The 57,092-nt window shown below is 70.9% G+C and carries 49 protein-coding genes (2 of these 49 cut by a window edge); 22 read left to right on the forward strand and 27 right to left on the reverse strand.

Annotation, left to right across the window (positions count from 1 at the left end):
• The 8 genes from rhaI to DSC45_RS06130 form a co-directional block, all read left to right on the forward strand.
• On the forward strand, nt 1-1,004 hold the 3' portion of the coding sequence (gene rhaI, locus DSC45_RS06095) for an L-rhamnose isomerase (RefSeq protein WP_119287882.1). It extends 157 nt beyond the left edge of the window; 1,004 of the gene's 1,161 nt are visible here — the last part of the coding sequence; the start codon falls outside the window, past its left edge; it ends in the stop codon at nt 1,002-1,004.
• Between the two features lie 146 nt (nt 1,005-1,150).
• Complete coding sequence (locus DSC45_RS06100; protein ID WP_119287884.1) at nt 1,151-3,205, forward strand: bifunctional aldolase/short-chain dehydrogenase; 2,055 nt, start codon at nt 1,151-1,153, stop codon at nt 3,203-3,205.
• A gap of 145 nt (nt 3,206-3,350) precedes the next feature.
• Nucleotides 3,351-4,790, forward strand: a complete 1,440-nt coding sequence (locus DSC45_RS06105; RefSeq protein WP_119288396.1) for a rhamnulokinase — start codon at nt 3,351-3,353, stop codon at nt 4,788-4,790.
• A 151-nt stretch (nt 4,791-4,941) separates the two neighbouring features.
• Nucleotides 4,942-5,970 (forward strand): LacI family DNA-binding transcriptional regulator, encoded by a 1,029-nt coding sequence (locus tag DSC45_RS06110; RefSeq protein ID WP_119287886.1) that lies wholly within the window; start codon nt 4,942-4,944, stop codon nt 5,968-5,970.
• Nucleotides 5,971-6,272: 302 nt separating this feature from the next.
• Nucleotides 6,273-7,046 (forward strand): glycosyltransferase family 2 protein, encoded by a 774-nt coding sequence (locus DSC45_RS06115; RefSeq protein ID WP_119287887.1) that lies wholly within the window; start codon nt 6,273-6,275, stop codon nt 7,044-7,046.
• 280 nt (nt 7,047-7,326) lie between these two features.
• Nucleotides 7,327-9,246, forward strand: a complete 1,920-nt coding sequence (locus DSC45_RS06120) for a serine/threonine-protein kinase (protein ID WP_119287889.1) — start codon at nt 7,327-7,329, stop codon at nt 9,244-9,246.
• Between the two features lie 189 nt (nt 9,247-9,435).
• Nucleotides 9,436-10,044 (forward strand): hypothetical protein, encoded by a 609-nt coding sequence (locus DSC45_RS35655; protein WP_162929149.1) that lies wholly within the window; start codon nt 9,436-9,438, stop codon nt 10,042-10,044.
• Between the two features lie 201 nt (nt 10,045-10,245).
• Nucleotides 10,246-10,794, forward strand: a complete 549-nt coding sequence (locus tag DSC45_RS06130; protein ID WP_119288398.1) for a class F sortase — start codon at nt 10,246-10,248, stop codon at nt 10,792-10,794.
• Nucleotides 10,795-10,797: 3 nt separating this feature from the next.
• Here DSC45_RS06130 and DSC45_RS06135 read toward each other — a convergent pair whose 3' ends face one another.
• Nucleotides 10,798-12,561 (reverse strand): FAD-dependent oxidoreductase, encoded by a 1,764-nt coding sequence (locus DSC45_RS06135; protein WP_119287891.1) that lies wholly within the window; start codon nt 12,559-12,561, stop codon nt 10,798-10,800.
• A complete protein-coding gene (locus DSC45_RS06140) occupies nt 12,554-14,494 on the reverse strand; it encodes an AMP-dependent synthetase/ligase (RefSeq protein WP_119287893.1) in 1,941 nt (646 codons plus the stop codon). The genes DSC45_RS06135 and DSC45_RS06140 overlap by 8 nt, the downstream gene beginning before the upstream one ends.
• Nucleotides 14,495-14,707: 213 nt before the next feature.
• Between DSC45_RS06140 and DSC45_RS06145 the strand changes: the two genes are divergently transcribed.
• Both DSC45_RS06145 and DSC45_RS06150 read left to right on the forward strand, forming a co-directional pair.
• Complete coding sequence (locus DSC45_RS06145) at nt 14,708-15,127, forward strand: helix-turn-helix transcriptional regulator (RefSeq protein ID WP_119288399.1); 420 nt, start codon at nt 14,708-14,710, stop codon at nt 15,125-15,127.
• A gap of 10 nt (nt 15,128-15,137) precedes the next feature.
• The gene (locus tag DSC45_RS06150) at nt 15,138-15,554 is read left to right on the forward strand and encodes a VOC family protein (RefSeq protein WP_119288401.1); all 417 of its coding nucleotides are present in this window, start codon (nt 15,138-15,140) and stop codon (nt 15,552-15,554) included.
• A 39-nt stretch (nt 15,555-15,593) separates the two neighbouring features.
• Here DSC45_RS06150 and DSC45_RS06155 read toward each other — a convergent pair whose 3' ends face one another.
• Nucleotides 15,594-16,064 (reverse strand): MarR family winged helix-turn-helix transcriptional regulator, encoded by a 471-nt coding sequence (locus DSC45_RS06155; protein WP_119287894.1) that lies wholly within the window; start codon nt 16,062-16,064, stop codon nt 15,594-15,596.
• Between the two features lie 110 nt (nt 16,065-16,174).
• Here DSC45_RS06155 and DSC45_RS06160 point away from each other — a divergent pair, with 110 nt between their 5' ends.
• Complete coding sequence (locus DSC45_RS06160) at nt 16,175-16,594, forward strand: hypothetical protein (RefSeq protein WP_205571257.1); 420 nt, start codon at nt 16,175-16,177, stop codon at nt 16,592-16,594.
• A gap of 30 nt (nt 16,595-16,624) precedes the next feature.
• Here DSC45_RS06160 and DSC45_RS06165 read toward each other — a convergent pair whose 3' ends face one another.
• The gene (locus DSC45_RS06165) at nt 16,625-18,283 is read right to left on the reverse strand and encodes a vWA domain-containing protein (RefSeq protein ID WP_119288403.1); all 1,659 of its coding nucleotides are present in this window, start codon (nt 18,281-18,283) and stop codon (nt 16,625-16,627) included.
• 355 nt (nt 18,284-18,638) lie between these two features.
• On the opposite strand from DSC45_RS06165, the gene DSC45_RS06170 reads away from it, so the two are divergent.
• Nucleotides 18,639-20,474, forward strand: coding sequence for a serine/threonine-protein kinase (locus DSC45_RS06170; RefSeq protein ID WP_119288405.1), 1,836 nt, complete (start codon nt 18,639-18,641; stop codon nt 20,472-20,474).
• A 122-nt stretch (nt 20,475-20,596) separates the two neighbouring features.
• On the opposite strand, the gene DSC45_RS06175 is transcribed toward DSC45_RS06170, so the two are convergent.
• Nucleotides 20,597-21,454: an ABC transporter permease gene (locus DSC45_RS06175; RefSeq protein WP_119287896.1), complete on the reverse strand. Its 858-nt coding sequence runs from the start codon at nt 21,452-21,454 to the stop codon at nt 20,597-20,599.
• Entirely contained in the window at nt 21,451-24,093 is a 2,643-nt protein-coding gene (locus tag DSC45_RS06180; RefSeq protein WP_119287897.1) for an alpha/beta fold hydrolase, read from the reverse strand. The genes DSC45_RS06175 and DSC45_RS06180 overlap by 4 nt, the downstream gene beginning before the upstream one ends.
• A gap of 117 nt (nt 24,094-24,210) precedes the next feature.
• On the opposite strand from DSC45_RS06180, the gene DSC45_RS06185 reads away from it, so the two are divergent.
• Nucleotides 24,211-24,669, forward strand: coding sequence for a GNAT family N-acetyltransferase (locus DSC45_RS06185; RefSeq protein ID WP_119287898.1), 459 nt, complete (start codon nt 24,211-24,213; stop codon nt 24,667-24,669).
• A gap of 199 nt (nt 24,670-24,868) precedes the next feature.
• Here DSC45_RS06185 and DSC45_RS06190 read toward each other — a convergent pair whose 3' ends face one another.
• From DSC45_RS06190 to DSC45_RS06215, 7 genes are all read right to left on the reverse strand, one after another.
• The gene (locus DSC45_RS06190) at nt 24,869-25,342 is read right to left on the reverse strand and encodes a hypothetical protein (protein ID WP_119287899.1); all 474 of its coding nucleotides are present in this window, start codon (nt 25,340-25,342) and stop codon (nt 24,869-24,871) included.
• A 185-nt stretch (nt 25,343-25,527) separates the two neighbouring features.
• The gene (locus DSC45_RS35660) at nt 25,528-25,968 is read right to left on the reverse strand and encodes a hypothetical protein (protein ID WP_162929151.1); all 441 of its coding nucleotides are present in this window, start codon (nt 25,966-25,968) and stop codon (nt 25,528-25,530) included.
• 368 nt (nt 25,969-26,336) lie between these two features.
• Complete coding sequence (locus DSC45_RS06195; protein WP_162929152.1) at nt 26,337-26,735, reverse strand: hypothetical protein; 399 nt, start codon at nt 26,733-26,735, stop codon at nt 26,337-26,339.
• A 29-nt stretch (nt 26,736-26,764) separates the two neighbouring features.
• On the reverse strand, nt 26,765-28,246 hold the full coding sequence (locus DSC45_RS06200) for a polymorphic toxin-type HINT domain-containing protein (RefSeq protein WP_162929153.1): 1,482 nt from the start codon (nt 28,244-28,246) through the stop codon (nt 26,765-26,767).
• Nucleotides 28,247-28,327: 81 nt separating this feature from the next.
• Nucleotides 28,328-29,167, reverse strand: coding sequence for a hypothetical protein (locus DSC45_RS06205; RefSeq protein WP_162929154.1), 840 nt, complete (start codon nt 29,165-29,167; stop codon nt 28,328-28,330).
• Nucleotides 29,168-29,568: 401 nt separating this feature from the next.
• Entirely contained in the window at nt 29,569-29,829 is a 261-nt protein-coding gene (locus DSC45_RS06210; protein WP_119287903.1) for a DUF397 domain-containing protein, read from the reverse strand.
• On the reverse strand, nt 29,810-30,652 hold the full coding sequence (locus DSC45_RS06215; protein WP_119287904.1) for a helix-turn-helix domain-containing protein: 843 nt from the start codon (nt 30,650-30,652) through the stop codon (nt 29,810-29,812). Before DSC45_RS06215 ends, DSC45_RS06210 begins: the two co-directional genes overlap by 20 nt.
• A gap of 115 nt (nt 30,653-30,767) precedes the next feature.
• Here DSC45_RS06215 and DSC45_RS06220 point away from each other — a divergent pair, with 115 nt between their 5' ends.
• Nucleotides 30,768-31,235, forward strand: coding sequence for an ATP-binding protein (locus tag DSC45_RS06220; protein ID WP_119287905.1), 468 nt, complete (start codon nt 30,768-30,770; stop codon nt 31,233-31,235).
• 579 nt (nt 31,236-31,814) lie between these two features.
• Here the strand turns inward: DSC45_RS06220 and DSC45_RS06225 are convergent.
• Nucleotides 31,815-32,462 carry a TetR/AcrR family transcriptional regulator gene (locus DSC45_RS06225; protein ID WP_119287906.1) on the reverse strand — a complete coding sequence of 216 codons (648 nt, stop codon included), beginning with the start codon at nt 32,460-32,462 and terminating at the stop codon, nt 31,815-31,817.
• Between the two features lie 158 nt (nt 32,463-32,620).
• Here DSC45_RS06225 and DSC45_RS06230 point away from each other — a divergent pair, with 158 nt between their 5' ends.
• Nucleotides 32,621-33,379 carry an SDR family NAD(P)-dependent oxidoreductase gene (locus DSC45_RS06230; RefSeq protein ID WP_119287908.1) on the forward strand — a complete coding sequence of 253 codons (759 nt, stop codon included), beginning with the start codon at nt 32,621-32,623 and terminating at the stop codon, nt 33,377-33,379.
• Between the two features lie 53 nt (nt 33,380-33,432).
• Here DSC45_RS06230 and DSC45_RS06235 read toward each other — a convergent pair whose 3' ends face one another.
• A complete protein-coding gene (locus tag DSC45_RS06235) occupies nt 33,433-34,422 on the reverse strand; it encodes a hypothetical protein (protein WP_205571258.1) in 990 nt (329 codons plus the stop codon).
• Between the two features lie 347 nt (nt 34,423-34,769).
• On the opposite strand from DSC45_RS06235, the gene DSC45_RS06240 reads away from it, so the two are divergent.
• Nucleotides 34,770-35,180: an SRPBCC family protein gene (locus tag DSC45_RS06240; protein WP_119287914.1), complete on the forward strand. Its 411-nt coding sequence runs from the start codon at nt 34,770-34,772 to the stop codon at nt 35,178-35,180.
• 204 nt (nt 35,181-35,384) lie between these two features.
• Here DSC45_RS06240 and DSC45_RS06245 read toward each other — a convergent pair whose 3' ends face one another.
• The 6 genes from DSC45_RS06245 to iolC all read right to left on the reverse strand — a co-directional run bounded on the left by DSC45_RS06245 (nt 35,385) and on the right by iolC (nt 42,521).
• Nucleotides 35,385-36,248 carry a collagen-like protein gene (locus DSC45_RS06245; RefSeq protein WP_162929155.1) on the reverse strand — a complete coding sequence of 288 codons (864 nt, stop codon included), beginning with the start codon at nt 36,246-36,248 and terminating at the stop codon, nt 35,385-35,387.
• A gap of 185 nt (nt 36,249-36,433) precedes the next feature.
• Complete coding sequence (gene mmsA, locus DSC45_RS06250; protein WP_119288407.1) at nt 36,434-37,936, reverse strand: CoA-acylating methylmalonate-semialdehyde dehydrogenase; 1,503 nt, start codon at nt 37,934-37,936, stop codon at nt 36,434-36,436.
• Between the two features lie 43 nt (nt 37,937-37,979).
• Nucleotides 37,980-39,887, reverse strand: coding sequence for a 3D-(3,5/4)-trihydroxycyclohexane-1,2-dione acylhydrolase (decyclizing) (gene iolD / locus DSC45_RS06255; protein ID WP_119287917.1), 1,908 nt, complete (start codon nt 39,885-39,887; stop codon nt 37,980-37,982).
• Nucleotides 39,884-40,699: a 5-deoxy-glucuronate isomerase gene (gene iolB, locus DSC45_RS06260; RefSeq protein ID WP_119287918.1), complete on the reverse strand. Its 816-nt coding sequence runs from the start codon at nt 40,697-40,699 to the stop codon at nt 39,884-39,886. Before iolB ends, iolD begins: the two co-directional genes overlap by 4 nt.
• Entirely contained in the window at nt 40,699-41,589 is an 891-nt protein-coding gene (locus DSC45_RS06265) for a Cgl0159 family (beta/alpha)8-fold protein (RefSeq protein ID WP_119288409.1), read from the reverse strand. Before DSC45_RS06265 ends, iolB begins: the two co-directional genes overlap by 1 nt.
• Before the next feature lie 5 nt (nt 41,590-41,594).
• Complete coding sequence (gene iolC / locus DSC45_RS06270) at nt 41,595-42,521, reverse strand: 5-dehydro-2-deoxygluconokinase (RefSeq protein WP_240434520.1); 927 nt, start codon at nt 42,519-42,521, stop codon at nt 41,595-41,597.
• A gap of 276 nt (nt 42,522-42,797) precedes the next feature.
• Between iolC and DSC45_RS06275 the strand changes: the two genes are divergently transcribed.
• Both DSC45_RS06275 and DSC45_RS06280 read left to right on the forward strand, forming a co-directional pair.
• A complete protein-coding gene (locus tag DSC45_RS06275) occupies nt 42,798-43,694 on the forward strand; it encodes a sugar phosphate isomerase/epimerase family protein (RefSeq protein ID WP_119287921.1) in 897 nt (298 codons plus the stop codon).
• 281 nt (nt 43,695-43,975) lie between these two features.
• On the forward strand, nt 43,976-44,173 hold the full coding sequence (locus DSC45_RS06280) for a helix-turn-helix transcriptional regulator (RefSeq protein WP_119287923.1): 198 nt from the start codon (nt 43,976-43,978) through the stop codon (nt 44,171-44,173).
• A 74-nt stretch (nt 44,174-44,247) separates the two neighbouring features.
• Here the strand turns inward: DSC45_RS06280 and DSC45_RS06285 are convergent, their stop codons facing one another.
• The 3 genes from DSC45_RS06285 to DSC45_RS06290 all read right to left on the reverse strand — a co-directional run bounded on the left by DSC45_RS06285 (nt 44,248) and on the right by DSC45_RS06290 (nt 47,826).
• Nucleotides 44,248-45,306, reverse strand: a complete 1,059-nt coding sequence (locus DSC45_RS06285) for a zinc-dependent alcohol dehydrogenase family protein (RefSeq protein WP_119287925.1) — start codon at nt 45,304-45,306, stop codon at nt 44,248-44,250.
• A 130-nt stretch (nt 45,307-45,436) separates the two neighbouring features.
• The gene (locus tag DSC45_RS36065) at nt 45,437-46,060 is read right to left on the reverse strand and encodes a PEP-utilizing enzyme (RefSeq protein WP_205571259.1); all 624 of its coding nucleotides are present in this window, start codon (nt 46,058-46,060) and stop codon (nt 45,437-45,439) included.
• Nucleotides 45,985-47,826, reverse strand: coding sequence for a PEP/pyruvate-binding domain-containing protein (locus DSC45_RS06290; protein ID WP_205571260.1), 1,842 nt, complete (start codon nt 47,824-47,826; stop codon nt 45,985-45,987). Before DSC45_RS06290 ends, DSC45_RS36065 begins: the two co-directional genes overlap by 76 nt.
• 118 nt (nt 47,827-47,944) lie before the next feature.
• Here DSC45_RS06290 and DSC45_RS06295 point away from each other — a divergent pair, with 118 nt between their 5' ends.
• The 3 genes from DSC45_RS06295 to DSC45_RS06305 all read left to right on the forward strand — a co-directional run bounded on the left by DSC45_RS06295 (nt 47,945) and on the right by DSC45_RS06305 (nt 51,452).
• The gene (locus tag DSC45_RS06295; RefSeq protein ID WP_119287927.1) at nt 47,945-48,514 is read left to right on the forward strand and encodes a TetR/AcrR family transcriptional regulator; all 570 of its coding nucleotides are present in this window, start codon (nt 47,945-47,947) and stop codon (nt 48,512-48,514) included.
• Between the two features lie 205 nt (nt 48,515-48,719).
• Nucleotides 48,720-48,986, forward strand: coding sequence for a heavy-metal-associated domain-containing protein (locus tag DSC45_RS06300; protein ID WP_119287929.1), 267 nt, complete (start codon nt 48,720-48,722; stop codon nt 48,984-48,986).
• A 195-nt stretch (nt 48,987-49,181) separates the two neighbouring features.
• Complete coding sequence (locus DSC45_RS06305; protein WP_119287931.1) at nt 49,182-51,452, forward strand: heavy metal translocating P-type ATPase; 2,271 nt, start codon at nt 49,182-49,184, stop codon at nt 51,450-51,452.
• Nucleotides 51,453-51,922: 470 nt separating this feature from the next.
• On the opposite strand, the gene DSC45_RS06310 is transcribed toward DSC45_RS06305, so the two are convergent.
• Both DSC45_RS06310 and DSC45_RS06315 read right to left on the reverse strand, forming a co-directional pair.
• A complete protein-coding gene (locus DSC45_RS06310) occupies nt 51,923-53,221 on the reverse strand; it encodes a citrate synthase (RefSeq protein ID WP_119287932.1) in 1,299 nt (432 codons plus the stop codon).
• Nucleotides 53,222-53,417: 196 nt separating this feature from the next.
• Entirely contained in the window at nt 53,418-55,640 is a 2,223-nt protein-coding gene (locus DSC45_RS06315; protein ID WP_119287935.1) for an SF1B family DNA helicase RecD2, read from the reverse strand.
• 313 nt (nt 55,641-55,953) lie between these two features.
• Here DSC45_RS06315 and DSC45_RS06320 point away from each other — a divergent pair, with 313 nt between their 5' ends.
• Complete coding sequence (locus DSC45_RS06320; RefSeq protein WP_119287937.1) at nt 55,954-56,511, forward strand: DUF937 domain-containing protein; 558 nt, start codon at nt 55,954-55,956, stop codon at nt 56,509-56,511.
• Between the two features lie 134 nt (nt 56,512-56,645).
• On the opposite strand, the gene DSC45_RS06325 is transcribed toward DSC45_RS06320, so the two are convergent.
• Nucleotides 56,646-57,092, reverse strand: the 3' portion of a protein-coding gene (locus tag DSC45_RS06325; RefSeq protein WP_119287939.1) for a sugar phosphate isomerase/epimerase family protein. It continues 387 nt past the right edge of the window; 447 of the gene's 834 nt are visible here — the last part of the coding sequence; its start codon lies beyond the right edge, outside the window — the gene reads right to left on this strand; it ends in the stop codon at nt 56,646-56,648.

Below are 57,092 nucleotides of genomic sequence, written 5' to 3' on the forward strand. Positions count from 1 at the left end.
ACCTGCACACCGGTGTCGCCCCGACCGTCGCCCTGCACATCCCGTGGGACCGCGTCGACGACTACGCGGCGCTCGCCGACCACGCGCGCGGACTCGGCGTCGGTATCGGCACCATCAACTCGAACGTGTTCCAGGACGACGACTACAAGCTCGGCTCGGTGACCAACCCGGACCCGGCCGTGCGCCGCAAGGCCGTGCGCCACCTCCTGGACTGCGTCGACGTCATGGACGCCACCGGTTCGCGCGACCTCAAACTGTGGTTCTCGGACGGCACCAACTACCCGGGCCAGGACGACCTCTCCGCCCGCCAGGGCCGCCTCGGCGAGGCGCTCGCGGAGGTCTACGAACGGCTCGGCGACGACCAGCGCATCCTGCTCGAGTACAAGCTCTTCGAGCCCGCCTTCTACGCCACCGACGTCCCCGACTGGGGCACCGCCTACGCGCACTGCCTCAAGCTCGGCCCGAAGGCGCAGGTCGTGGTGGACACCGGACACCACGCGCCGGGCACCAACATCGAGTTCATCGTGGCGCTGCTGCTGCGCGAGGGCAAGCTCGGCGGATTCGACTTCAACTCCCGCTTCTACGCCGACGACGACCTGATGGCGGGCGCCGCCGACCCGTTCCAGCTGTTCCGGATCATGTACGAGGTGATCCGCGGCGGCGGGCTCACCGCGGACACGGCGTTCATGCTCGACCAGTGCCACAACATCGAGCCCAAGATCCCGGCGATCATCCGCTCGGTGATGAATGTCCAGGAGGCCACGGCCAAGGCACTCCTCGTCGACGCGGACGCGCTCGACTCGGCGCAGCGCGAGGGCGATGTGCTCGGCGCCAACGCCGCCCTGATGGACGCCTTCAACACCGACGTACGCCCGCTGCTCGCCGAGGTGCGTACCTCGCTCGGCATCGACCCCGACCCGATGGCCGCGTACCGGGCGTCCGGCTGGGCGGACCGCATCGTCAAGGAACGCACGGGCGGTCAGCAGGCAGGCTGGGGCGCCTGAGCCTCCGGGCTCGGCACGTCATCCGCGTACGCCACCAGCGCACCTCACCCGCCGCGCCCCGGGCGTCCCGCACCGGGCAGGGCGGCGCCTCCGTCACGGACTCCGTCCGTCACCGACTCGATCCGTCACCGATCCCGAGGGACACCATGACCGACTCGCCGGGCGGCCTCCACCCCGAGGCCGCACAGCTCCTGGACCGTTCGCACCGGCTCGGATCCGATCCGCGCAACACCAACTACGCGGGCGGCAACACCTCCGCGAAGGGCACCGCCGACGACCCGGTCACCGGCGACCCGGTGGACCTGATGTGGGTCAAGGGGTCCGGCGGCGACCTCGGCACTCTGACGGCGGGCGGCCTCGCCGCGCTGCGGCTCGACCGGCTGCGCGCCCTGACCGGTGTCTATCCGGGCGAGGAGCGCGAGGACGAGATGGTCGCCGCGTTCGACTTCTGTCTGCACGGCAAGGGCGGTGCGGCGCCGTCCATCGACACCGCGATGCACGGACTGGTCGACGCACCCCATGTCGACCATCTGCACCCCGACTCCGGCATCGCCCTCGCCTGCGCCGCCGACGGCGAGAAGCTCACCGCCGAGTGCTTCGGCGAGCAGGTGGTGTGGGTGCCGTGGCGCCGGCCCGGATTCCAGCTCGGCCTCGACATCGCGGCCGTCAAGGAAGCACACCCGGAGGCGATCGGGTGTGTGCTCGGCGGCCACGGCATCACCGCCTGGGGCGACACGAGCGAGGCCTGCGAGCGCAATTCGCTGCACATCATCAGGACCGCGGAGGCGTTTCTCGCCGAGCGCGGTGCGGCCGAGCCCTTCGGTCCGGTCATCGAGGGGTACGAGCCGCTGCCGGCCTCCGAACGACGTTCCAGGGCAGCGGAGTTGGCGCCGCTGGTGCGCGGACTCGCCGCCACCGACCGGCCGCAGGTCGGGCACTTCACCGACTCCGACGCCGTACTCGACTTCGCCTCGCGCGCCGAGCACCCGCGGCTCGCCGCGCTCGGCACCTCCTGCCCCGACCACTTCCTGCGCACCAAGGTCCGCCCGCTGGTCCTCGACCTGCCGCCGACGGCCCCGCTCGAGGAGGTCACGGCCCGCCTCGAGGAGCTGCACGCGGCCTACCGCGAGGACTACCGGGCGTACTACGAGCGGCACGCGGGCCCCGACTCCCCCGCCATGCGCGGCGCGGACCCGGCGATCGTGCTCGTGCCCGGGGTCGGCATGTTCAGCTTCGGCAAGGACAAGCAGACGGCCCGCGTCGCCGGCGAGTTCTACGTCAACGCGATCAATGTGATGCGCGGAGCGGAGGCCGTGTCCTCGTACGCCCCGATCGAGGAGTCGGAGAAGTTCCGTATCGAGTACTGGGAGTTGGAGGAGGCCAAGCTGCGCCGGATGCCGGCGCCGAAGCCGCTGGCCGCGCGGGTGGCTCTGGTCACCGGTGCCGGGTCGGGCATCGGGCGGGCGATCGCGGGGCGGCTCGCGGCCGAGGGTGCCTGTGTGGTGGTGGCCGATCTCGACTCCGAGTCGGCGGGCGAGGTGGCCGAGCAACTGGGCGGCCCCGACCGGGCGTTGGCCGTCACCGTGGACGTCACCTCCGAGGAGCAGATCGCCGAGGCATTCCGCGCCGCGGCGCTGGCCTTCGGCGGTGTGGACCTGGTGGTGAACAACGCCGGCATCTCGGTGTCCAAACCGCTGCTGGAGACCACGGCCAGGGACTGGGACGTACAGCACGCCATCATGGCCCGCGGCTCCTTCCTGGTGTCACGAGAGGCCGCCCGGATCATGGGCGAGCAGGGACTCGGCGGCGACATCGTGTACATCGCCTCCAAGAACGCGGTGTTCGCCGGCCCCAACAACATCGCCTACTCCGCGACCAAGGCCGACCAGGCCCACCAAGTACGCCTGCTCGCAGCAGAGTTGGGTGATCAAGGTATCCGGGTGAACGGCGTCAATCCGGACGGCGTGGTGCGCGGTTCGGGCATCTTCGCCGGCGGTTGGGGCGCGCAGCGTGCCGCGGTGTACGGGGTGGAGGAGTCGAAGCTCGGCGAGTTCTACGCCCAGCGCACCCTGTTGAAGCGGGAGGTCCTGCCGGAGCATGTGGCGAACGCGGTCTTCGCGCTCACGGCGGGCGATCTCAGCCATACGACGGGACTGCTGATCCCGGTGGACGCCGGGGTGGCGGCGGCGTTCCTGCGGTGAGCCGCGTGGCGGCGAGCCCTGCTTGGCCGGTTGACCGACTCCCGTCCCCTGTACGCCTGTTCGCGAGGTTTCCGTGACTCTGCGCTCCTCCCCCGCTCCCCTCCCCTTCGCCGCCGTGGACCTCGGTGCGTCCAGTGGCCGGGTGATGGTCGGCCATGTACGGGGAGGGAGCGGCGGGGACGACGGAGTACTGCGGCTCGCCGAGGCGCACCGCTTCGCCAACCGTCCGGTGCGCACGGGCGGCACCCTGCACTGGGACGTACTCGCCCTGTACCGGGGAGTCCTGGACGGCCTGCGCCGGGCGGGCGAACTGGCCGGGCGCTCACCCCGCAGTGTCGGCATCGACGCATGGGCCGTCGACTACGGGCTGCTCGACGCCACCGGCTCCCTGATCGGCAACCCGGTGCACTACCGCGACGCCCGCACCGAGGGCGTCGCGGAGCAGGTCGCCGAAGTACTGCCCCGGACCGAGCTGTACGCGGCGACGGGCCTGCAGGAACTGCCGTTCAACACCGTGTACCAACTGACCGCCGCGCAGGGCACTCCCGCCCTGGCGGCGGCCAGGCAGCTGCTGCTCGTCCCCGATCTGATCGCGCTCTGGCTGACCGGCGAGGCCGGCACGGAGCTCACCAACGCCTCCACCACCCAGCTCATCGACCCGCGCACCCGCGACTGGTCGCGGCCGGTCGCCGAGCGGCTCGGCATCGACCTCGGCCTGTTCGCCCCTTTGCGCGGCCCCGGCGACCCGGCCGGACAGCTGCTCGCGGAGGCCCTTGCGGACACCGGACTCGAGGGCCCGGTGCCGGTCACCGCGGTGGGCTCGCACGACACCGCGTCGGCGGTGGTGGCGGTACCGGCCGAGGGCCCCCGTTTCGCGTACATCGCCACCGGCACCTGGTCCCTCGCCGGTATGGAGCTCGACGCGCCGGTGCTCACCGAGGACAGCCGGCGCGCCAACTTCACCAACGAACTCGGTGTCGACGGCACGGTCCGCTTCCTGCGCAACGTGATGGGCCTGTGGCTGCTGCAGGAGTGCCTGCGCGACTGGGAGGAAGCGGGACGGCCGCAGGATCTCGGTCAACTTCTCGACGAGGCCGCGAAGTTGCCGCAACTTCGGCACGTCGTGGACGCCGGCGACCCGGAGTTCCTCGCGCCGGGGCGGATGCCGCAGCGGATCGCGGAGGCCTGCCGTCGTACGGGACAGCCGGTACCGCACACCCCGGCCGAGTTCACCCGCTGTGTGGTCGACTCGCTCGCGCTCGCGCACCGGCGGGCCGTCGACGACGCACGGCGCCTGTCCGGGCGGGACGTGGACGCGGTGCACATCGTCGGCGGCGGGGCGCACAACACCCTGCTGTGCCGGATGACCGCCGACGCCTGCGGACTGCCGGTGGTGGCGGGCCCGGCGGAGGCCGCGGCGCTCGGCAACGTACTGGTCCAGGCCCGGGCCGCCGGCGCCGTGCACGGCGAACTCGCGCAGCTGCGCGCCCTGTTGCGCACCGCGCTGCCACCCGTACGCCACGACCCGTCCGGCGACCGGACACCGTGGGACCGGGCCGCGGCCCGGTTGCACTCCGCTGCCTGAACGCCGCCCCGATCACCGGCGCCGCTACGGCGGCCGGGCTCCGCTCCGTAAGATCCCCCGTGCCCGGCAGGGCCGGACGCGCGCCTTAGGATGGCCGGGCCCGGGCCCCCGACAGGCGCCGGGACCAGGGCAGGAAGGCGGGACGGGTCGCGTGGCGCAAGCGGTGAGCATCAAGGAAGTGGCGCGGCTCGCGGGGGTGTCGGTGGGCACCGTCTCCAACGTCCTGAACCGGCCGGACAAGGTCGCCGAGGAGACCCGGGACCGGGTCAGGGCGGTGATCGAGCGGATCGGCTTCGTCCGCAGCGAGTCCGCACGACAGTTGCGGGCCGGCAGCAGCCGGATGCTCGCCATGCTGGTGCTCGATATGGCCAACCCGTTCTTCGCCGCCGTCGCCAAGGGCGCGGAGGCCGCCGCCAGGGACGCCGGACTCGGGGTGATGCTCGGCAACAGCGCGGGCAGCGCCGCCGAGGAGGACTACTACCTGTCGCTCTTCGCCGAGCAGCGGGTCCGCGGCGTCCTGGTCACCCCGGCCGACACCACGGGCCGCGGCCTCGGCGACATCGAGCGGCGCAGCATCCCGTACGTGCACGTGGACCGCGAGGTGCCGGCGGACGAGGGCTGCTCGGTGTCGGTGGACGACGTGATGGGCGGCACGCTCGCGGTGCGGCACCTGCTCGACGCCGGGCACCGCCGGGTCACGTACATCAGCGGGCCGATGCGGCTGCCGCAGTGCCGCGACCGGCACCGCGGCGCACTCACCGCGCTGCGCGAGGCCGGGCTGCCCGATGACGCACTGAACCTGGTGGAGTCGGCCCGGCTCGACGTCGCTTCCGGCATCGACGCGGGCGCCCGCCTCCTCGGCCTGCCGGAACGCCCGACGGCCGTCTTCTGCGCCAACGACCTGCTCGCGCTCGGGGTGTTGCAGGCGATGTACGCGGCGGGCGTACGGGTGCCACGGGACCTGGCGATCGTCGGCTACGACGACATCGAGTTCGCGGCCGCCGCGGTCGTCCCCCTGACCTCGGTACGCCGCCCCGCACAGCGCATGGGCCGAGCGGCAGCCGAACTACTCATCGAGGAAACCGGCGAACACGCCACCACCCACGACCACCGCGCAGTGGTCCTCCAGCCCGAACTGGTCGTCCGCAACTCGACGCTCCGCAACGACGACACCGCGTAGGCCTCGAACGCGGGTGGGTGGGCTCGCGGGAGTCGGTCCCCCGAGCGGTGCGCGGCGCCGACGCTCACTGCACGTCGATGTTCGCGCCAGTCAGCCGATTTCGGCGGTCGGGGACGAAGGACGCGCGCTCCCATCAGGTAGTCGAACGCCGAATGGGCCACGTCGTGGCCGACGGCACGGTGCCCCACCTCGGCGGTACGCACCGCTGGCGGCAGCCCCGACGAAACCCCGGCCGACGACACCCCTAGCGGATCGGCAGTGCTTGAATGACGGTCGTGCCGGCCGAGCAAGGAGGAAGCGCTGTGCCCCTGGTGTCTGTCGTGATGCCCGTGTACAACTCGGCAGCCGCTCTCGGCGCAGCGGTCCGGTCGGTACTCACGCAGACCCACAGTGACCTGGAGCTGCTGATCACAGACGACCAGTCGTCCGACGGCTCCATGGACCTGCTGACGGAGTTCGCCCGACAGGACGAACGTGTCCTGCCGGAATCAGCACCCGAGCGAGGCGGCGCCGGCCGGGCACGCAACCTCGCCATCGAGCGGGCCCGCGGGGATTACGTGGCCTTCCTCGACAGCGACGACATGTGGCTGCCGGAGAAGGCCGAGCGGCAGATCGAATTCGCTGCGGCCGGTACTGCGCCCCTGACATTCACCTCGTACTTCAAGATGGACGCCGACTACGACGGGGAGAGCACCGACTTCGTCCCGAACGGGCGCGTAGTCCGCGCAACCAGCCACGTGGACTACCGCGCCATGCTGGCGAGGGACCACATCGGCGCTCTGACCGCCATGTACGACCGCAACATCCTCGGCACGAGACTGATGCCGGAGATGCGCAAACGGCAGGACTACGCCCTTTGGCTGTCGATCATGCGGGACGGTGCTGACGCCAGGGGCCTTTCCGAACCGCTGGCTGTGTACAGGGCCCACCAGGCCGGCTCATTGTCCTCCAACAAGATCTCGCTCCTGCCGTACAACTGGAAGCTGTACCGCGAACATGAGGGACTGTCGGTCCCTCGAGCGACGCGGGCGCTGGCCGGCGCCGTGTGGCAGTCGCTGCGCAATTCTCGGATCTGACACCCGCATTGGGGCTGCAAGCGCGCGTCGAGGCGGAGGGCCTGTGCCGCATGCGGTTGTCGTTGGCCGGCCACGAGGTGGCGACGGCGCGATCCTGAGTGCGGAGGCCATGGTCAGGTCGCGGCCCAACTCCCGTCCCAGGAAACCCGGTCTCCACCCCTCCACCACGTTTTCCGCATCAAACAGACGCCCGCCCTCGTCCGCCCCGTGACCTTCGTGACGGAGAGTGGGCCGGAGTGTGTGCACGAGGCGAGCTGCAGCAGAACCGAGGGGGAACGGGATGACCGGGGCGACTGAGGAAGGCGGGGGCGGCGCCGGATCGTCCGCGGGCAGCAGCATCGGCGGTTACCGGCTGATCCGCAAGCTCGGCTCCGGCGGTATGGGCGATGTCCATCTGGCGCGTTCGCCGGGTGGCCGCACCGTGGCGGTCAAGGTCATCAAGGCCGAACTGGCCGCCGAGCCCGAGTTCCGTGAGCGGTTCCGGCAGGAGGTCGCGGCGGCCCGCCGGGTCGGTGAGCGCTGGACGGCCCCCGTACTCGACGCGGACACCGAAGCCGATACGCCCTGGGTCGCCACGGGTTATGTGGCGGGTCCGTCGCTCGACCACGTGGTCTCGGCCTCCGGGCACGGGCCGTTGCCGGAGATATCGGTACGCACCCTCGCCTACGGTCTGGCCGGTGCGCTGCTCGACATCCACGGCGCCGGACTCGTGCACCGCGACCTCAAGCCGTCGAACGTGCTGGTCACCATCGACGGCCCCCGGGTGATCGACTTCGGCATCGCGCGAGCCCTTGACGCCGTACCGGAATCCACTCTGACCCGGACCGGGATGGTCGTCGGTTCGCCGAGTTTCATGTCGCCCGAGCAGGTCAAGGGGGATCAACTCGGCCCGGCCGGCGATGTGTTCTGCATGGGTGCGGTGCTGATGTTCGCCGCGACGGGGCGCACGCCGTTCGGCGGGGGCGGTTCCGGCGGTCTGCATGCCGTGATGTTCCGGATCGCCGAGGAGGAGCCGGACCTGGTCGGGATCGGGGAGCCGCTGCGGACGCTGATCGCCCGGTGTCTGTCCAAGGATCCGGCGGACCGGCCGACGCCCGAGGAGATCGTCCAGGAGGTGCAGCCGGTGGCCACCGCGACCTCGTCGCCGCCCTGGCTGCCGGCCCGCCTGATCGCCGAACTGGGGCGCAGCGCGGTCAAGTTGCTGGACACGGACACGCCGCCGCGCGCCACCCAGGCCACCACGGCCCAGTCCGGCCCGGTGCCGGCCGCGTACAGCCCCGAGGCCGGCACCGCCGTACTGCCGCAGACGGTGCTCCCGCACGGCGGTCCCTCAGGTACCACAGGCCCCTCAGGCACTGCGTACGGCGACGACGACTTCGGTCGTCCGGAGCCGCCGCGGCGCCGGGGCCGTCTGCTCAAGGTCACGGCGGGGACCGCCGCCGTGGTCGCGGCCGCGGTGCTCGGGACGGCCGCCGCGGGCCTCGGCCCGTTCGCCGACGACGCCGGCGGCGCGGGGACCGCCTCGGACGTACCGGCCGAACTGGTCGGCACCTGGGCGGGCGAGGTGGAACGCGACGGGCAGCCCACCGGCCAGTACCGGCGCTTCGTGATCTCCAAGGGGCAGCTGGGCGAGGTCGTCGCCACCAGCATCAGCCTGGGCCGGACGTACGCCTGCACCAGCGACGGCAAACTGGCCGGCAAGGGCGGCGAGGACGGCACCCGCTCGGTACGGCTCGACACCAAGGTCGTCCGCAGCATCCCGGACGACAAGTGCTCGGCACTCGGTGAGCACACGCTGTCGCCCGGCGACGGCGACGCGATCCGCTGGAGCGCGGCCGGGCGGACCGCGGAGCTGCGGCGGGTCGACAAGCCGGAGCGGCTCCCGGACGAGGTGATCGGCACGTGGGAGCGGCCGCTGCCCGGCGGCGGCACCCAGAGCATGACGGTGCGGCAGAAGGCGGTCGGCAGCGCGGCCGCCGAGCTGGTGTCGGACAGCGGGAGCCTGCACTGCGAGGCGGGCATGGTCCTGGTCTCGGCCGGCGGTGCGGCCGGTCCGATACGGGTCACGCCGCCGGACGTGGACAGTTCCGCGTCGTCGGGCGACTGCGCCACCGGCGACTCGTCGACGCTTCGGGCGGAGGGCGGCGAACTGGTACGGGAGTTCCCCGGCGGCGAGGTCCTGCGGTACACACCGGCCTGACGGGGCCGGTCCGGCAGGCGCCCCGACACCGCCATCCGGCGGATCGTGTCACCCGCCTGGACACCCCCGGCCCCCCACGGCGTGCACAGCGCGCGTGAAGCGCTTTGGCTCGACAGCACGGAGCGTGGGGCCTTCCCGTTCGGGCAGTGCCACAGCGGCGCCGCCACCCGGGCTCCGTGGAGGGTGTTCATGCGCACGATACGAATATCCGGGCGTCCCGCCCTGGTTCTGGCCGCAGTCCCCACCGTCGTGGCCGCCCCGCTCGCCCTGCTGCTCGCCGCGAGCCCCGCCCGGGCCGAACCCGGCATCGACGTCACGTCCGATGCGGGCACCGTCCGGGTCTCCACCACCGACTGCCCGACCGGTGGCACCGCGGCCCTGATGGGCGGCGGCAACGCCACGTTCGCGGGCGGTCAGCAGGAGGCACTCGACGACGGCTCCCCCAGGACCGCGACCTGGTCATCGGTCGGCTCCGGGACCTATACGGTCGCCGTGATCTGCTCCGACGGCGGCGCCGCAGGCTCCCAGCGGGTCACCGTCAGCGGCTCCTCCTCCACTTCGCCCTCCCCCACCTCTCCGTCCCCCACCCCCACGGCCACCTCGTCGCCGACCACCACCGCCACCCCGACCGCCAGCTCGTCGCCGACCGCGCCGACCGGCCAGGTCATGGGTGGTCTCGGCGGTTCGGACCGGGACGCCACGGCGCAGATCGCCGGAGGCGCCGCGCTCGCCCTGGCCACCGGGGCGGCCGGCACCTGGCTGATCCTCCGCCGGCGCCGCAGGGACTCCTCCTCCTGACCGTTCCGCGCGCCGCCCCCGGTCCGCACGCGGAGCAGGGGCGGCCGCGGGCCACGGCCCCCTGGGCCCCGCGTTCCGCCCTTTCTGTCCGACCGGTACACCAGCGGAGGTGAGCGCGTGCGCTCCTCGGATCAGGCTCCCCGCATCAAGGTCCCGTTGGCCGGGATCACGGCGCTCGGCATTCTCGTCGGTTCCTGGCTGATGACCGAAGGCGTACGGGCCGAGGACGGTCCGCCCCGGCCGGCCGCGGCACAGGCGGGCGAAGAGCGGGCCGGTACGGCGAAGCCGATGGCCCCGGCCCGGCCGCTGCGCATCCGGATCCCGAGCATCCAGGTGGACGCGCCCCTGGCCGGTCTCGGTCTGCAGCCGGACGGCCGGCTCGAGGTGCCGCCGCCGGACCGGCCGGAGTCCGCGGGCTGGTTCGCGGGCGGCACGACGCCCGGTGCGCGCGGCACCGCGGTGACCGTCGGGCATCTGGACTCGGCGACCGGTCCCGCGGTGTTCTTCCGGCTCGGCGCGCTGAAGCGGGGCGCCACCATCGAGGTGGACCGCGACGACGGCAGTACGGCGGTCTTCACCGTCGAGGGCGTCGAGCTGCTGGACGGCGACACGTTCCCCGACGAGAAGGTCTACGGCCAGGCGAAGCGGCCCGAGCTCCGCGTCATCACCTGCGGCGGCACGTACTCCCGCACCGAGGGCGCCTATTCGGGCAACACGGTGGTGTACGCGGGCCTCACCTCGAGCCGCTGACCGTCACCGCGCCGACCGGGGCCCGCGGCCGGCGCCCCGCAGCTCCCCGTACGCCCCCGTCGGCACCACGGGCGCGACAGGGGCCACCGCGGGCACGCGCGTGTACGGCGATCCCTGGTCGGGCCGGGTGTCGGTGTCGCCCTTGTTCGGCCACAGGGACATCGCGCGCTCGGCCTGTGCGGTGATCGTCAGGGACGGGTTGACCCCGAGGTTCGCGGACACCGCGGATCCGTCGACGACCGAGATCCCGGGGTGGCCCCAGAGCCGGTGGTACGGGTCGACCACACCGTCCTCGGGTCCGGCGCCGATCGGGCAGCCGCCGAGGAAGTGGGCGGTGAGCGGGCGGCCGAGCAGTTCGCCGAGATTGGTGCCGGCGAGACCGCCGATCCGGTCGGCGAGCAGTCCTGCCGCGCGCCAGCCCTCCGGTATGTGGACGGGGTTGGGGCTGCCGTGCCCCTGGTCGGCGGTGAGCCGGCCGCGTCTGCCGAGCCGGGTGGTCAGCGAGTTGTCGTGGGTCTGCATCACCAGGCCGATGATGGTCCGCTCGGACCAGCGGTAGGTGGTGACGGTACGGGCGACCACCACCGGGTGGCGGGCGAAGGCGAGCACCGCCGCTACCGGTTTCGGTATCCGCTGCGAGTACTGCGGCACGCAGATCAGGGCCATCAAGTTGGAGCCCTTGCCGTAGCGGACGTTCTCGATGTGGGTGGCGGGGTCGGGGTGGATGGACGAGGTGATGGCGACGCCCTGGGTGAAGTCGGGGTTTCCGCTGCCGCCGCTGCGGCGGTGGCCGCGCGGGGTGGTCAGGGCGCCCACCAGGGCCTCGGAGTTGGTTCGGGTCAACTCGCCCAGCCGGTCGGACAGTCGGGGCAGCGCGCCACGTCTGCGCAGGGTGTGCAGCAGGGTCTGGGTGCCGTACGTGCCGGCCGCGAGGACGACGTGCCGGGCGCGCAGCACGCGTCGGCCGCGGCGTCCGCGGCCGGTGCGGGTGACGGTGACCTGGTGCCCGCCGCCGGGGGCCTCGCGCACATCGGTGACCGTGGTGAGCGGGTGGACGACGGCGCCGGCCCGTTCGGCGAGGTACAGGTAGTTCTCGGTGAGGGTGTTCTTGGCGCCCACCCGGCAGCCGGTCATGCACGATCCGCACTGCGTGCAGGCGCGGCGGGGCGGTCCGGCGCCGCCGAAGTAGGGGTCGGGGGCCTCGGCGCCGGGTTCGGCCCGGGTTCCTCCGTCGGCGTCCTCGCCGTCCCCGAAGAAGACTCCGACGGGGGTGAGCCGGAAGGTGTCCGGGACGCCCATCTCCCGTGCGGTGTCCCGCAGATGCTCGTCGGCCTCGGTGACGGTGGGGTTCTGCCGTACGCCGAGCATGCGCTGGGCCTGGTCGTAGTGCGGGGCGAGTTCGTCCTGCCAGTCGGTGATGGACGCCCATTGGCGGTCCTGGAAGAAGGCGGGCGGCGGTACGTAGAGCGTGTTGGCGTAGTTGAGGGAGCCGCCGCCGACTCCGGCGCCGGCCAGGACCATGACGTTGCGCAGCAGGTGGATGCGCTGGATGCCGCGCAGGCCGAGCCGGGGTGCCCACAGGTAGTCGCGCAGGGACCAGGAGGTGCTCGGCAGGGTGTCGCGGGTGAAGCGGCGGCCGGCTTCCAGGACACCGACCCGGTAGCCCTTCTCGGTCAGTCTGAGGGCGGTGACCGAGCCGCCGAATCCGGAGCCGACGACGAGCACGTCGTAGTCGAAGCCGGTCGTGGTGGCGTGCGGGTCAGTCACGGTAGATGCCCTCGATCTCCTCGGCGTAGGCGTCGGCGACCGCACGGCGCTTGATCTTGAGGGACGGCGTGAGCAGCCCGTTGTCCTCGGTGAACTCGCCCTCGACGAGGGTGAAGGAGCGGATGGACTCGGCGCGCGAGACCGCCTGGTTCGCGTAGTCGACGGCCTTCTGTACGTCAGCGGCCATCTCCGGGTCCTTGATCACCTCGGACATCGGGGTGTCGGCGGGGCGTTTGCGTACGGCGAGCCAGTGGGCGACGGAGTCGGGTTCGAGGGTGATGACGGCCGCGATGTAGGCGCGGTTGTCGCCGACGACCATGCACTGGCCGATCGGCGGGCGGCTGCGCAGCCGGTCCTCGAGGACGGCGGGCGAGACGTTCTTGCCGCCGCTGGTCACCAGGATGTCCTTCTTGCGTCCGGTGATCGTGAGATAGCCCTCGTCGTCGAACGCTCCGAGGTCGCCGGTCGCGAACCAGCCGTCGTCCAGGGCCTGTCGGGTCGCCTCGGGGTCACCCCAGTAGGAGGTGAAGACGATGCCGCCCTTGATCAGCACCTCGCCGTCGTCGGCGATCCGGACGGCGGTGCCGGGCACCGGCAGGCCCACGGTGCCGGGGCGCGGCCTGAGCGGTGGGGTCACGGTGGCGGCGGCGGTGGTCTCGGTGAGGCCGTAGCCCTCGTAGACGACGATGCCGGCGGCGTAGAAGAAGAGGCTGAGGCGGGCGTCGAGCGGGGAGCCGCCGCTGATCGCGTATCTGAGGCGGCCGCCGAGTTCCTTGCGGACGCGGCGGTAGACCAGCAGGTCGTAGAGGCCCCAGGCGAGGGTGAGACCGACGGAGGGGCCGGGGGCGAGGCCGAGGAACTTGTCGAGGTGGGCGCCGCCGAAGCGCACCGCGATGCGGTCGGCGCGTTCGAAGGAGGCGCCGCGGCCCAGTTTCTCCGCGGTGGCGCGGCCGGTGTCGTGGATCCGCTCGAAGAGGTACGGCACTCCGACGATGAACGTCGGCCTGAACGAGCGGAGTTCCGGGCGCAGTTCGTCCGGCTTGATGCTCGGGCAGTGGCCGAGCTCGATGCGTGCCTGCAGGCAGGCGATCTGCAGGGTGCGGCCGAGGATGTGGGCGAGCGGCAGGAACAGCAGGGTGGCGGCGACCTGCTCGGTGACCTCCTTGAAGATGGGGTGCAGCAGCTCGACGGTGTTGGCGGCCTCGGCGTGCAGGTTGGCGTGGGTGAGGACGCACCCCTTGGGCCGGCCGGTGGTCCCCGAGGTGTAGCAGAGGGTCGCGACGGTGTCGGGGGTGAGCGCGGCGCGACGCTCGGCGACCTCCTTGTCATCCAACTCACGTCCGAGTGCGACGAGTTCGGGGACGGCGCCGGAGTCGAGTTCGTGGATGCGCGGGGGTGCGGCGAGGGCGGCCGTCGCGGCGGTGGCGGTCGCCGTGTTCTCCGCGGTCTCGGTGATCATCAGCTGCGCCCCGGAGTCCTCGACGATCCAGGCGATCTGGTCGGCCGACGAGGTGGCGTACACAGGGACGCTCTGGCCGCCGGCCGCCCAGACGGCGAAGTCGAGCACGGCCCATTCGTAGCGGGTGCGGGACATCAGGGCGACTCGGCCGCCCGGCTCGAGGCCCGCGGCGATCAGGCCTTTCGCGGTCGCGGTGACTTCGCGGGCGAAGGCCTCGGCGGTGACCGGCCGCCAGGCGTCGCCCTCCCCCGCGTGCGCCTCGGCCGGATCCTTGCGGTGCAGGACGACCGCGTCGGGGGCCTCGGCCGCGTTGGTGAACGGTATGTCCGCGACGGTGCCCGTCGTGGGCCGCTCCACCAGGCTCTCGGTGCGCACCTCGCGCACCCGGCCGCCCTCCCGGACGAGTTCGGTGCGCATCCGCGACGCCAGGTCGCCGCGCTGCTTCGCCCGTTTCAGATCCTTGCGTACACCCATGGTCGGCTCCGTTGTCGGCCCGTGTCCGTCGACCGTGAGGTCGGTGATTTCCGTACTGCGCGGTGTTCCCAAGTTCTTTACGCAGGAGTCAACTTACTCACGCGTAAGGAGAAATCAATGGGGCGGACGAGAGTTCGCGAAGATCCGCACCGCACGGTGCGCGACGATCCCGGGCAGGCCGCGCTCCGGGGCCCCCTGTGCGATCGTGAGCGGGTGAATCTCGAGGATCTGGTGCTGCTACGACGGGCCCGCGACCGGATGGACCGCGAGTACGCCGAGCCGCTCGACGTACCCGCCCTCGCCAAGGGCGCGCTCATGTCGCCCGGCCACTTCTCCCGCAGCTTCCGCGCGGCATACGGGGAGACGCCGTACAGCTACCTCATGACCCGCCGCATAGAGCGGGCCAAGGCGCTGCTGCGCAGGGGCGACCTGTCGGTGACGGAGGTCTGCTTCGAGGTGGGCTGTACGTCTCTGGGGTCCTTCAGCACGCGCTTCACCGAACTGGTCGGCGAGAGCCCGAGCGCCTACCGGGCCCGCGACCACGAGCACGGCGAGGCCGTCCCGCCGTGCGTCGCCAAATACGCCACGAGACCGGTCAGGAACGGAGAAGCGAAGCGGGACCGGCAGTCGTAGCGTGAGCCGCATGGACATCAAACTCTCCACTTGTTTCATCGCCGTCGACGACCACGACAAGGCGCTCGGCTTCTACCGGGACATCCTCGGACTCGAGGTCCGCGACGACGTGGGCTTCGAGGGCATGCGCTGGGTGACCGTCGGGTCCCCCGCGCAGCCGGACGTCAGCATCGTCCTGGAGCCGCCGCTCGCCGACCCGAACGCCTCGGCCGACGACCGGCGAGCCATGGCCGAGCTGCTCGCCAAGGGCCTGCTGCGCGGCGTCCTCTTCCACACCGACGACTGCGACGCGACGTTCGAGCGCATCAGCTCGGGCGGCGGGGAGGTCCTGCAGGAGCCGGTCGACCAGCCCTACGGCGTGCGCGACTGCGCCTTCCGCGACCCGTCGGGCAACATGCTCCGCTTCACTCAGCCCCGAAAGAGCTGAATTCGAGCCCGCGTCCGCGTCCACGTCCGCGTCCGCTCGTCACGGCTCGCAGGAGTCGTCCAGATAGGACCGGGTGAGCGCGGCGGCGCGGGTGAACCAGTCGGCCAGTACGGCGACTTCGTCGGGGGTGTACTCGGCGAACAGCTCCGTGAGCCGTGCGCCGTACGGCCCGTACACGGCCTCCACCCGTTCCGCCGCGGCCGGTACGGCGACGATGCGCACCCGGCGCCGGTCGACGGGGTCGGGACGTCGGGTGACCAGGCCGCCGCGTTCCAGACGGTTCACGATGCCGGTGACGGCTCCGGTCGTGACGTGGGCGCGGCCGGCCAGGTCGCCGGCGGTGACCGGGGAGTCGCCGGCCGCCAGGACGTGGGTGAAGCAGAGAAGGTCCGTGATGTTCAGGCCCAGATTCCGGGCGAACTCCTGCTGACCGGCGATGCTCGCCGCGACCAGGTCGTCCATCGCGGCGAGTGCCTCCGCCCCGGACGCGGAGCGGTGCCTGCCCTCCATTGAATATCCCTTACTTCCTAAGATAAATTCCTCACTTGCTAAGGCATTCTAATCCGGCGCCGGCGGCACGGCCGCGGCATGTCCGCGATAGCGGGCACGAGGGGGCAGGCGTGAGTGAGCACGGGTACGACGAGGGCCACACCGTTGCCGGCTGGGCGGGCTGTGCCGTGGGGGTGGCCGCGGCGCTGGCTCTCGGCGCAGGGATCTGCGGCTGGACCCCGGGCTTCTGGGCGGGGCTCGTCCTCACGCCTGCGGCCCTGGTCACCACCTGGCTCCTCCACCTCGCCGGCTGGGGCAAGGCACCGGGCCCGCGCCCCGCGGCCGAACACCCTCTCACCGTCCGCGACACCGCTGCGGCCACGGGCCACCCGAACTGCCTCGCCTGCCGTTCGGCGGGGCGGTCCGGGCGAGCCGCCGGCGTCGGCCGAGCCTCATCGATCCCCTCGGCCCGGTCCGGGACAGCCTCCGGCCCGTCCGGGGCGCTCGTGGGGGAGTTCGAGGACCAGGACCGCCAGGGCCGGGCCCGGTAAGCGGCCCCGCCCCGGCGGGAATCCGCGGGCTCAGGCCCCCAGGTCCCTCGCCTGCGCCACCGCCGCGGCGAGGTCCCGGACCGGCTTGTTCTCCATGTCGTCCGCCAACTCCTGCGCACGTTCGGTGAGTTCACCGAACCCGGGCGCGCCGGGCAGCGGCTCTCGACGTGCCCCCGTCCCCTCGGGCCCGGCCGTACGGTCACTGCGTGAGGAGCCCTCGACGCCGGAGGAGCCGCCCGAAGAACCCTCGCCGGGGGACTTCGTCCGCAACGCGTCCGCGAAGTAGGCCGCCACCGCCGCGACCTGGAAGTTGCGGTCCGCGCCGTCCCACAGCGACTCGTCGAGCGCGCCGCTGCGGATGCTCTTCGACTCCTCGGACGCCTTGCGTGTCTTCGGATCGAGCCAACGGACCGTCGCCTTCGCCACTTCCCCGCCGGCGGCCGCCCCTTCCTTCAGCCGCACCGCGTACAGCGCCGTCACCGTATGGCCGGGCCCGACCTCGCCGCCGTCCACGCTGTCGTCACGGAAGTCGTCGTCGGCGACCCGCCGGTTGTCGTAGCCGATGAGCCGGAACTGCTCGACCGTCTTCCGGTCGAAGGCGACCTGCGCCTTCGCGTCGCGCGCCTTGAGGTCGATGTGCGCGGGCAGCTCGTCGCAGAACACCTTCCGCGCCTGCTCGATGTCGGACACGTAACTCGTGTGCCCGTCACCCTTGTTGGTGAGCCGCTCCATCAGCGCGTCGCCGTAGTCGCTGCCGACGCCGACGCCGAACAGGGTGATGCCGTGCTCGCGGCGGGCCGTGGCGATCTTCTCCAGGATGGCGTCGGCGTCGGTGTCACCGGTGTTGGCGAGGGCGTCGGAGAGCAGGACGACCCGGTTCGTCGCCCCCTTCTTCCGTCCCTCGACCGCCGCCGCGTACCCCTCCTGGATTCCCGCGTCGAGATTCGTGGAGGCCTGCGGCGACAGCGACTCGACCGCGTCGCGCACCCGCCCCCGGTTCTCGCCGAGCCGGGTCATCGGCAGGACCGTCTCCGACTCGTCGCTGAAGGTCACGATCGACACCGAGTCGTCGGGCCGCAGCTGGTCGGTCATGATGCCGAGCGACTTCTTGGCCAGATCGAGCCGGTCCGGCTCGCCCATCGACCCGGAGACGTCGATGACGAAGGTGAGCGCCGCGGGCGGTCGCTCGCTGCTCGGCTCCGGGGCCTCGGTGGCGAGACCGACCCGCATCAGCGACCAGTCCTCGCCTGCGGGTGCGCGCGCACCGTCCACGGACACCGAGAAGCCGTTGCCGTCCGGCCGTTCGTAGTCCTGCCGGAAGCTGTTCACGAACTCCTCGGGCCGTACGGTCGACGGCTGCGGCATCCGGCCGTTCTCCAAGGTGCGCCGGGCGTAGCCGTACGAGGCGGTGTCGACGTCCAGGGCGAAGGTGGAGAGGTAGTCCGGGGGCGGCGCGGCGCCGCGCTTCCCGTTCTCCTGGCCGTCCTGCTCCGACCCCTCCGGCTTCGCCGCGTCCGGAGCGGCCGGCGCCGGTGCGCCCTCCCGCGCGCCGCCGGCCGCGTTGTCCGGGGCCGCCTGGCCGCCGTCTCCGCCGCCCGTGCAGCCGGTCAGCAGGACGCCGCCGGCCAGCACAGCGGCCAGCAGTCCGGTGCGTACGCGCCGCCCGCGCAATCGTCGTTCGTCCCGCATCTGGTCCCCCTCGGTTCGCCGGTGCATGGCACTGTGACGAAGCAAGTGGCGGGTCGGAGCCGTCCTGGCGGTTTCGGAAGGATCTCGATTCGGCGACACCACCAGTTACGAAATCCGGCCACCACCGGTGCACCGTCCCGCACATCCGGGTTTCCGGAGACGATGCGCTCGCGCCGAGCGATCCTGTTGCGGACGCCGGGCATGATCTACGGGGCGTCGTACGGATGCGGGACGTCGTACCGGACAGGCGTTGGGCCAACTCCCCACGGGCGGGGCGGGGTTGGCTGGGCGCAGGACGTCGGGTAGGAACCGGGGAGTCGATGGACGAGGGGGCACGGTGGACGAGACGGGCGACGTGGAGCCGCTGCGGGCAGCCGATCCGGAACGGGTGGGGAACTTCGTCCTGCGCGGGCGCCTGGGCGCGGGAGGGATGGGTGAGGTGTTTCTGGGGCGCTCGCCCGGCGCCCGGTCGGCGGCGGTGAAGGTCGTACATCCGCATCTGGCGCGGCAGCCGGAGTTCCGGCGCCGGTTCCGTCGGGAAGCGGCTGCCGTACGGGCGGTCAGCGGGGCGTTCACCGCTCCCGTGCTCGGCGCGGGCCCGGACGACGAGTTGCCGTGGATCGCGACCGTGTACATCCCGGGGCCGGACCTGGCCAAGGCCGTGGCGCGGACCGGGCCGCTGCCGGAGGAATCCGTGTGGGTACTGGCGGCCGGTCTGGCCGAGGCCCTGGCGGCCATCCAGGGCGCGGGCCTGTTCCACCGCGACCTCAAGCCGGCGAACGTGCTGCTGGCCGCGGACGGCCCCCGCGTCATCGACTTCGGGATCGCCCAGGCGCTGGAGGGCACCGTGCTGACCGGCGAGGGCACCTCGATCGGCACGCCCGGTTTCATGTCTCCGGAACAGGTGGAGGGCGGCGAACTCGGCCCGTCCTCCGACGTGTTCGCCCTCGGGGCCGTACTCGCCTTCGCGGCGACCGGCCACGAGCCGTTCGGCCAGGGGCCGCCACTGGGCGTACTACACCGGGTCGTCTCCGGCGAACCGCGCCTCGACGGTCTGCACGGCCCGCTCCGCTCCCTGGTCACCGCCTGCCTGTCCAAGGATCGGGCCGAACGGCCCACGCCGGCCCAGGTGTTGGACCGGATCGCCGCCCACTGGAGCCCTGCCGACGACCTCCCCACCGCCTCGCCGTGGCACTCCGCCATGACGACCCTGATCCAGAGCTGGGCCACGACGCCCACCACTCCGTACACGACGCAGTCCACCGCCCCTCCCCCGCGGCCGCGTCCGGAGCCGGACCCCGAGCCGGCGGAGCCGTACCACGCCCGCATCGCCGCCGACACGGAACGGTCCCTGGGCGCCGACCACCCCGACACCCTCCAGGCCCACCACGTGCACGCCTGGCACCTGACGAACATCGGCAAGTACGCACAGGCGGCGCCCATATTCGCCCGAGTCGCGGCGAAGCGCGCCCGTGTGCTCGGCCCTGACCACGGCGAGACCTTCCGAGCCCGGGGCAACCACGCCTGGAGCCTCCAGAAGGACGGCGACCACACCGAAGCCGCCGACCTCTACGCCCAACTCGCAGCCGACGAAGCCCGCGTACTCGGTGCCGACCACGAAGAGACACTCCAGACCCACCACAGCCACGCCTGGAACCTGGCAAAAGCCGGCATCAACGCACAGGCCGCACACCTCTTCGCCCAGGTCGCCACGGACCGCGCCCGTGTACTCGGACCCGACCACCGCGAAACCCTCCGCGCCCGCTCCAACCACGCCTGGGCCCTCGGCAGGGACGGCGACCACACCGAAGCCGCCGGCCTCTACGCCCGACTCGCCACCGATCGGACCCGCATACTCGGCGCCGACCACCCCGACACGCTCGGCACACGACACAACCACGCCTGGAATCTCGGCCGCGCAGGCCGGCACACCGAGGCAGCCCACATCATGGCCCAGGTCGCGGCAGCCCAGTACCACACACTGGGCAGGGACCACGAGGACACCTTGTGGAGCCGCCACATGCACGCCTGGAACCTCGGCCAGGCAGGCCAACACACCGCTGCCACACATTTCATGGCCCAGGTCGTCGCCGACCGCACCCGCATACTCGGCGCCGACCATCCGGAAACACTGCGCTCACGCCGCAGCCACGCCTGGAACCTGGCACAGATCGAGACACGGAAGGTCTGAACCCGCCGGGAACCGCGGGGCACCGACCGACCGCACCGGACGCACGCATGCGTCCACAAGCCGCCCGGCTGCATCCAGGACGCAACAACCTGCCGACGCACCCCGCAGGCGATCTCACCCCATCAAGACACGATGTCCTTCCGCGCGAACGCCCGGAAGGCCAGCGCGAACAGCACCAGTGCATACGCCACCGAGACGGCCGTGCCCTGCAGCATCCCGCCCCACTCCGGCCGCGGCTGCAGCGCGTCCACCCAGGCGAACTGCCAGTGCGCGGGCAGTGCGTTGCGCCAGTCGCCGAGCGCGGTGACCGCGTCCAGGACGTTGCCGACGATGGTCAGGCCGACCGCTCCGCCGACGGCCCCGAGCGGGGCGTCCGTCTTCGTCGACAGCCAGAACGCCAGCCCGGCGGTGACCAGTTGGGAGGCGAAGACGTAGCCGACCACGACGGTGAGCCGCCACGCCGCGTCGCCCGCGGCCAGACCGCCGCCCGTGGGCAGCTCCAGCGGCCCCCAGCCGTACGCGGCCGTACCCACCGCCAGCGCCACCAGCGGAAGCAGCACCATGGCGGCCGCGCTGAAGGCGAGCGCGACGGCGAGTTTGCTCCACAGCAGGCGGGCTCGCGGCACGGGCGCCGCGAGCAGATAGCGCAGCGAGGACCAGCTCGCCTCCGAGGCCACGGTGTCCCCGCAGAACAGCGCGACCGGCACCACCAGCAGGAAGCCGGCGGAGACGAAGAGGCACGTCGCCGCGAAGTTCGCACCGGACTCGGTGGCCGTCTGCATCAGGGACGGACCGCGCTGCGGGTTCCCCTCCGGCGTACCACCGATGGCGAACGCGGCCACCAGGACGAACGGCAGCAGCGCGAGCACCAGACCCATCACCTGGGTGCGGCGCCGCTTCAGCTGGCGCACCGCCTCCACGCGCAGCGGCAGGGTGCGTCCCGGCCGGAAGCCGGGCGCGGACTCGGTGAGCGTGCTCACGCGGAGCCTCCGATCAGGGTCAGGAACGCGTCCTCGAGGCGCCGGTGCGGACCGACCCCGGTGACCGGCACTTCGAGACGGAGCAGTTCGGCGAGCAGCTCCGGCACCGAGGCGCCGTCGAGCCGGACGAGCAGTCCGCCCTCGGCTGCGACCGCGGAGCCCACTCCGGGCAGCGCGTCGACCTTGCCGACCAGTGCATCCTCCAGCGGGACCTCGGTGCCGACGAGCAGCGTCTCGCCGGCTCCGGTGATCTCGGCGACCGGCCCGGCCTGTACGAGGCGGCCGCGGTCCATCACCACGAGGTGGGTACAGGACTGCTCGACCTCGGCGAGGAGGTGGCTGGAGACGATCACGGTGCGGCCGCCCTCCGCGTACCGGATCATCACCTCGCGCATCTCGCGGATCTGCGGCGGGTCGAGGCCGTTGGTCGGCTCGTCGAGGATCAGCAGGTCCGGCAGTCCGAGCATGGCCTGCGCGATGGCGAGCCGCTGCCGCATGCCCTGCGAGTACGTGCGCACGGCGCGGGCCAGGGCGTCGCCGAGCCCGGCGATCTCGAGTGCCTCCTCGAGGTGCGCGTCCTCGGCGGGCCGGCCGGTGGCCTGCCAGTACAGCTCGAGGTTCTCCCGGCCCGCGAGATGCGGCAGGAAGCCGGCGCCCTCCACGAACGCGCCGACCCGGGACAGCACCGGTGCGCCAGGCCGGATCGCGTGCCCGAAGACCCGGATCTCGCCGCCGTCGGGCCGGATGAGGCCCATCAGCATGCGCAGGGTGGTGGTCTTGCCCGCGCCGTTCGGTCCGAGCAGGCCGAGGACCTGCCCCTTCTCCACCCGGAACGTCAGGTCGCTGACCGCGTACCGCTCGGTCTTCTTCGCGTACTTCTTGCTCAAGTCGGTGATCTGCAGGGGCACTTCGGCGAGCTCTTCGTCCGGCGGCGGGCTCGTGGTGCGGCGCCGCGCGGTGAACAGCAGTCCGCCGCCCACCAGGGCCGCGCCGAGCGGCGCTCCCCAGACCCAGGCGGGTACGGGTGTCGCCTCGGTGGTCACGCTCGGCGCGGTCGGCACGTGCAGGTCGCCGCGCGGAGTCACCTTGTACGTGGCGGGCTCGACGGGTGAGGCGTAGCCGAGGTCGGTGGCCGAGACGACGAAGCGCAGCCGGTGGCCGGCCCGCACCTCGTGGTCGATCGCGGGCAGTGTCAGCTCGACGTCCTTGCCCTGCTTGGCGTCCGCCACCCGCGTGGGGGTGACGAGCTGGCTGGGCAGCACCTGTTCCGTGCCGTTCGGCCCCACGTCGTAGACCTTGCCGAACAGGACGGCGTCGTCGCTGCTCGACTCGACGTGCACGGTCACCGAGGGCGATCCGGTGATCTGCAGGTCGCGGTCGAGCGGCTTCGAGTCGAAGGGGGCGTGCTGGCCGGGGAAGTCCATGGACAGGCCGCCGACGCCGAGCGCGCTGAGCTGGGTCATGCCGCCGGTGATGCCGGGTACTCCGGAGATGGAAGGCGGTCCGGCGCCCGCCGGGTTCTCGAACGTCTTCGTGCCGCGGCCGATCGCGATCGCGCGGTCGCCGCTGTCCAGGCCCGGGTACGCGGAGTCGGTGGCGCCGCGCAGCTGCGTCCTGCCATCGGTGGAGTCGACGCCTCCGGTGCGGCTGACGCGGAAGGCCGGGCCGGTGTCGGCGGACGTGTCCTTCTTCAGGTAGCGGTCGAACCAGTCGCCGACGCGTCCGGTGATCCGGTCCTGTTCGCCGTCGCCGCCGTCGTGACCGCCGGAGATCCAGTCGACGGCGACCGGTGCGCCGTTGTCCCCGATGGTCTTGGCCATGGTGTCGGCCTGGCCGAGCGGGAACAGCGAGTCGGTCTGGCCCTGCACGATCAGGCTGGGCACATCGATCTTGTCGCCGACCGCGGACGGGCTGCGCGCCTCGAGCAGCTCGCGGGCCTTCGCGTCCGGCTTCCCGGCGACCGCGACGCGCTCGTACATCTCACACAGTTGCTTCTCGAACTTCTTGCAGCCGCCGCCGGCGGAGAAGAACGTCCCCGCCCACAGCTTCTTGAACACCCCGTCCGGGAACAGCGCGTCCGCGAGATTCCAGTACGTGATCTGCGGGGCGATCGCGTCGACCCGCTTGTCGTGACCGGCGGCCAGCAGCGCCACGGCACCGCCGTAGGACGCTCCGCTCATGCCGACCCGGGGGTCGCCCGCCTTGTCGAGCTGCACCTCGGGGCGCTCGGCCAGCCAGTCGATGAGCCGGGAGGCGTCGGCGACCTCGGCCTTCGGGTCGTTGAGCCCGATCCGTCCGGTCGATGCGCCGAATCCGCGGGCGGACCAGGTCAGCACCGCGTATCCCTCGCGGGCCAGCTGCTCGGCCTGCCCGCGCACATCGTTCTTGCTGCCGCCGAAACCGTGGCCGAGAAGGACCGCGGGCCGCTTCTCGTCGGCCGGCCCGGAGGTGAAGTACGAGGTGTCGATACGTACCCCGTCGTGCCGCATCACCTGGTCGGCGCGCCGCACCTCGGGCTCACCGCCGGTGGCGACGGCTGTCCAGGTGCCGGCGCCGACAAGCACGAGAAGGGCGGCCACCACTGCGAGCAGCCGCCGTCCGCGCAGCCACGCCGGTGGCCGGGGCAATCGGAGATCCATGCGCTCCACCGTACGGGTGCGCGAGTGCCTTCAACGCCGCCACCGGGCGGAACCCTCCCACCTCCCTCAGGCGTATATGGCACGCGCCGCATACCGCGCCCGTGGTACGAACACGCCATGAATCCTGGGAGTGAAACGGATCACGACATCCGCCGGGCCACCGACGTCGAAACGGTCCTCCTGGCCCCGGAGCTCTTCGACCACACCCCGACCCCGGAGGCCACCCGCCGTTTCCTGGCCGCACCGGGCCACCACATGTTCTTCGCGTACGCGGCCGACGCCCCGGCCGGCATTCCCGTCGGCTTCATCACCGGAATCGAGATGCTGCACCCCGACAAGGGCGTCGAGATGTGCCTCTACGAACTCGGCGTGGCCGAGGACTACCGCCGCCGCGGCATCGCCACAGCCCTCATCCACACCCTCCACACCCTCGCCCGCGACCTCGACTGCTACGACATGTGGGTCGCCGTCGACACGGACAACGACCCTGCACTGGGGGCGTACCGCGGCACGGGGGCTACGGACGACGGGGGGTGTGCGGTGCTGACCTGGGAGTTGGGTGACGGGGTGGAGTAGTTCCGCGGCGGGCGTGACTGGTGCATACGAAGGTCATCTTCGTGAACGGCGGCCGGAGTGAACTCGGCCCCGCCCCGGCGCGGGTCGGCACCGAGTTCGTACGAGCACGCCGCGACCAGCGAGCCGGGCGTCCTGACGGAGGTACCTCCGCGGAACGTCACCGCCTGAGCCGGTGACGTTCCGCAGCATCTGCGCGAAGTCAGGCGCGACCATGCGCGGTTGGCGCTGCGAGCGCTTCCCACTGATCTCTTACGTCGGCATTGCGCCACGACTCGGCCTGTTGCACCCGGTCCAGATCGCGGAAGAAACGCAGCGCCGCTTCCTTGAGCGTCGAGACGGTCGAAGTGAGCTCGGCTTCGGCCTTCTTTTCCCCGCACCGGATCATCAGGCGGGAACCTTCACGACGGAACGCCAGCTCCAAAGGCTGGTCCGGGAACAGCGTGAACGCTTCACCCGAATCCACAACCTCATGCAACATGCGCGCGATATAGGCCCAGAGCTGGTCGACCAGGTCCCAATCCTCGGCCCCCATCACCTCCCTTCCACCCATGACGATGCGGATGTACCCCTCGACGTAGTCCGGGTCACCAGGAGGCCGATCCATGTCTCCGGAGGACACGTACTCGCCCCCTGGAACCCTCACGAAACTCTCAACTGACACGTCGCTGATCATCGCTCTACGTCCAGTCCCCGTCATGACCTGCCCCGGCATGGAATTCTTCGCGTTACAGCGACTTACACTTCGACGGACCTCGCCGCGATTGTCGCCATTCTGAGAGGTCCTTGACGACAGGCCCAACTACGTTCGTCGCGCCGCAAGCATACGCGAGCCAACATTCTTCACACGGGAACGCCGACTCACCAATCGAAGTCGAGTCCCACCACTGCCGCCTCGACTTCATCAGGCCCGAATCCCGCCCGCAGGAACAATTCACGGGACCCCAGAGCAGAAACAATTGGCTGCACCAGCGCATGCCACTGTTTAACAATTCGAGACGGGATACCCGCCGTAACCTCTGACCTTGAAGCGCCCGCACCATCCGCTTCGCCTGCCAAGACTCGAAGCCCGGCAGGAGCCTCCGCCTCATCGCCGCCCAGCTGGATACACACTCGCGAAGCATCGGCCACATGGGCATCGACATTGCGGAGTGCGTCAATCAGTTTCTGCAGTTCGGCCGCCGTGAACCCAATCTCCATGGGTCGGGACTCCTGGAGATTGACCGTTTGATGCGTGACCTGGAAGATCACTTCAAACTGGTCGACGCCGAGAGTGATGGAACGAGCCGGTGACTCAGCCACTCGATCGCCCCTGCCTCATCGGAAGGCATTATCGAAGCAGGTCGTTGAGGCCTTGGATCGCCGCGCGCCACGCCCCCCGCCCTACGCCGCAACGGCCACCTGAGCCTTCCACTGACGTTGCAGTCCGCAACTTCCGTCAGACACCTCAGGCGCCCCGCCGGGACGCGCCACCGGGACACATGCATTGCTATCGCGCGTGGGTCGGATGGCTTGACCCGCTCACTCTGCACTCAATTCGACTCGCCTTCGAACCTTGTAGCCATCGAACGAACTCTGCAGCCCTCGAAATCCTTCCAGATCTCAAGTACGTCACCTGGAGTCAGCAGAACTACTCCACAGGTGCTTCAGCGGACAGCTCCTGGGGCGGTCTATTCCTTCGACTTGGCCTGCAAACGCCGGACCTCCTGCTCGTCGCCCCATCCGCGCCCCACGCAGGCAGTGGCCAACTCGCCTCCCACGCGTTTCAACGACTCACGCAACTCGCCCAAGTCGACAGCCTCCTGTCGCTCGACGCCATCGATTCTGACTGAGAGGTGCAATGCACCATCGCCGCGACCGGCCAGGTCGATCCAGAACGGACCGTCGAAGAACCTCACCCTTGCCTGTTTATCCGAAGCCCCATCGAGCGATTCAACCGCGTCCAGTAGTTCAACGAGGAGTGCCACCGCCATGTCATTCCAGTGAGATTCCGGGTAGGCGTATCCAGACATGTCGACCCAAATGTCTCCCCAGATGGCACCCGACCTGGCCCGATCGAGCGAGTGCACGTCGCAGTACACCTCGAAACCCAACAATCTCACTTCCAAACCGGATAGGCGGTTTCAATCATGCGGGTCTTCTTGTTGACCCACATCTCGACGTCGAGCCCATTCGCCTTCCCTCGAAGGAAGACGCGATTCCCTTGCGATCTTCCTGCTATTGAGGACGACTTGTAGGCCTGGCGAATGGTCGACTTGATCCTCTTCGTGGACATACCGTCCGGAAATTTGGTCTTGATGCCGCTCTGCCTGTACGTCCGACCTGCTGCGGTATGCCGGTCGAGGACATGATCTATATCTATGTCCACTTTCCGCCACCCCGGGAGGTTGGCTGGCTTGGTGCAATTCTGATTGTGCACCAGGACCGTCGTCCTGCCCGCCAGCACATAGTACGTATGGATACCGGCGACGGTGAGGTCGTGGGTGGTCTGACGCTTTGTGTAGCGGGACAGAGAGGTGACGGCGCGGGATGTGCCCTCGGCGGTGCGGAGGCGGTCGCCCGTGGTGATGTCGCCTGCGTCCGCCCAGCGATTCTCGGACGGGAGCCAGAAGGGGTGGGTGTCTGTCGCAGTGAGGGTTTCGTTGCCTGGACCAGCGCCGGAGCCACCGACCATGAGGCGGGTGAAGTGTTTGTCTTCGTGGGTGGTGATGGTGCCGGTGACCGGGCGGGCTGCCGTGGTATCCGTCGCCGGGTCCGTGGCCAGGACCTTGTCGCCGACATCGACGGTCTCGATGGGGACGCGGCGGCCGTCGGCCAGGAGGACTGAAGTGCCGGGCAGGAAGGAGTGTTTGGGCTTGCAGGCCTTTGCCGCCGCCTTCTTCAGGGCCGCCTCGGCCTTGGCGACGCGCTTCTTGTTCTTGATCAGGCCCTTGATGCCGGAGTAGAGGTCGCCGCCGTGCTTCTTGAGGGTTTTGATCAGGTCGGCGGCTTCGTCCCATTTCCAGGGGACGCCGTACTTCTTGGCGAGTTTGCCGACCGCTCCGCCCACGAGGGACGACAGGACGTTCAGTACCGTCTCCGTGCAGGCCGAGGATTCGCCCTTGGTGATGCAGTCGAAGGCGTCCTTGATGCCCAGTTCCTCGGACAGAATGCGGGCCAGTTCACCGGCGGCGTGCTTCGCCTTCGCGTTGTCGGACTTGTACGCCTTCTGCGCTGCCGCCAACTCCCGCTGCGCAGCCGCGTATTCCTCGTCCTCCTTCGACGCCGCCTGCTTCGCCCCGTCGCCCTGCTTGTTGCTGTTGCCGGGGTTCGTCCCGTCGGTGACCGGGGAGTCCTTGCCGCCGGCCTGCGCGCCGCCGGCGTCCGCGCAGTCGCCGCCGACGATGCGGCACACCTGCGTGGACACCTTCTCCGCGACCGTGTCGCCGAGCGACAGGCCCATCACGGACACGACGATCGCCGTCACGAGCACCAGAACGCCCGCGTACTCGACCATGCTCGCGCCGCGATCGAGGTGCGCGACTCCGAACTGCCGCGCTATCCGGTGCCCCCAAGTTTCCCGCCGCCGGCGGCCGTTCATGCGCCGCCGCCTGCGACCGCGCATGGCCGTCGCGCTCTTGGAATGGCCGTGCATCACGTCCCCCTCCCCGCGCCGCAACGGCTACTTGAGCTTGGCCACCTGAGCCTCGACCGCCTCGCCCGGGACCTTCGCGGGAGCGCCCGGCTCCAGTCCCATCGCGTAGAAGACCGCGACGGTCTGGCCCTTGCGGACGACATGGAAGTCGAGCGGGACGGACATCCCGCCGAGGTCGCCGGCCAGTTCGTACGAGAAGGCCTCATCGCCCGCATCCGGGGCCGGCGCCTCGATCAACTCGGCCTTCTTGTAGACCTTCGCGCCGGACGGCGTGGTCGTGTCGAAGCCCTTCGCGCACGCCTCGACGGACTGCTTGAGGGTGTCGACGTAGGACGCGCCCGCCTTCTCCCCGTAGGAGAGCAGGAAGGTGAAGACGGCCGGGGCGCGGTCCTTGGGCTCCGCCTCGGTGGAGTTCAGCTGGCGCATCACCTTCGCGGCCGGTTCCGGAGTGGTGGGCGACCCGCCGAGCAGATCCGCCAGCGGTGCGCAGGCCGGCTTCTTCGCCTTCTCCTCACCCATCCCCTCCATGTCGGAGGCACTGGGCTTCTTCACCGTGTAACCGGCCGCCTTCACGTCGGCCGACGTGGCCGCCGCCTTCTCCAGGTCCGCCGTGGAGGGGTGGGGGCCGGTGACCTTCGTTGCGTCCTCGCCCGGCTCCGTTGCATCGGGCGACGCTTCAGGCGCTCCGTCGCCCGCGGCCTCCTTCTCCTTCTCCGTCCCCTTCTCCTGCTGGCCCTGCTCACTCGCCGCCGGAGCATCCGCCTTCGCGTCCTCGTCACCCGAACCGCCACAGGCCACGGCCCCACCGCCCAGCGCCAGAACGACCACCGAGGCGACGAGCCCACGCCGTACCGCCGTGACCAACACCCACACCACTCCCAAAGTTCAGCAGTAAACCAAAATGCCTTGCGTACGCGAACATCAAGCGGCCGAAATGAGACAGGACATTACAAACTCGGGCACATCTCGCCTATTTGATAATTGCTTTCGCGAATCATTCCACGCGGCCATCAACTCTGCACCGTCGAATCAGACCCAAATCGGGCTTCCGGTACGTGAGTTGCATCACATAGTCCGTGGTGCGGTGGACGGCTCTATGGGCATGAGCGGCTGCGGGTGAGGTGTCGGGCGGGGGCATGGACGAGACCGACGCCGGCGCAGAGCGCGGTCAGGCACCGACACGCGAAAGTGCCCCCGCACCGAACTGGCACGGAGGCACTTGCACTGCCCGTCAAGCGTGGCGCGCTACGCCAGGAGCTCGCCCACAACTACGGCTTGAGCGCCGCGACGAAGGCGGTCCACGCCGAAGCGGAGAAGGCAAGGACGTCGCCGCCCTCGACGGCGGTCTTGGAGTCGCGGACACGGAGCGCGTCAGCGGCAGGGAAGTGACCAGAAACCTCTAGGCAGTTGCCACCGTCGCCGCTGCTGTGACTCGATTTCCACCAGCGGTCGGAGACCTCCAGGCAGTTGCCGCCGCTGCCGTCGCTGTAGCTCGACTTCCGCCAGTTCTCAGGGGTGTTGATGCTCATGGCGGTAATCCTCCGCGATGGACTGAATCAAGGCCAGGGAGTGGCGCGGAGACGATGCGACGGACCACAACCGAGCGTAGGTCCGCTCGAAGGCAGCGACAGTCGCTGGATCATCCTCAAGTCGCCCTTGCCCAGGGCCTTCGAAGTAGACGAAGGCCGGGTCGTCGGCAAAGTACATGAGCTTTAGGGAGCCGCCCATGGCGCTGTGCGCACCTTCCCCGAAGGGGATCACCTGAGCTGTGATGCGGTGAGCCTCGATCAGGGCGACGAGATGACCGAGCGCGTCCATCATGGCTCCGGCGCCCCCGACCTTTCGCCGTAGCGCCGCCTCGTCCAGAACGACATCCAACAACGGGGTCGTTGGATCCGTAAGCAGATGCGCCCGGTCCAGCCGAGCCGCCACCAGGCCGTCGATCACGGCCGCTGGGCCCGTAGGCCGATAGGCGCGGAAGACGGCTCGCGCGTACGCCTCCGTCTGAACGAGTCCGGGGATCAACAGGCCCGAATAGTCACGGATTTCGGTGGCCCTCGCCTCCGCATCTGCCGCTTCAGCGAAATGGTCCGGGTGCTGCGACCTGACGGACACCTTCCCGTTGCGAGCGAAGAAGCCACGCGTACCGAGAATCTCGTCGAGTCGGACAGCGACGTCCGGCTGAATGCGACGGGTCCCTGCTTCGAGCTGACCGATGAAGGAACCGCTGACAAAGAGCGGCTCCCCCAACGCATCCTGGGACAGGCCCGCTCGCTCGCGCGCATGACGCAGTTCCGCTCCGAGCATCGCGCGCGGCGACGCAGAAGGGTCGAGGTCCTTGGGTGCGGGCACGGCAACTCCTCGTCCAACAACTCACGTTGTAGACACAACGCCTCTGGCGAGCGTAGCCCGACCCTCACCACGCTAGGTGACGAACAGCAACACTCAGCGAGCGAAGGGCACGCCCGTGAACAGGACATCGGCGACTCAGCCGACCGTGGTGACCGAATGGTCCGGCGACTACCCGCCGCGAGGCGCTTCCGTGGGCAAGGCCCGCGCCCGTACCCGGCTGCTGCTGACGGTCTGGCGCTGGTCGGGTGACGTGGAGGACGCCGTGCTGGTCGTGTCGGAACTCGTCACCAACGCCGTGCGGCACGCCGCCCGCCCCGGACGCGTTCTGGTCCTGCGCCTTGCCGTACTCGAGAACGGCACCCTGCTCGTGGACGTCTCCGACCCAGTGCCCGGCCTCGGCCCAACAGGCACGGCGACCTCGGAGTGCGGCCGCGGTCTGAGCATCGTGCGCGCGCTGTGCACCCGCGTCGAGTGGTTCCTGCGCCCGCACACCGGCAAAACGGTCCGTGCGCAGATGCCCGGCCAAGTCACGGCTGCCAGTCAGGAACCGGTGCCGCAGCCGAGTGCCGCGCCACCCAAGTAAGCGCGTTAGATGCCCAGTTGGCTTCGCGTATCGCACGGCCCGCACGGCCCGCACAGTCAGCCGTACGACCCTCGCGCACGAGGCCACCGCGACACGTGGGCCGCCATCGACACGGACACCGACCCTGGACCCGGACCCGCACTGGCGGCACACCCTGGCGCGATCGCCACCCACGACGGCGAACTCGCCTTACACCGGGAGGAGTTGGGCGGGAACCCGGGCCGAACGTCAGCGATCCGCCCCGGAGCCGGTTGCCGCTACTCCCCTACCCCTCCGAACGTCGGCACAGCACCCCCCAGCACGGGCCGATGCCGGCAAGTGCGGCTATGGAGGCTTGCGGAATGCCCAAGGGACCGAGGGAATGCCGACAGGGCCCGCAACCGCCGGCAGCGCCTGCCCCCTGCCCGCGCCGCGCCCCAGCACCGCCGCGCCCCAGCACCGCCGCGGCGACGGTCGGGACACCGGCCACGTTCCCGGCGGTGGCACGCCCGCCGGCGGGTCCCGTCGCCACGAATGACGCCTGCAGGCCGCACCGGCACTGACCTGTACTCCGGCAGCGTTCCGGGGTGGCCGTGCCCCTCAGGAGTGCCCCAGGTCGTCGGCGCTGCGGCCGTAGCGGGCGAGCATCGTGGTGACCGCCTCCTCGACGGCGTGGCCGACGTCGGCCGGCGCGGGGCTCCAGTCGGCGAGCAGCATCCGCGGCCACAGGACGTAGTTGGCGATCATTCCGAGGAACTGGTTGGTGGCGCTCTCCGCGTCGGGTACCACCGCAGTGTCCGCGGCGTGCTCGGCCTCCAGGTAGTGCTGGACGGAGATGAAGTAGGGCAGCTTGCCCAGCTCGAACTGAGCCCGTCCCAGTTCCGGGAAGCGCGGCAGTTCGGCGATGACGATGCGGAAGAGGGCCGCCATCGCGGGGCGGCCGACCAGGTCCGCGTACTGGCGGCCGGTCGCGCTCAGACCGGCGCGCAGGTCACCGGGCTGCGCCGCGGGCGCCGCCGGGTCCGGCCCGCCCTTCCAGTACTCGGTGACGATGGCCTCGAAGAGCGCTGCCTTGGTGGGGAACTGTTTGAACAGCGTGGACTTCGAGACGGCCGCCTCCTGCGCGATCTTCGCCAGCGAGGTCCCGTCGTAGCCCCGTTCCAGGAACAGCTTCGTGGCCGCGGCGGTGATCGCCTCGCGCTTGCGCTGAGCGAGACGTCGATGGTGCGCGGAGAGTCCTGCGGTCATGGGCCCAGTATGCCTCCATCACGAGGCGAGTCACTTGACTCGCCATTGCGTGGATGTTTACGTGGAAAGGGAGGCGAGTCACTCGACTCGCATCTGCCCGGCGGGAACACGGGAGCACCACCGCCGGCGTCGTTCCGCTCCCGCAGGAAGAAGCACTCATGGAGTCAGGCAAGATCGCATTGGTGACCGGCGGCAATCGCGGACTTGGCCGGGCCACGGCCCAGTCGCTGGCCGGGCACGGGCTGCGCGTCATCGTCACCCACCGCGGCGACGCGCAGGAGGACGAGGAGACGGTCACGAGCATTCAGGACGCCGGCGCCACGGCCGCCGCACTGCGCCTCGACATCAGCGACGTGGCCTCCTTTCCCGCCTTCGCCTCCCACCTGGCCGCGCAGCTGGAGCGCTGGGACGCGACCCGGCTGGACGTCCTCGTCAACAATGCCGGGATCGGGCTGTTCGGACCGCTGGAAGCGGTCACGTTCGACGACTACGACGCGGTGATGGACACCAACGTGCGCGGCACGTTCTTCCTCATCCAGGCGCTTGCGCCCGTGCTGGCCGACGGGGGTCGGATCATCAACGTCTCGTCCTCCCTCAGCCGCCACACCAGCGCCGGCACCTCGGTGTACTCGGCCTCCAAAGCGGCGGTCGAGGTCCTCAGCCGGACCCTGGCCGTGGAGCTGGGGGCGCGCAAGATCCGCGTCAACGCCATCGCACCGGGGCCGACCGCCACGGACTTCAACGGCGGCGCCATGCGGGACGACGCGCAGATGCGCGAGGGCTTGGGCGCGCAGACCGCGCTCGGCCGCGTCGGCGAACCGCAGGAGATCGCCGACGCCATCGCCGCGCTCGCCTCCGAGGACCTGCGATGGGTCACCGCCCAGCGCCTCGAAGTATCCGGCGGCGCCCTGTTGTAGCCACCCCGGCCCACACCGTGTGCCGCAACGAGGTCGAGCGGGCGCAGCCGGGTCTACGACGCGTGACCACTCGCTGCCAAGTCGCCGCCGCGCGGCGGTGAAGGGTGGGGCGGAGTCTTCGCGGCGCGGCGGGCCTCGGCCGCGTAGTGCCTGATTGCTTCGGGGCGCACGGGCATAGGTGGCTGCGGCGGCTGGTCGCCGCGGCAGGCGGCGCATTCGCCGCCGCTGAGTGCCTCCGGGCTGCCGGGGGCGCGGCAGGTGACGCACTCGAGCATGCGTACGGCGGGCGGTCGCGGCGGGAGGGCGGGTGGCAGCTTTTCCGTCAGGCGGATCTCGGTCACGCGGCGGGGAGAGTGGACTTCCGGCGGGAGGCCTGAGGTGAGGACGTGCATGATGCGGTCCCGGGTCGCGCCACGCCGCAGCCAGTCCTCGACCAGCGGGGCGAGGGCCGTGCAGTCGGCTGCCGAAAGGCTCAACCGCACGTCCACCAGGCCGACTTCGGCGAGCAGGGAGTAGGCCTCACTCGGCGGCGGTGTCACCGACGGGGTCCGGTGGTCGACGGCGGTACGGGGCTCCGGGCCGGAGGGAGTACGGGGTTCCGCCGTCTCTCCGTACGCATCCTCGGCGCCCCGAGGAGCCGGAGACCAGGCCCCCATGTCCTGCCCCTCGACGTACGCACCCCACCAGTCGTCACCGCGCGCCACCCGCGAGAAGTGCGTCCGGGTCACCCACTGGCTCGCCCCGTCCGCAGCCACCCGCTCGCGGATGCGCCGCAGGTGGCCGGTCCGCGCCAGCTCACGCAGCGCGGTGCCGATCGCGGCCTGGCCGCGCGGGAGTTGGGCGGCGAGGCCCTTGATGGAGATGTCGGCGCCGTCGGGCAGCCGGTCGACGTAGGCCGCGACGGCGGCAGCGACCGGGGACAACGCCTCGAAGTCGGTTCTACGCCGTGGGCCCTGACCTGGCACGGACTGCTTCCCGAAGCCGGATGCGGCCATGGGGTGGGCGGTGGAGGGCGCGGCAAAGATAAGCTTGGCAACAGCCATGGGATCGTTTTCCTGTACATGTCGATCTTCGTGGTCAGACCCCCGGAGGTGTTGGTAGCACCTGGCGGGGGTCGTTTCTTGTGGCGAACGCTACACACACTTCCCGCGCCGCCGCGACCTGATCACGAAATGTCACATCTCTTGCGCAGCAAGGCAGTTGAACCCGTGACAATGCCGCGGATCGGTCTCGATCAGCCGAGGTCGACCTGGAGGGAGGGCGGGAAAAACCTCCCACCCTTTCCACTCAAAACACCGCTCGACACCTGGGTCGAGAGCTCCGAGACCCGGGCGGCGGCACGTCCGATTCATTCAAGAAGTCGATCCGGCGACTCCCTACCATCGCCGACATGACCAGCACAGACACAGCATCACGCCACCTCAGCGTCGCTATCGACCGCGGTGTCGACGACGTCTACGCCTATGCGTCGAACCCAGCCAACCTGCCCGCTTGGGCCAGCGGCCTGGGAACCTCCATCGAGCGGATCGACCATCAGTGGGTCGCAGAATCCGCCGCCATGGGACGGGTCGTGGTGACCTTCGCTCCGAGCAACGAGCTGGGTGTACTCGACCACGACGTCACGCTCCCCTCCGGGGAGACCGTCTACAACCCGGTCCGCGTCATCGCCGACGGCGCGGGGAGCGAAGTGGTTTTCACCCTTCGCCGTCAGCCGCAGATGCGCGACGCCGACTTCGAGCGCGACGCCGCCACAGTCGCCGCCGATCTGCACCGACTCAAGGAACTGATGGAGTCCGCCTAGTCCGGCTAGTTCGCCTGCCAGGTGGAGCGGCGCCGAGTAGCCACCGATGCGAAGGCCCAGTTCGGCGACCTGCCCAACATCACCGTTCACGTCATCTGACGTACGGCCGGGCGGACTTGGGGTCGAGCCGGAGCCCCCAACGTGAGACCTGGTGAAGATCAAACGCCGGGGGCTCCACGACCTGAAGCACGGGCCGGTTAAGGCTCAGGGCACCGGCTGAAGGCAGGTCACGTGCGCTCTGACCGTGTGGGCCGTATCGCCCTCATTGATCACGCTGAATTCGACAGCTCGGTCGGTCACGTTCTTGGCGGTCCAGGTAATGGCCTGATCGCCGCCCGATCCTTCGATGTACCGGCCGACCAGCTGTGAACCGACAGGACACTCAGCGTTCAGCACCAGGCGAGTTCCGGGCTGGGCAGGGCCGTCTTCTCCGGCGACGTCGACTGAGCGCACAGTGGCGGCGTCACCCTTGGCTCCCGGGGCGCCATCCTTACCGGGCTCGCCTTTGGCCCCGTCCTTGCCGTCAGCTCCCGGGGCGCCATCCTTACCCGGCTCGCCTTTGGCCCCGTCCTTGCCGTCAGCTCCCGGGGCGCCATCCTTACCCGGCTCGCCTTTGGCCCCGTCCTTGCCGTCAGCTCCCGGGGCGCCGGGGTTCCCCTTATCTCCCTTGACGCCCGGGGCTCCCTTGTCACCCTTGTCGCCCTTGGGTCCCGGAGGCCCGGGAGGGCCGACCTTGCCGTGGTCCTCGTCCCCGCACGTCGGCACCGGCGCGAGGTTCTTGGTGTACCGGGCGCTGAGCCAGCCCTTGCCGCTGCTCAGCTTGTACCAGACGGCGTTTCCGGCGACGTTCTGACCCTTCGCTTTGCAGTCGACCGCGACCCGCGCACCGCTACGGAATGAACCGGTGGCCGCAGACGCGGTAGTCGGCTGGGCACGGGACTTCTGCCCGATCTTCGCGACAACTTGGGCCGGCACAGCGGCCGCTGACGCCGCTTCCACAACCGTGGCTGACGTCGCCGTCAGGCCGGCGAGCAGAACAATTGCGGCTCTGGTTCGTGTATGGATCATGGTCAGCACATTAGAAGAGATGCCTGTTATACGACTGTTCGACACGAATGGGTACGTCGATCGGCCCAACAGATGCGCGGCTGGCGTTCGTCAAAAGTCTCAGCTTCCTCGAATGGGAAGGGCCCCCGACCGCGAACGATCGGGGGCCCTTCCCGGAGCACACGTCAGGCGTCACGCCAGACGCATCAGTGAGAGGTCGGGAAGCCCAGGTCCACGCCCGTCGGGGAGTCCGACGGGTCCGGCCAGCGGGTCGTGACGACCTTGCCGCGGGTGTAGAAGTGCGTGCCGTCGTTGCCGTAGATGTGGTGGTCGCCGAAGAGGGAGTCCTTCCAGCCACCAAAGCTGTGGTAGCCGACGGGGACCGGGATCGGGACGTTGACGCCGACCATGCCGGCCTCGACCTCCAGTTGGAAGCGGCGCGCGGCGCCGCCGTCCCGCGTGAAGATCGCAGTGCCGTTGCCGTACGGCGAGGCGTTGATGAGGGCCAGGCCCTCCTCGTAGGTGTCCACGCGCAGCACGCTGAGCACCGGACCGAAGATCTCGTCCTGGTAGGCCTTCGCGCTGGTGGGCACGTGGTCGAGGAGCGAGAGGCCGATCCAGTGGCCCTTCTCGTGGCCCGCGACGGTGTAGCCGGTGCCGTCGAGGACGACCTCGCAGCCCTCGGCGGCGGCGCCGTCGACGTAGGAGGCGACCTTGTCGCGGTGGGCGGCGGTGATGAGCGGGCCCATCTCGGAGGACGGGTCGTCGCCCGGGCCGATCTTGATCTTCTCGGCGCGGTCCTTGATCTTGGCGACGAGTTCGTCGCCGACCGCGCCGACGGCGACCACCGCGGAGATCGCCATGCAGCGTTCACCGGCCGAGCCGTAGGCAGCGGAGACGGCGGCGTCGGCGGCTGCGTCCAGGTCGGCGTCGGGCAGGACGAGCATGTGGTTCTTGGCGCCGCCGAGGGCCTGGACGCGCTTGCCGTTCGCGGAGGCGGTGGTGTGGATGTAGCGGGCGATCGGGGTGGAGCCGACGAACGAGACGGCGGCCACGTCCGGGTGCTCGAGGAGGCGGTCGACGGCGACCTTGTCACCGTGCACGACGTTGAAGACGCCGTCCGGGAGGCCTGCCTCGGCGAGGAGTTCGGCAAGCTTGAGGGAGGCCGACGGGTCCTTCTCGGAGGGCTTGAGCACGAAGGTGTTGCCGCAGGCGATGGCGATCGGGAACATCCACATCGGCACCATGGCCGGGAAGTTGAACGGCGTGATGCCGGCCACCACTCCGACCGGCTGCCGGATCGACGACACGTCGACGCGGGAGGCCACCTCGGTGGACAGCTCGCCCTTGAGCTGGACGGTGATGCCGCAGGCCAGGTCGACGATCTCCAGACCGCGCGCGACCTCGCCGAGGGCGTCGGAGTGGACCTTGCCGTGCTCGGCGGTGATCAGCGCGGCGATGGCGTCCCGGTTGGCGTCGAGCAGGGCGCGGAACTTGAACAGGATCGACGTGCGCTTCGACAGCGACGAGGTGCCCCAGTCGGCATACGCCTCCTTGGCTGCGGCGACCGCCGCGTCGACCTCCTCGACCGAGGCGAAGTCGACCCGCGTCGTGACCTCGCCGGTCGCCGGGTCGGTGACCGGGCCCTGGTTTCCCGAGGCACCCTCGACGGACTTGCCGCCGATCCAGTGGTTGACGTTCTTCGTCATGCCGGTCATGTCGAAAGCTCCTTCAGCGATGGCGGCAGCTCCCTCAGAGATGGCGGCGTCGGGCCGCCACGTGCCGTTCGTACTCCTCCCGGGCCGAGGTCGCGGACGGGCGGGTCGCGGTCTCGGCCACGGGCACATCCCACCACGCTTCGCCGGACGGCACCCCCGACACTGTGTCTGCCGTTTCCGTCTCCACATAGACACATGTGGGCACGTCCGAAGCCTGTGCCTCACGCAGCGCCTTGTCGAGACCGCGCACGGTGTCGGCGGTGAGGACGCGCATACCGAGCGAGGCGGCGTTCGCGGCGAGGTCGACGGGCAGCGGATCGCCGGTGTACGTCCGGTCCGCGGCGCGGTAGCGGTAGGCGGTGCCGAAGCGTTCGGCGCCGACGGTCTCGGAGAGGCCGCCGATGGATGCGTAGCCGTGGTTCTGCAGGATCACGAGCTTGATCGGGAGGCCTTCCTGCACGGCCGTGACGAGTTCGGTGGGCAGCATCAGGTACGTGCCGTCGCCGACGACCGGCCACACCCGCCGCTCGGGGGCGGCCAGTTGGACGCCGATCGCCGCGGGGATCTCGTAGCCCATGCAGGAGTAGCCGTACTCGACGTGGTACTGCCGCGGGTCGCGGGCGCGCCACAGTGCGTGCAGGTCGCCGGGGAGCGATCCCGCCGCGTTGATCAGTACGTCGTCGGCGGTGAACAGGGCGTCCAGGGCACCGACGACCTGGGCCTGGGTCGGCCGGGCGTGCTCGTCGGGGGCGGTGAAGGCGCGGGTGACGCGCCGCTCCCAGTCGGCCTTGGCGCGGCGGTACTCCTGCTCGTAGGCCTCGGACACGCGGTGGCCCGGCGTCCGTTCGCCGTCCACCGCGTGCTCGCGCAGCTCGCCGTGCAGGTGCTGCAGTCCGGCCCGCGCGTCGCCGGTCAACGAGGTGGCGGCGCCCATCTTGTGGCTGTCGAAGCCGGTGATGTTGAGGTTGACGAAGCGGACTTCGGGGTTCTGGAAGAGGGTGCCGGAAGCGGTGGTGAAGTCCGAGTAGCGGGTGCCGATGCCGAGGATCAGGTCGGCGGTGCGGGCGAGGTGGTTGGCGGTCGCGGTGCCGGTGGAGCCGATTCCGCCGACGTCGGCGGGGTGGTCGTGGTCGAGGCTGCCCTTGCCGGCCTGGGTGGAGGCGACGGGCATGGCTGTCGAGTCGACGAGGGTGCGCAGGGCTTCTTCGGCGGCGCTGTGGTGCACGCCGCCGCCGGCGATGATCAGCGGCCTCTCGGCGGACCGGATCAGCGCCAACGCCTCGTGCACGTCCTGGCGTTCGGGCTCCGGGCGCGGCACCCGCCACACCCGTTCGGCGAAGAACTCCTCCGGCCAGTCGTACGCCTCCGCCTGGACGTCCTGCGGCAGCGCGAGCGTGACCGCACCGGTCTCGGCCGGGTCGGCGAGCACCCGCATCGCGGCGAGCGCTGCCGGGATCAGGGCCTCGGGGCGGGTGATCCGGTCGAAGTAGCGCGAGACGGGGCGCAGGCAGTCGTTGACCGACACATCGCCCGCGTAGGGGACTTCGAGCTGCTGGAGCACGGGGTCGGCGGGCCGGGCGGCGAAGGTGTCTCCGGGCAGCAGCAGGACCGGGAGCCGGTTGATGGTGGCGAGGGCGGCGCCGGTGACGAGGTTGGTCGCGCCGGGGCCGATGGAGGTGGTGACGGCGTGCGCGGAGAGCCGGCCGGACTGGCGGGCGTAGCCGACGGCGGCGTGCACCATGGCCTGCTCGTTGCGGCCCTGGTGGTACGGCATCTCGTCGCCGTACTCGAGGAGGGCCTGGCCGATGCCGGCGACGTTCCCGTGGCCGAAGATGCCCCAGGTGGCGCCGATCAGCCGCTGTCGGGTGCCGTCGCGTTCGGTGAACTGGCGGGTCAGGAAGGCGAGCAGGGCCTGCGCGGTGGTGAGCCGGCGGGTGGTCATCGGTATCCCTCCGCGTGATCCGGGTGGAAGCGGATCTTCCACTCCCGTTCGTCGCCCGGCCCGGCCATCACGTTCAGGTAGTACATCCGGTGGCCGGGCTGCGCGATCGACGGTCCGTGCCAGCCGTCCGGCACCAACACCGTGTCCCCGGTGCGGACTTCGGCGAGTACATCCGTACCGCCGGGACGCGAGGGCGACACCCGCTGGTAACCGAAACCGCCCGCACCCTCGATCTCGAAGTAGTAGATCTCCTCGAGTTCGCTCTCCTCGCCGGGCAGGTGCTCGTCGTGCTTGTGCGGCGGGTACGAGGACCAGTTACCGCCGGGGGTGATCACCTCCACGGCGATCAGCCGGTCGCACTCGAAGGCGTCGGCGGCGGCGAATCCGCGCACCTCCCGCGCGCTGTTCCCGCTGCCGCGTTGCTCGAGCGGTACCTCCGGCGCGGGGCCGTAGCGGGCGGGGAGTCGACGCTCGCACTTCGCTCCTGCCAGGGCGAAGCGGCCTCCCGCACCGGAGGCGATCTGCACATGGGTGTCGCGCGGTACGCGGACGAAGTCGCTCGCCCCGCCGAACACGTCCTCGCGGCCCATGAGTTCGAAGAACTCGCCGTTCGCGTGCACCGTACATCCGCCGGACAGCGGCAGCACGATCCACTCGCAGTCGCCGGTGTCGACGGAGAGCGAGCCGCCCGGCGGCAGTTCGGCGATCCGCAGCGCGCTGTGCGCGAGCCCGGCCTTCCCCGCCCCGTCGCTGCCCGCGTCGATCCGCAGGGCGTACGGCCCCTCAGCCGTCGAGCCCGCCGGTACGTACATCACGCCTCCCCGACCAGGGCGACCGCGGTGTCCACGGCCGCCGTCACATCGTCATCCGCCGGATACAACAACGACCGTCCCACCACGAGTCCCTGAACGGTCGGAAGGCGCAGCGCGCCCCGCCATTTCTCGTACGCCGCGTCCTGCTCGGCGAGTGTCCTGCCGGTGTCGCCGCCGAGCAGCACGACGGGCAGGGTCGAGGTCTCCAGGGCCCGCGCCGTACCGTCCGCGTCATCGGTGACCGGCACCTTCAGCCAGGTGTACGCCGAAGTACCGGCCAGGCCCGAGGCGACGGCGATGGAAGTGGTGACCGCTTCGGGACTGAGGTCGTTGCCGAGCCGGCCGTCGGTCCGGCGGGACAGGAACGGCTCGACGAACACCGGAAGGCCCCGCTGCGCCATCGCGTCGATCACACGGGCGCCGGTTTCGAGCGTGTCGAGCGAGCCGGGGTCGGAGTAGTCGATGCGCAGCAGTAGCTTGCCCGCGTCGAGGCCGAGGCGTTCGAGGTCCTCCGGCCGGTAGCCGGTGAACCGGTCGTCGAGTTCGAAGGCCGAACCGGCGAGCCCGCCACGGTTCATGGAGCCCATCACCACCTTGCCGTCCAGGGCGCCGAGCAGCAGCAGGTCCTCGACGATGTCGGCGGTGGCGAGGACCCCGTCCACGCCCGGGCGGCCGAGCGCGAGGCACAGGCGCTCGAGGAGGTCGAGCCGGTTGGCCATCGCCAGGCGGCGGCCACCGGCGGAGAGCGCGCCGCGCGCCGGATGGTCCGCGGCGACGATCATCAGCCGGCCGCCGGGGCCGACCAGTGGTCTGCGCTTGCGGCGGGCGGCCGCCTCGGCGAAGGCCTCCGGATGCCTGGCCCGCACCCGGGCCAGTTCGCCGGGGCTGATGGCGCTCACACCAGGCCGCCTTCCATGGCCTCGGTGACCTCGTGCGCGTACGGCATGGCCGAGGAGCAGGCGAGGCGGGAGGCGACGATCGCGCCGGCGGCGTTGGCGAACCGCACGGTCTGCTCGAGGGGCAGTCCGGCGAGCAGACCGTGGCAGAGCGCGCCGCCGAACGCGTCGCCCGCGCCCAGGCCGTTGACGACCTCCACCGGGACGGGCGGCACCTCGGCGCTGCGGCCGTCGGCGGCGAGCGCCAGCACGCCCTTCGGGCCCTGCTTCACCACGGCCAGTTCGACCCCGGCGGCGATCAACGCCCGTGCTGCGGCGCCCGGTTCGCTCTCGCCGGTGGCGACCCGGCACTCCTCCAGGTTGCCCACGGCGACGGTGGCGTGCGCGAGTGCTTCTTCGTACGGGGCGCGGGCGCTGTCCGGATCGGGCCAGAACATCGGCCGCCAGTCCAGATCGAGCACCGTGGTCCCGGACTTCGCCCGGTGCCGCAGCGCGTCCAGGGTCGCCGTACGGCTCGGCTCGGCGCACAGTCCGGTGCCGGTCACCCAGAAGATGCGGGCGGCGCGGATCGCGTCCAGGTCGAGTTCCCCGGTGCGGATCTCCAGGTCGGGGGCCTTGGGCTGCCGGTAGAAGTAGAGCGGGAAGTCGTCCGGCGGGAAGATCTCGCAGAACGTCACCGGTGTCGGCAGCCCGGGCACGCCGCTCACCCAGCGGTCGTCCACCCCGAACTCCCGTAGCGCCTCGTGGAGATACGTGCCGAACGGGTCCTGCCCGGTCCGGGTCACCACCGCCGCCCGGTGGCCGAGCCGCGCCGCGGCGACCGCGACATTGCTCGGCGATCCGCCGAGGAACTTCCCGAACGTCTCGACCCGCTCCAGCGGGACACCGGTCTGCAGCGGGTAGAGGTCGACGCCGATGCGGCCCATGGTGATGAGCTCGTGCGGGTCACTCGCCCCGGCGCCCGGGGGCTCGGTGGGCGCGGCCCGGTGTGGGTCCGTGGGTGGTGGGGTCACGTCCTGCGGATCGGTCACCATCCATGTCCCTTCGGTGCGCCCGGGGTCCGGACGGAGCCCGGCGGGCCGCGCCGCCCGGGTCCCGCGTATCCCCAGGTCTAGTCCCGCGGTCCGGCACTGTCAACATTTTGTCCTTACATTCGGACGAAGGCTTGACACCTCTCTCCGCCCGCCAGGAGGCTGAACGTCATGACGCTGTCGCGCATCCGCATCGGTTCGGCGCCCGACTCCTGGGGCGTGTGGTTCCCCGACGACCCGCAGCAGGTCCCCTGGCAACGCTTCCTCGACGAGGTCTCCGGCTCCGGCTACGAGTGGATCGAGCTGGGCCCCTACGGCTATCTCCCCACCGACCCCGACCGGCTCCGCGCGGAGACCGAACGCCGCGCCCTGCGCGTCTCGGCGGGCACCGTCTTCACCGGTCTGCACCACGGCCCCGAGGTGTGGGACGCGACCTGGGAGCACGTGGCCCGGGTCGCCGAACTGACGCGGGCCACCGGCGCCGGGCACCTGGTGGTGATCCCCGCGTTCTGGCGCGACGACAAGACGGGCAAGGTCCTCGAGGACCGCGAGCTGACGGCGGAGCAGTGGCGGCATCTGTCCACCCAGACGGAGCGCCTCGCCCGCGAGGTGGGCGACCGCTACGGCCTGAGCATCGTGGTCCACCCGCACGCGGACACCCATGTCGACACCGAGGAGAACGTCACCCGCTTCCTCGACGCGACCGACCCCGACCTGGTCCAACTCTGCCTGGACACCGGTCACTACGCGTACTGCGGCGGCGACAGCGTCCGGTTGATCGAGACCTACGGGGAACGCATCGGCTATCTGCACCTCAAACAGGTGGACCCCGCCGTACTGGCCGAAGTCCGCACCGATGACCTGCCGTTCGGGCCGGCCGTGGCACGCGGCGTGATGTGCGAACCACCGCTCGGCGTACCGGAGCTGCCCCCTGTGCTCCAGGCGGCGCAGGGACTCGGCGTCGACCTGTTCGCCATCGTCGAGCAGGACATGTATCCGTGCCCGCCCGACCGGCCCCTGCCGATCGCCCGGCGCACCCGCCAGTACCTGCGCGGCTGCGGGGCCTGAGCGGGGCGGGTCAGGCACCCGACGGGGCGGTCCGGCATCGATGACCGGCCCCTCTGCAACCACTCCGTCACCAAAGTCCCTCTTCGGTCACATATATCTCGTTCACGCGGGTTCCCCGTCACACACCGTCAACAAGCGCTCTCTCAGAGTCGTGACGGCTCGTTCACCGGGCACAGGCCGAGTGATCGCGATGCGCCGCCCTCAGCTCCCTGGGGGTCCCCCCGGACGAAGTCTGGCTCCCTGGCCGAGGCTGCGGCGCGTAGCAGGAGGTGCCACCGAAGATGACCGACCGACGGCTCTGGTCGTACAAGGAGATCGCCGCACATATCAAGGTCCAGCCGGACACTGTGCGCTCCTACCGCAAGCACGGGCTGCTGCCGCCCCCGGACCACGTGGAGCGGGGCAAGCCCTACTGGTACGCGGACACCGTGCGGACCTGGGTCTCCCGCCGCCCCCGCAACCGCGGCCGAGCCGACTAGACCGCCCCCTCGCCCCCTCCCCCGTATTCGCCGGCCCCGCCGCCCTTCGCGGGCGCCGGGGCCGGCGCCCGCGTTCAGGCGATCCCGCGCCACGGCTCGATCACCGTGACGCCGGCCCCCGCGGCCCCCTGCCCGAGCGAGGCGAGCGCGGCCGGCGCCTCGTCCAGGGCGATGACGGAGGTGACGAGGAGGTCGGGGCGCAACAGACCCGACCGCACCAGCTCCATCATCGGCGGATACGCATGCGCGGCCATGCCGTGGCTGCCCAGGATCTCCAGTTCCAGGGCGATCACCCGGGACATCGGTACGACGGGGTCACCGGCCGCCGACGGCAGCAGCCCCACCTGCACATGCCGCCCGTGCCGGCGCAGACTCCCCACGGAGGACGCGCAGGTCTCCGGGGAGCCGAGCGCGTCCAGGGACAACTGGGCGCCGCCGCCGGTGAGATCGCGCACCACGGCGGCCGCCCCGCCGGGCACTCCGGAAGCATCGACGCACTCCGCCGCTCCGAACCTCCGGGCCATCTCGAGTGCCGCCGCCGAGACGTCGACGGCCACCACCCGGGCGCCGGAGGCCGCGGCGATCATCACCGCCGAGAGCCCCACGCCGCCGCAGCCGTGCACGGCCACCCACTCGCCGGGCGCCACCCGGCCCTGGGCGACGACGGCGCGGAACGCGGTGGCGAACCGGCAGCCGAGCCCCGCCGCCGTCGCGTACGAGAGCTCGCGGGGTACCGCCACCAGGTTCACATCGGCGTGCTCGAGCGCGACGTACTCGGCGAACGAACCCCAGTGCGTGAAGCCGGGCTGGGTCTGCCGGTCGCAGACCTGCTGCTGCCCCGCGGCGCACGGGTCGCAGTGTCCGCAGGCGCAGACGAACGGCACGGTGACCCGGTCCCCGAGCCGCCAACGGGTGACCTCGGGACCCAACGCCGCGATCACTCCGGCCAGTTCGTGCCCGGGGACGTGCGGCAGCGTGACGTCGGGATCGTGGCCCATCCAGCCGTGCCAGTCGCTGCGGCACAGGCCCGTCGCCTCCACCCTGACGACCGCGCCCGCCGGCGCGGGCTCCGGGTCGGGCACGGTCCGCACCTGCGCCTCCTGGCCGAACTGCTCGAACACCACTGCCCGCATCCCTGCCACCCTTCACCGCATCGGATCAGGCCGCCTCACGGAAGCCTCACCGCACGCTAATCGGCCCGCCGGCAGCTCGGCCGCCTCCGGTGAGCGCCGAGGCTGATCCACGAAGGCCCGTGACGTTCCGTCAGTGATCCAGCGTGACCGTTCCCGCAGCACCGTCGACGGTGACCAGCTCACCGGTGCGGATCCGTTCCGTGGCGGCCGGTACGCAGATGACCGCGGGAATGCCGTACTCACGCGCGACCGTCGGTCCGTGGGCCATGACGGCACCGGTCTCGGCGACGAGACCGCCGGCCGTGAGGAACAGCGGGGTCCAGCCCGGGTCGGTCGTCGGGACGACGAGGATCTCCCCGGGTTCGACGACCGCACCGGAGGGGTCACGGACCACCCGGGCACGGCCGGTGACGCGTCCGGAGGCCGCGCCCATTCCGTTGAGCGACCGGCCGTCGGACGGCGGGGCCGGCAGGAGGGTCTCCACATCCGTACCGTCCGAGAGCAGAGCGACCGGGACGGTACGGCGCCTCAGTTCGCGCTCGTACTCCGCGCGCCGGGCGGCGATCGTGCCGCGCAGATCGGCGCCGGCCTCGACTGCCGTGCGCAGCTCGGGGAGCTGGAGGAACATGACGTCGTCACGGTCCTCGAGCAGTCCCTCGGCCTGGAGCTCCGCGCCGATCAGGAGCAGACGGCGACGACGGTCGCGCAAGGCGTAGAGACCGGCGAACTTGCCCGCTTCGCGCAGCCCCGACAACTGCCTCGACCTCCGCAGGAAGAAGCCGGCGAGCCGACCACGCAGCGCCCGCTCGCGACGGGCCCGCCCGGCCACCTCAATGAGCATCGACTCGGCCCTGGCCGCGGCGCGTTCGAAGCGGCGGTCCGGGGCTTGGTCGGGGTCCGCGACGCGCAGGTAGTTGGCGAGCATCGTGAACACCGGTGTCGGGTCCTCGGCCCAGCGGGGTACGCCGACGTCGACCTCGGCGGCGGAGCGGATGCCGTACCTCTCGAGGAATGCGTCGAGACCGAAGTCGGGCAGTTCACCGCCAGTTGGGCCGCAGCGAGTTCCGACGGCGGGGTGTTGAGCAGCCTCTCGCGATGCGGCGCTGCCCGCCGGGCCACGGCCCACAGCGCGAGGTCCATCTCGATCGTGACGTTGTGCGGCATGCCGGCGAGCACCGTGTGGATCTCGTCCTCGCTCGCGATGCCCTTGAGCAGTGACGGCAGCGCGGCGGATACGGCGAGCCCACTGACGACGGGCCAGACGATCGCGTCGGCGCGCGTACTCGACTCCGCGTCCTGCTCGACCACATCGAGGAGTTCAGCTGCCGAGCCCGGATCGGTGACCGGCTCCCGGCGGAGGCGTTCGATCTCGCCGAACACGCGGGCGCGCGCCCGGTCCGGCCTGGCCAGCGCTCCGAGGATCCCGGCGGCTGCCTTGGGGCCGGTCTTCATGGCGGCGGCGTTGCGCTTACGGGGAGTCTTCCGCGGCGCGAACCGCGGGTCGTCCAGGAGGTGTGCGACCGCGTTCTGGGCACGCGGCCCGAAGTCGACGGCCATCATCTTGACGAGCCGCTGTCTCGTCGCGGGGTCGCGCAGCGCGTCGGTCAGGTCGCCGTAGAGCCGTCCGCCGATATCGACGATCTCCACCGTGAGGCCGAACGCCGCGAGCATGCCCGCCAGCATCGACTTCAGAGTCGACATGCCCATCGGGGTGGCGGGCCGCAGCATCCCCTGGACGTGGCCGAACTCGACATACAGCCGCGGGCCCGGCTTGTCGCTCGCCGGCGGCGTGGGAAAGAGGGTGGTGATCGGGCGGGCTTGCAGCAGCCACAGTTTCGCCTCGCGGTCGTAGGCCCACTCGATGTCCTGTTCCGCGCCGAGCAGGTGCCTGATCCGCGCACCGGCGGCGCGCAGTTCCTCGCGGCGGGCCGGTGCGAGGCAGCCGCGCTCCCGTTCCTGCGTGCCGTCGAGTACGTAGTGGTCCGCTGCCGCCGCCCCGTCGACGACCGACGGCCCCGGTCCCGGCGCGGCGTCGACCACGCTCGCGCTGCGCGAGCCGGTCAGCGGGTCGGCGGTGAACAGCACGCCCGCGACTTCGGCGTCGACCATGCGCTGCACGACGACGGCCATCCGTACGGAAGCGTGCGGGATGCCGTTGGCCTCCCGGTAGGCAGTCGCGCGCTCGGAGTGCAGCGAGGCCCAGCAGGACTCGACGGCCTCGATCAGTGCCTCGTCGCCCGTGACGCCGAGGTACGTGTCCTGCTGGCCGGCGAAGCTCGCGTGCGGCAGGTCCTCTCCCGTGGCGCTGGAGCGGACCGCGACCGGCCCGCCACCGAGGCGTTGGTACGCCGCGAGCACCTCGGCTCGCGGCACCTGCCCGTCCCCGTACGCCTCGGTCGTCACGCAGAAGCCCTCCGGCACCCGCTCGCCGAGCCGGATCAACGCGGCGAGGCCGTCGGCCTTCCCGCCCACCAGGTCCCACTTTCCGCGGCCGATCTCCGTCAGCTCGAGCACGTTCATGCCGGCCACCTCCCTCGCGCCGACCACGTACTCCGCGGGCGGCCGCACCGTTTTTGCAATACGACTGCAATGCACGTTCTTGACAATACAGTCGCAATGCAAAATGTAAACTGGCCGCATGCCACGCAAGGTCGACCACCGTGAACGCCGGGAACTGCTCGCCGACGCCCTGATGCGCCTCGCCGCCACAGAAGGGCTGGCGGGCGTGAGCCTGCGCCAGGTGGCGGCCGAGGCGGGCGTCTCGACCGGGATGGTGCAGCACTACTTCCGCACCAAGGACGAGATGATGACGTTCGCACTCGGCATGGTCGGGGACCGGGTCCGCGCCCGCTCCGAAGCAACCGCAACACCGGTTTCACCGCGCGAGCTCGTCCGCGGCCTCCTGCTCCAGATCCTGCCGCTCGACGACACCCGACGGCTCGAGGGCCACGTCGGGCTCGCGTTCCTCGCGTACGCCGCGGTGAAGCCGGCGATCCGGCAAGGACTGCGCGAGGACGCCGAGGCGATCCGCGCGTTCGTCGCGCAGCAACTGCGTGCGGCCGGAGCCGGCGGCGTCGATCCCGAGCTCGCGGCGATCGGCCTGATGGCGCTCGTCGACGGCCTCGGCATGCAGCTCCTCTCACGGCAGTACACCGAGAAGGACGCGGTCGCCGCCCTGGACACCCAACTCGCCCTGATCTTCGGCTAGGGCGTGCCAGAGCCGCACCCCCGAGCCGGCCCCACACCCCTGCATCTCCGCCACCCGGCGACACGGCCAGGCCATTTGGTTAGTACCCCCTAGGGGTATAGAGTCGACGGTGTGGTGAAGCCTGGGACTCCTCGCCCGAGTCCGGCTCCCCGCCGGGCGGTCGCGAGCCGTCCAGCCACCCGTACTTCGCGATGAGGAGACCGACATGACCGCCAAGACCGACGCCACCGAGACCGGTTCCCGCCAGCCGCACCCCGGCGCCGTCACCGCCGTGTACCAGGTCTCCGGCATGAGCTGCGGCCACTGCGAGGGAGCGGTGTCGAGCGAACTCTCCGAGCTGCCGGGCGTCACCTCGGTGCAGGCCGTCGCCGCGACCGGCCAGGTCACCGTCGTCTCCGAGTCCGCGCTCGACGAGGACGCGGTCCGCGCCGCGGTCGACGAGGCCGGGTACGAGCTGACCGGCCGCGCCTGAGCGGTCTCACCCGACCGGCCGCCGGCGGTGCGTGTCCCCGCACCGCCGGCGGCGGGCACGCACCGCGCCCCCGCGGAAATACCCTGGAGCCCCTCCGCCCTTGAGACCGATGAGGGCCCCGAACACCGCGCCGGGTCCGCCCCGAAGACCACGCCGGGCGACAGCGCACCCGGCAAGAGCCGGAAAGAACCGCCCATGCCCCAGGCGCCCACCGCGGCCGCCCCGCCGCTGCACGACTCCGAGGCCGAGCTGGCCATCGGCGGGATGACCTGCGCCTCCTGCTCCTCCCGTATCGAGAAGAAGCTGAACCGCCTGGACGGCGTGACGGCCTCGGTCAACCTCGCCACCGAGCGGGCCCACGTCTCGTACGCCGAGGGCCGCGAGGTCGCCGAACTGATCGCCACCGTGGAGAAGCTCGGCTACTCCGCCGAGGAGTTGCGCCCGCCGGACCCGGACACCGCGCAGACCACTGCGGCCGCCGAGCCGGCCGAGAGCGAGGCCGACGCGCTCCGGCACCGCTTCACGGTCTCGGCCGTCCTCGCGCTGCCGGTCGTACTCCTGGCGATGATCCCGGCCCTGCAGTTCGACAACTGGCAGTGGCTCTCGCTGACCCTCGCCGCGCCTGTCGTCGTCTGGGGCGGACTGCCGTTCCACCGTGCCGCCTGGACCAACGCCCGGCACGGCGCCGCCACCATGGACACGCTGGTCTCGGTCGGCACGCTCGCCGCCTTCGGCTGGTCACTGTGGGCGCTGTTCCTCGGCGACGCGGGGATGCCGGGGATGCGGCACGGCTTCGATCTCACCGTGTCCCGGGCCGACGCCGCCGGGACCATCTATCTCGAGGTCGCCGCCGGCGTCGTGGCCTTCATCCTGCTGGGCCGCTGGCTCGAGGCCCGCGCCAAGCGGAAGGCCGGCGCCGCCCTGCACGCGCTGCTCGACCTCGGCGCCAAGGACGTGTCCCTGCTGCGCGGCGGCACCGAGGTCCGGGTCCCGGTGTCCCGGCTGGCGGTCGGCGACCGGTTCGCCGTACGGCCGGGCGAGACGATCGCCACCGACGGCACGGTCGTGACGGGCACCTCCGCCGTCGACACCTCCATGCTCACCGGCGAATCCGCGTCGCAGGACGCCACCGAGGGCGACACGGTCACCGGCGGCTGCCTGAACCTCTCCGGCCGCCTGGTCGTCGAGGCCACCCGGGTCGGCACCGACACCCGACTCGCCCGTATCGCCCGCCTGGTGGAGAACGCGCAGACCGGCAAGGCCGAGGTGCAGCGTCTCGCCGACCGGATCTCGGCGGTGTTCGTCCCGGCGGTCCTGCTGATCGCGGCCGGCACGCTCGGCGCCTGGCTCGGTCTCACCGGGGACGTCACGGCCGCGTTCACCGCCGCCGTGGCCGTACTGATCATCGCCTGCCCCTGCGCCCTCGGCCTCGCCACCCCCACCGCCCTCATGGTCGGCACCGGACGCGGCGCCCAACTCGGCATCCTCATCAAGGGACCCGAAGTCCTCGAATCCACCCGCAAGATCGACACCGTCGTCCTCGACAAGACCGGAACCATCACCACCGGCCGCATGACCCTCCTCGCCACCCACACCACCGAGGGGTACGAGGAGACGGACCTGCTCCGCCTCGCGGGCGCCGTCGAGCACGCCTCCGAGCATCCTGTCGCCCGAGCCGTCGCCGATGCGGCCACCCAGGCCGTCGGTACCCTGCCGCCCGTCACCGACTTCCGGAACGTGCCCGGCCTCGGCGTCCTCGGCACTGTCGAGGGCCACCGCGTACTCGCCGGCCGCGAAGACCTCCTGGACGACGCGGGAATCGGCCTGCCCGAGACACTCGTCGAGGCCCTCGCGGCAGCTCGCCAGGAGGGACGTACCGCGGTGGCCGTCGCCGTCGACGGCACCGCGTGCGGTGTCCTGGCCGTCGCCGACGCGGTGAAGGAGACCAGCGCCGACGCCGTCACGGAACTCCGCGCCCTCGGCCTCACTCCGGTACTCCTCACCGGCGACCACCGCTCGGTCGCGGAGGCGGTCGCCGCCGAGGTCGGCATCGAGCCCGGGCACGTGTACGCGGAGGTACTTCCGGAGGACAAGGTGGCCGTCGTCGAGCGGCTGCGCGCCGAGGGCCGGGCGGTCGCCATGGTCGGCGACGGCGTGAACGACGCCGCGGCGCTCGCCACATCGGATCTGGGCCTCGCGATGGGGACGGGCACGGACGCGGCGATCGAGGCGGGTGACCTCACCCTGGTCCGCGGCGACCTCCGGGTGGCCGCGGTGGCGATCCGGCTCGCCCGCAGGACGCTGACCACCATCAAGGGAAACCTGGGCTGGGCGTTCGGCTACAACGTGGCCGCGCTGCCCCTCGCGGCGGCCGGACTGCTCAACCCGATGATCGCGGGCGCCGCGATGGCCTTCTCCTCGGTGTTCGTGGTGACCAACAGCCTTCGCCTGAAGACCTTCACATAGTGGCCACAACTCCCTTACTCTTGGCTTCAGATCGACGATTCGGGGCCCTTGCGCACGTTCGAGACATAAGCAAGAGACGTAGATCACAGCGATCCGAACGTAACCATTGAGGGGTCTCGTAGGTCTAAATCTGCGGTGGATGAAACGTCTTGGGGGGCGTTTCAGACATCACGGGACGTCTTGGGGGACGTTCCAGTCCGAGGTACCTCGCGGGCCCGCACGGTCGCGAGGAAAGCGTTGCCGGGGCACGTGCACCGGGGAGCTTGAGCGGCCCTCCCGTACGTACGCGTCCCGGCAGACACGCGCGGCACCACCGCGCACCACCCAGAACGCCCGGCCGGATCCCGTGGGGGGAATCCGCACCGGGAACATGGAAGCGCCCCGACCGTCGGCCCGTGGGGGGACCGGCGGCGGGGCGCTTCTCTTGAGTCAGGTCGGCCGGCGGTCGGATCGGACCGCCGGACCGTGCCTCAGCGGGCCTCGACGGGGACGAAGTCCCGCTCGACGACGCCCGTGTAGATCTGCCGCGGACGGCCGATGCGGGATCCGGGCTCCTTGATCATCTCGTGCCACTGGGCGATCCAGCCGGGCAGCCGGCCGAGCGCGAAGAGCACGGTGAACATCTCGGTGGGGAAGCCCATCGCCCGGTAGATCAGACCGGTGTAGAAGTCCACGTTCGGGTAGAGCTTGCGCTCGACGAAGTACTCGTCGTTCAGCGCGTGCTCCTCGAGCTTGAGGGCGATGTCGAGCAGCTCGTCGGACTTGCCGAGCGCGGAGAGGACATCGTGCGCGGCGGCCTTGATGATCTTCGCGCGCGGGTCGAAGTTCTTGTAGACCCGGTGGCCGAAGCCCATCAGGCGGACGCCGTCCTCCTTGTCCTTCACCTTGCGGATGAAGGTGTCCACGTCGTTGCCCGAGTCGCGGATGCCCTCGAGCATCTCCAGGACGGATTGGTTGGCGCCGCCGTGCAGCGGGCCCCAGAGCGCGGAGATGCCGGCGGAGATCGAGGCGAACATGTTCGCCTGCGAGGAGCCGACCAGGCGGACGGTGGAGGTCGAACAGTTCTGCTCGTGGTCCGCGTGCAGGATGAGCAGCTTGTCGAGCGCGGAGACCACGGTCGGGTCGAGGTCGTACTCGGCGGCCGGCACGGAGAACGTCATGCGCAGGAAGTTCTCGACGTAGCCCAGGTTGTTGCTCGGGTAGACCACCGGGTGGCCGACCGACTTCTTGTACGCGTACGCCGCGATCGTCGGCAGCTTGGCGAGCAGCCGGATCGTCGAGAGGTGGCGCTGCTTCTCGTCGAACGGGTTGTGGCTGTCCTGGTAGAACGTCGACAGGGCGCTGACCACCGAGGACAGCATCGCCATCGGGTGGGCGTCGCGCGGGAAGCCGTCGTAGAACCGCTTGACGTCCTCGTGCAGCAGGGTGTGCTGGGTGATCTCGTCACGGAAGGTGGCGAGCTCGTCGACCGTCGGCAGTTCGCCGTTGATCAGCAGGTACGCCACCTCGACGAAGGTCGAGCGCTCGGCGAGCTGCTCGATCGGGTAGCCGCGGTAGCGCAGGATGCCCTGCTCGCCGTCCAGGTAGGTGACACCGGATTTATAGGCGGCGGTATTGCCGTAGCCGCTGTCCAGGGTCACCAGACCGGTCTGGGCGCGGAGCTTGCCGATATCGAAGCCCTTGTCACCGACGGTGCTGTCGACCACCGGGTAGGTGTACTCGTCGTCGCCGTACCGAAGTACTACCGCGTTGTCGTTGTGCTCGCTCACGTCATCCCTCACCGACGTTGTGCCTCTTCTTCGAGGTGCCCTGACTGTCTCTACCATCCCCCATTTGGACCTGAAAGGTGCACTCGGGGTCGACCAATGGGCCCAATGGCGGCACTGAGTGCCGCCAACCTACTCATCCTGCCCGCTCAGGCCCCGCGCGGGAAGACCTGCGTGACACATCCCACCAAATGATCGATCAAAATTGCGGCGGCCGGTGGCCGCCCAGCCGGTGATCCAGAGCCGTGCACCGCCTGCCCGCGGAAACCGTACGGACAGCCTGCCCCAAAGCCTTGCGCGAACCCACCAGTACGACCAGCTTCTTCGCCCGAGTCACCGCCGTGTAGAGGAGGTTGCGCTGGAGCATCATCCAGGCGCTGGTGGTCACGGGGATCACCACGGCCGGGTACTCGCTGCCCTGGGAGCGGTGGATGGTCATCGCGTAGGCGTGGGCCAGTTCGTCGAGTTCGTCGAAGTCGTAGCCCACCTCCTCGTCCTCGTCGGTGCGCACGGTGAGGTGCTGCTCGTCGGGGTCGAGTGCGGTGACCACGCCGACCGTGCCGTTGAAGACTCCGTTGGCGCCCTTGTCGTAGTTGTTTCTGATCTGGGTGACCTTGTCCCCCACGCGGAACGTACGGCCGCCGAAGCGCTTCTCCGGGAGTTCCGGGCGGGCGGGCGTGATCGCCTGCTGCAGCAGGCCGTTGAGCGTGCCGGCGCCCGCGGGGCCGCGGTGCATCGGGGCGAGTACCTGGACGTCGCGTCTCGGGTCGAGGCCGAACTTCGCGGGGACCCGGCGGGCCGCGACGTCCACCGTGAGCCGGCCCGCCTCCTCGGTGTCGTCCTCGACGAAGAGGAAGAAGTCCTTCAGGCCCTGAGTGAGCGGTGGCGAACCCGAGTTGATCCGGTGAGCGTTGGTCACCACCCCGGACTGCTGCGCCTGCCGGAAGATGCGGGTGAGGCGGACCGCGGGCACCGGGCCGCCCTCGGCGAGCAGATCCCTGAGGACCTCGCCCGCGCCGACGCTCGGCAGCTGGTCCACGTCCCCGACGAACAGCAGGTGGGCGCCCGGGGGTACGGCCTTCACCAGCTTGTTCGCCAGGAGCAGGTCCAGCATGGAGGCCTCGTCGACGACGACCAGGTCGGCGTCGAGCGGGCGGTCCCGGTCGTACGCCGCGTCGCCGCCCGGCTTCAGCTCCAGGAGCCGGTGCACGGTGGAGGCTTCCGCTCCGGTCAGCTCGGCGAGGCGCTTCGCGGCTCGGCCCGTGGGCGCCGCGAGGATCACCTGGGCGCCCTTGGCGCGGGCCAGTTCGACGATGGAGCGGACCGTGAAGGACTTGCCGCAGCCCGGGCCGCCGGTGAGCACCGCGACCTTCCGGGTCAGCGCCAGCTTGACGGCCTCCTCCTGCTCGGGGGCGAGTTCGGCGCCGGTGCGGCCGCGCAGCCAGCCGAGCGCACGGTCCCAGTCGACGTCCCGGAAGGCGGGCATCCGGTCCTCGTCGCTGCGCAGCAGCCGCAGCAGCTGCCCGGACATCGACAACTCGGCCCGGTGGAACGGCACCAGATAGACCGCGGTGACCGGGGAGCCGCCCTCCGGACCCGGCACCTGCTCCCGTACGACACCCTCCTCCTCTCCGGCCAGCTCGCCGAGGCAGTCGATGACCAGGCCGGTGTCGACCTGGAGCAGCTTGACCGCGTCACCGATCAGCTGCTCCTCGGGCAGGAAGCAGTGGCCCTGATCGCTGGACTGTGAAAGGGCGTACTGCAGACCCGCCTTGACCCGGTCCGGGCTGTCGTGCGGGATGCCGACGGCCTGGGCGATGCGGTCGGCCGTGAGGAAGCCGATGCCCCAGACGTCGGCGGCCAGGCGGTACGGCTGGTTTCTGACCACCGAGATCGAGGCGTCCGCGTACTTCTTGTAGATGCGGACCGCGATGGAGGTGGAGACGCCGACGCCCTGCAGGAAGACCATGACCTCCTTGATGGCCTTCTGCTCCTCCCAGGCCGCACCGATCAGCTTGGTGCGCTTGGGGCCGAGGCCCTCCACCTCGATCAGCCGGCCGGGCTCCTGCTCGATGACGTCCAGGGTGTCGGTCCCGAAGTGGGCCACGATGCGCTCGGCGATGCGCGGGCCGATGCCCTTGATGAGTCCTGAACCCAGATAGCGGCGGATGCCCTGGATGGTGGCGGGGAGCACCGTCGTGTAGTTCTCCACCGTGAACTGCTTGCCGTACTGCGGGTGCGAGCCCCAACGGCCCTCCATGCGCAGCGACTCGCCGGCCTGGGCGCCGAGCAGGGAGCCGACGACGGTCAGCAGGTCGCCCGCGCCGCGGCCGGTGTCCACGCGGGCCACCGTGTAGCCGTTCTCCTCGTTGGCGTAGGTGATCCGCTCCAGGACCCCCTCGACCACCGCCATGTTCGCCATGATCCGACGCTACCGCCGGGGTACGACAGCCCGGGCGGCCCGTCGGCGACGGGCCGGGCGGACCGGAATCGGCTCCCTGCCGCACCGTCTGAAATCAGCCAGACATACTTCGAGGGGGCCCGGTCCGCGGACCGAGCCCCCTCGCGGTTCCCCTCCCCACCAGGACCTCTCCGAATCCCCCCGGATCCCCCTCCAGAAGTCCTGATGCCAAGTACGACCCACGTGCCGGGCAAAGGGTTGCACGGCCGACGCAGGTTTCTGCGAAGAAATTCTCCGGGTGCCGACGGCCTGCTCCGGCCGTAGCGTTTCGGACATGAGCGACCACTCTTCTGAAGAGCCGGCAGAGCCGGCGAGGCTCGAGACCGACGTACTCCAGGAGCTGGGCGACGACCGGCTCGGCGAGATCGCGGAGGTCCTCGGCACCGACCGCGGCGGCGCCGAGGACGTCGTACGGACCACGGTGTCCGCGCTGTCCGGCGGGCTGCAGGAGAAGGCGGCCGGACCGCCCGAGGAGGCGGACGAGGTACGGCAGGCTCTCGACGAGACGGCCGAAACCCCCGAGTCCGCCGAACCGCCGCTGCAGGGTGTGTCCACCCTGGGTGGTTTCGGTGGCGGCCTCGGCGGGCTGCTCGGCGGCGGCATGATGGCCGGGGTGCTGGCCAAGGTCAGCAAGCCGGTGGCGACGGCCGTGGCGAAGCGGACCGGGCTCCCGGTACCCGCTGTGACGCGGGCGATCGAGCTGATGATCCCGGTGGTGCTGGCCGTCCTGTCCAAGCGCACCAAGTCCGCGAAGACGGGCCCGCGCGCGTCCGGCGGCTCCCCGGACCTCGGCGACCTGCTCGGCAGCGTGCTCGGCAGACGCCCGAAGTGACCCGTACCCGGCGCGAGCGGTGGCGGACCCGCGCGAGGTGACGGCGTACGGCGGCCGCGCGGGGGCGCGTCGGAGCGCCGGGCTCCCCGCGCGGCCGCGGTCACCTCACGGGCGGGTGCGGGCGGACGGCCGCCTCACGTGTGCAGCAGGAACCGCTCCGCCGTCTCCGCCAGGACCTCGCCGCCGTCGCGCTCCCAGAGCCCGGAGTTGAAGAGCTCCACCTCCACGGGGCCGGTGTGCCCGGCCTCGCGGGCCAGGCCGCACCAGGCCCGCATGTCCACGGACCCGTCCCCCAGCTGCCCGCGGCCCGTCATCACGCCCGCCGGCAACGGCGTGACCCAGTCCGCCAGTTGGAAGGCGTGCAGCCGTCCGTTCGCGCCGGCCCTGGCCAGCTCGCCTGGCGCGGTGTCGTCCCACCAGACGTGGTACGTGTCCACGCAGACGCCGACCTGCTCCGCCGGGAACCGCTCCGCCAGGTCGTTCGCCTGCCGCAGCGTGGAGACCACGCAGCGGTCCGCGGCGTACATCGGATGCAGCGGTTCGATGGCGAGCCGCACGCTTCGCTCGGCGGCGTACGGCCC

It is taken from the genome of Streptomyces sp. YIM 130001, assembly GCF_003574445.1.
Lineage (GTDB): Bacteria > Actinomycetota > Actinomycetes > Streptomycetales > Streptomycetaceae > Streptomyces.

Excerpts from the sequence above, each read along its gene's own strand:
- DSC45_RS06240 (WP_119287914.1), top strand. The coding sequence starts at position 34,770 with ATGACCAGCACAGACACAGCATCACGCCACCTCAGCGTCGCTATCGAC.
- DSC45_RS06275 (WP_119287921.1), top strand. The coding sequence starts at position 42,798 with ATGACGCTGTCGCGCATCCGCATCGGTTCGGCGCCCGACTCCTGGGGC.
- DSC45_RS06180 (WP_119287897.1), bottom strand. The coding sequence starts at position 24,093 with ATGGATCTCCGATTGCCCCGGCCACCGGCGTGGCTGCGCGGACGGCGG.
- DSC45_RS06225 (WP_119287906.1), bottom strand. The coding sequence starts at position 32,462 with ATGACCGCAGGACTCTCCGCGCACCATCGACGTCTCGCTCAGCGCAAG.
- DSC45_RS06305 (WP_119287931.1), top strand. The coding sequence starts at position 49,182 with ATGCCCCAGGCGCCCACCGCGGCCGCCCCGCCGCTGCACGACTCCGAG.
- DSC45_RS06105 (WP_119288396.1), top strand. The coding sequence starts at position 3,351 with ATGGTCGGCCATGTACGGGGAGGGAGCGGCGGGGACGACGGAGTACTG.
- DSC45_RS06235 (WP_205571258.1), bottom strand. The coding sequence starts at position 34,422 with ATGGCTGTTGCCAAGCTTATCTTTGCCGCGCCCTCCACCGCCCACCCC.
- DSC45_RS35655 (WP_162929149.1), top strand. The coding sequence starts at position 9,436 with ATGCGCACGATACGAATATCCGGGCGTCCCGCCCTGGTTCTGGCCGCA.
- DSC45_RS06165 (WP_119288403.1), bottom strand. The coding sequence starts at position 18,283 with ATGCGGGACGAACGACGATTGCGCGGGCGGCGCGTACGCACCGGACTG.
- DSC45_RS06100 (WP_119287884.1), top strand. The coding sequence starts at position 1,151 with ATGACCGACTCGCCGGGCGGCCTCCACCCCGAGGCCGCACAGCTCCTG.
- DSC45_RS06295 (WP_119287927.1), top strand. The coding sequence starts at position 47,945 with ATGCCACGCAAGGTCGACCACCGTGAACGCCGGGAACTGCTCGCCGAC.
- DSC45_RS06245 (WP_162929155.1), bottom strand. The coding sequence starts at position 36,248 with ATGATCCATACACGAACCAGAGCCGCAATTGTTCTGCTCGCCGGCCTG.
- mmsA (WP_119288407.1), bottom strand. The coding sequence starts at position 37,936 with ATGACGAAGAACGTCAACCACTGGATCGGCGGCAAGTCCGTCGAGGGT.
- DSC45_RS06155 (WP_119287894.1), bottom strand. The coding sequence starts at position 16,064 with ATGGAGGGCAGGCACCGCTCCGCGTCCGGGGCGGAGGCACTCGCCGCG.
- DSC45_RS06300 (WP_119287929.1), top strand. The coding sequence starts at position 48,720 with ATGACCGCCAAGACCGACGCCACCGAGACCGGTTCCCGCCAGCCGCAC.
- DSC45_RS06210 (WP_119287903.1), bottom strand. The coding sequence starts at position 29,829 with ATGAGCATCAACACCCCTGAGAACTGGCGGAAGTCGAGCTACAGCGAC.
- DSC45_RS06185 (WP_119287898.1), top strand. The coding sequence starts at position 24,211 with ATGAATCCTGGGAGTGAAACGGATCACGACATCCGCCGGGCCACCGAC.
- DSC45_RS06285 (WP_119287925.1), bottom strand. The coding sequence starts at position 45,306 with ATGCGGGCAGTGGTGTTCGAGCAGTTCGGCCAGGAGGCGCAGGTGCGG.
- DSC45_RS06230 (WP_119287908.1), top strand. The coding sequence starts at position 32,621 with ATGGAGTCAGGCAAGATCGCATTGGTGACCGGCGGCAATCGCGGACTT.
- DSC45_RS06320 (WP_119287937.1), top strand. The coding sequence starts at position 55,954 with ATGAGCGACCACTCTTCTGAAGAGCCGGCAGAGCCGGCGAGGCTCGAG.
- DSC45_RS06130 (WP_119288398.1), top strand. The coding sequence starts at position 10,246 with ATGACCGAAGGCGTACGGGCCGAGGACGGTCCGCCCCGGCCGGCCGCG.
- iolB (WP_119287918.1), bottom strand. The coding sequence starts at position 40,699 with ATGTACGTACCGGCGGGCTCGACGGCTGAGGGGCCGTACGCCCTGCGG.
- DSC45_RS06190 (WP_119287899.1), bottom strand. The coding sequence starts at position 25,342 with ATGATCAGCGACGTGTCAGTTGAGAGTTTCGTGAGGGTTCCAGGGGGC.
- DSC45_RS06140 (WP_119287893.1), bottom strand. The coding sequence starts at position 14,494 with ATGGGTGTACGCAAGGATCTGAAACGGGCGAAGCAGCGCGGCGACCTG.
- iolC (WP_240434520.1), bottom strand. The coding sequence starts at position 42,521 with ATGGGCCGCATCGGCGTCGACCTCTACCCGCTGCAGACCGGTGTCCCG.
- DSC45_RS06280 (WP_119287923.1), top strand. The coding sequence starts at position 43,976 with ATGACCGACCGACGGCTCTGGTCGTACAAGGAGATCGCCGCACATATC.
- iolD (WP_119287917.1), bottom strand. The coding sequence starts at position 39,887 with ATGACCACCCGCCGGCTCACCACCGCGCAGGCCCTGCTCGCCTTCCTG.
- DSC45_RS06200 (WP_162929153.1), bottom strand. The coding sequence starts at position 28,246 with ATGAACGGCCGCCGGCGGCGGGAAACTTGGGGGCACCGGATAGCGCGG.
- DSC45_RS06315 (WP_119287935.1), bottom strand. The coding sequence starts at position 55,640 with ATGGCGAACATGGCGGTGGTCGAGGGGGTCCTGGAGCGGATCACCTAC.
- DSC45_RS06290 (WP_205571260.1), bottom strand. The coding sequence starts at position 47,826 with ATGAACGTGCTCGAGCTGACGGAGATCGGCCGCGGAAAGTGGGACCTG.
- DSC45_RS06150 (WP_119288401.1), top strand. The coding sequence starts at position 15,138 with ATGGACATCAAACTCTCCACTTGTTTCATCGCCGTCGACGACCACGAC.
- DSC45_RS06120 (WP_119287889.1), top strand. The coding sequence starts at position 7,327 with ATGACCGGGGCGACTGAGGAAGGCGGGGGCGGCGCCGGATCGTCCGCG.